Raw genomic sequence first — 55,426 nt, 5'->3', positions numbered from 1 at the left:
GCACCGGCACGACCGACTTGCCGAACTTCACGCCGCCGTCGGCGATCGGGACCTCGACGAGGTTCATCGCCGGGGAGCCGATGAAGCCGGCCACGAAGAGGTTCGCCGGGCGGTCGTACATGTTGCGCGGGGTGTCGACCTGCTGGAGCAGACCGTCCTTGAGGACCGCGACGCGGTCGCCCATGGTGAGGGCCTCGACCTGGTCGTGGGTGACGTACACGGTGGTGATGCCGAGACGGCGCTGGAGCGAGGCGATCTGCGTACGCGTCGACACGCGGAGCTTGGCGTCCAGGTTGGACAGCGGCTCGTCCATGAGGAAGACCTGCGGCTCGCGCACGATGGCGCGGCCCATCGCGACACGCTGGCGCTGACCGCCGGACAGGGCCTTCGGCTTGCGGTCCAGGTACTCGGTGAGGTCGAGGATCTTCGCGGCCTCCTCGACCTTCTGCCGGATCTCCGCCTTGTTGACGCCGGCGATCTTGAGCGCGAAGCCCATGTTGTCGGCGACGGTCATGTGCGGGTAGAGCGCGTAGTTCTGGAACACCATGGCGATGTCCCGGTCCTTGGGCGGCAGGTGCGTGACGTCGCGGTCACCGATGCGGATGGCGCCGCCGTTGACGTCCTCGAGCCCCGCGAGCATCCGGAGCGAGGTGGACTTGCCGCAACCCGACGGGCCGACCAGGACGAGGAACTCGCCGTCCGCGATGTCGATCTCGAGCGCGTCGACGGCGGGCTTGGTGGAACCCGGGTAGATCCGGGTCGCCTTGTCGAACGTGACAGTGGCCATGGTGATGGGCCCCCTTCTACCGGCAGGAACGTGCCGGACGATCCGTTGTAGGAAGGTGGTGAGCCGTCCCGGGCGCCGCCCGGGAAGGTGTAGTCCACATGAGTGAACCGGATCTGGACGCTACCTGGCGTTCGCCCGTTCTGTCAGTACCCGGAGGCATGTGAACTTCGCGGAAATTCTCGACAGGGGCCCACGGCGACCTGGGTACACTGCTCGGGCGCGCCCACCGCACGCGACGCGCACGCCTCCTTAGCTCAGTTGGTAGAGCACCGCTCTTGTAAAGCGAAGGTCGTCGGTTCGAATCCGACAGGGGGCTCCACGCCCGACCAGGGACGACGCCCCCGCGATCTTGGACCGTGGGGGCGCCGACGGTGGTTCTTGACGGCGGTCCCGCTCGGCGACGCCGTTCGAGCAGACGGTCCAGGCGGCTCAGGGCCTCCCGCCGGTCGTCGTGACTCACGTGCATGTACACGTTCATCGTCACCGGGACCCGGGCGGCACGACGCGCACGCCTGCGTGGACGCGCGGCGCACCGCCGCCGGGCGGCCCCGGTGAGCCACTCGGTGCCGCCGCGCGCCGGCGTCAGGGCTCCAGGACGACCTTGCCGGTCGTCCGGCGGGTCTCCAGGGCGCGGTGGGCGGCGGCCGCCTCGTGCAGGGGGAAGCGGTGGACGGCGGGGACGAGGCGGCCCGCGGCGGCCTCGGTGAGGGCGCGCCGTTCCAGGGCGCGCAGACCCCCCGCCCTCTCCAGCATCACCGGGCCGAGGACCGACTGCGAGACGCCCTCCACGAAGTGGCCCCTGCCCTCCCCGAGGCCCTCCGACGACCAGCCGAAGACGAGGTGCCTGCCGCCGGGGCCGAGCAGCGCCACCGCCTCGCGGGCGACCTCACCGCCGACGCCGTCGAAGACGACGGTGGCGGGCCGGCCGGCCAGGAAGGCGCGGACCTCCTCCGGCCAGGACGGGTCGGTGCAGTCGACGGCGAGGTCGGCGCCGTTCTCCCGGACCAGGGCCGTCTTCGCGGGTCCGCCGGCGAGCCCGACGACCGTGGCGCCCGCGTTCTTCGCGTACTGCACGAGCAGGGTGCCGATGCCGCCCGCGGCGGCCGGGACGACGGCCACCGTGCCGGGGCCCGGTTCGGCGAACTGGACGATTCCCAGCGCCGTACGGCCCGTGCCGATCATCGCGACCGCTTGGGCGTCGTCCAGGTTCGCCGGGATCTCGTGGAGGCGGCCGGCGTCGGTGACGGCGAGTTCGGCGTACCCGCCGGGAGCGAAGCCCAGGTGGGCGACGACGCGTCTGCCGAGCCACGCGCCGTCCACCCCCTCGCCGAGGGACTCGACGACCCCGGCCACCTCCCGGCCGGGGACGGTCGGCAGCACCGTGGGCCGCGGCTGCGGGCCCCGGAGGCCCTCGCGCAGGGCGGTGTCCAGCAGGTGCACGCCGGCCGCCCCGACGGCGACGCGGACCTGGCCCGGCGCGGGAACGGGGTCCTCGACCTCCTCGAAGACGAGGTTCCCGGCCGGGCCGAAGGCGTGCAGGCGGACGGCGTGCATGAGGTTCCCCCGGAGTCGCTCGTGTGGACCGGGCCGGTCCCGTGCGGCCCCGCCCGGTCGCGCGGGGCCCTGCGCGCCCACTCTGCGACCTCGAGCGCGCTTGAGGTCAAGGCGGTTCCGGCCGGGGCGGGCGGGGCGGTGGACCGACGGCGTTCCCGCCGGCCGGCGGGACTGTCGGTGGCGGGGTGCAGCATGGGGGCATGGTGAGGACGGGTACGGGCGGCGGAAGCAGGACGGGTGCGGCGGCGGGCAGGGGCGGGGGCGGCCCGGTGAAGGCCGCGCGGCGGCCGGAGCTGCGGCTGCCGCCTCTCGAGCCGTACGACGGCGCGCGGTTGGAACCCGACGGGGACCACGACGGGCTGGAGTTCCGCGAGTCGGACCTCTCCGGGCAGGACGGCGGGGGCGCCCGCTTCATGGACTGCGCGCTGTCGGCCTGTGTGCTGGACGGGACGCGTCTGCGCCACGCCCGGCTGCTCGACTCGGTCCTCACCGGCGTCCGCGGCGTCGGCACCGACCTGGCCGAGGCGACCCTGCGCGACGTCGAGCTGGTCGACGCCCGCCTGGGCGGGACGCAGGCGCACGGTGCGGTGCTGGAGCGGGTGGTGGTCCGCGGCGGCAAGATCGACTTCCTGAACCTGCGTCAGGCCCGGCTGCGGGACGTCGTCTTCCAGGGCTGCGTACTGGTCGAGCCGGACTTCGCGGGCGCCCGCCTGGAACGCGTGGAGTTCGTGGACTGCGCCCTGAAGGCGGCCGACTTCACGGCGGCGACCCTGAGGGACGTCGACCTGCGCGGGGCGACGGAGCTGGGCATCGCGGGCGGCCTGGACCGGCTGTCCGGCGCGGTGATCAGCACGGGTCAACTGCTCGATCTGGCGCCGGTGCTGGCGGCGGAGCTGGGGATCAGGGTGGAGGACTGAGACGGATGGGGACGTCCTACGGAAACGTGCTGGTGGCACGGCCGTGCGAGGAGGCGGTGCCGTTGCCGGCGGGGGAGGGCCTGTCGGGGTACGCGCTGCCGGTGGGTCCGGGGCACACCGTGGTCTGTCCCGACCCGGAAACCTCGTTCGACGAGATCGCGGAAAGAGCGAGCAGGCTGCTCGCGGCGCCGGTGGTGGGGACGTACGTGTTCGACTCGGACGTCGTGGTGATGCTCGTCTTCGAGGACGGCGCGCTCCGGCTCGCGTACGACTCCCGTCCCGGCTACTTCGACGAGCCGGAGACCGACGAGGACGGGAACCCGCTGACCCCCGTGGACGACGGGGAGTGTCCGGCACCGGAGGGCGTCGACCCGGACGCCTTCCCGCCGCCGGCCGCGGGCCCCGTGGACCGCGCGGCACCGGAGTCCGCGCTGCGCGGCGTGCCGCTGGACCCCGACGACGGGGACGACGGGCGGTACGTCTTCGCCGAAGCGCAGCACCACGACGTGATGGCCTGCCTGCGGCTCGACGCGAGTCGCTTGACCACGGGGTTCAGGTACCTGGCCAGGGGTGGCCTGCCGCGCGGCACGGTGGCGGGGGACCTGGTGACGCTCGGCGGGGCGGTGCGGCCGGCGCCGGCCGGGTGAGGCGGGGCCGACGGGGGTGAGGCGGGCCCGCCGGAGCAAGGCGGGTCGGCGTGAGGGCCGGCCGGGCCGGCGTCGGCACCGCTCAGCCCAGGCGGGGGAAGCGGGCCTGGAGGGTCCAGATCGCCGGGTTCTCGTCCAGGTCGTCGTGGAGGTCGACCAGGTCCGCGATCAGGTCGTGCAGGAAGTCGCGTGCCTCGCGGCGCAGTTCGGCGTGGGAGAAGGTCAGCGGGGGCTCCTCGGCCGGCATCCAGTCGGCCTCGATGTCGACCCAGCCGAAACGGCGCTCGAAGAGCATGCGGTCGGTGGACTCGGTGAAGTCCAGCTCCGCGTGCTGGGGGCGGGAGGCGCGGGAGCCCCGGGGGTCCCGGTCGATCCGCTCCACGATGTCGCACAGCGCCCACGCGAAGTCGAGCACCGGCACCCATCCCCAGGCTGTGGAGATCTCCCGGTCCGCCTTGGTGTCGGCCAGGTAGACGTCCCCGCAGAACAGGTCGTGCCGCAGCGCGTGGACGTCCGCGCGGCGGTAGTCGGTCTGCGGGGGGTCGGGGAAGCGGTTGGAGAGGGCGTAGCCGATGTCGAGCACGTAGGTGATGGTGTCACGGGTCCGCGGGGCCGGGCTCCTCGATGTCCCGGCGTCCACCGGGGCGTCTGTCGGCGCCTCCCCTGTCACGTTTCCTGGTGCGTCTCCCGGTCGGCGCGGTTCCGCGATCCCTGACATGTCCTGATCCGCACCCGCCTAGGATCGCTCCCATGCCCCGATCCGCGCGCCTCGTCAGGACCGTCGCCGTGGCCGCGGTCTGGGCTCTCGCCCTGCCCCTGGCCCTCTCCGGGTGCGGCGGGAGCGGGCCGGACGACGCCGGTGACGAGGGTGTCGGCGACCCGTACTTCCCGAAGGCGGGCAACGGCGGCTACGACGTCCGCCACTACGGCCTCGACCTCGCCTACGACCCCGCCGGTCACCGCCTGTCGGGAACCGCCCGCCTCACCGCCCGCGCCACCGAGCCCCTGTCCGCCTTCGACCTCGACCTGACGGGCATGACGGTCGAGAAGGTCACCGTCGGGGGCCGGGAGGCGTCCTTCGACCGGGACGGGCAGGAGCTGACCGTCCGCCCCGAGGACCGCCTCGGCAAGGGCGAGACCTTCGAGGTCACCGTGCGCTATTCCGGCCGCCCCGGGACGATCACCGATCCGGACGGCTCGAAGGAGGGCTGGCTCAGGACCGCCGACGGGGCGCTGGCGCTCGGCGAACCGACCGGCTCCATGGCCTGGTTCCCCGGCAGCCACCACCCCCGCGACAAGGCCTCCTACGACATCGCCGTCACCGTGCCGCAGGGCCTGACGGCCGTGTCCAACGGGGAGCTGCGCGGCGAACGGACCACCGCCGGCCGTACGACGTTCACCTGGCGCGCCGCCGAACCCGTGGCGAGCCACGTCGTCACGCTCGCGATCGGCCGGTACGCCGTCACCCGGTCCCGCACCGGCGACGGCCTGCCGGTGTACGTCGCCGTCGACCCCACCCAGGCCGCCGCGAGCCGTGCCGTGCTGGCCCGGCTGCCCGAGGTCGTGGAGTGGGCGGCGTACAACTTCGGCCCGTACCCCTTCTCCTCCACCGGCGCGATCGTCGAGCGCCCGCGGGACTCCGCGTACGCCCTCGAGACGCAGAACCGCCCCGTCTTCCCGGGCGCCCCCGGGATCGAACTCCTCGTCCACGAACTCGCCCACCAGTGGTTCGGCAACTCCGTCACCCCCAGGTCCTGGCGGGACATGTGGCTCAACGAGGGCTTCGCGACCTACGCCGAGTGGTTGTGGACGGAGGACGAGGGCGGCCCCACCGCCGAGGAGACCTTCACCGAGCTGTACGCGCACGGCGAGGACACCTACGAGGACCTCTGGGACTTCCCGCCCGCCCGGCCCGCCGGCGCCGCGGAGATCTCCGCCGACCCCGTCTACCAGCGCGGTGCGATGGTCGTCCACAAGATCCGGCAGACCGTCGGCGACGACGTCTTCTACGACCTCCTCCAGGGCTGGACCGCTGCCCACCGTCACGGCAACGCGGACACCGGCGACTTCACGGCGTACGTGCAGGAGCAGGTCCCGGACCAGGACTTCGGGCCGCTCTGGCGCGACTGGCTGTACGGGAGGGACAAGCCGGAACACCCCTGACCCGCCGTCGGCGGCAGCCGTCTCGCCGTCACCCGGCCGCCCTCCACCGTCACCGGCCGTCGCGCGCGGCCTCCCACGCGTCGAGCAGCCCGGCGAGGCCCTCCGGCCACACCGGTTCGGCCTCCGCGGCCAGCTCCTCACGGGTCCACCAGCGCCAGGTGAGGATGCCGTCGGCGGCGTGCGCGGCGGCCAGGCCGGGGCCGGCGGGTGCCCGGTGCGGGCCGGGGGTGACGTAGATGTGCTCGTGCTGGTGGACGGGGACGCCCGAGTGGGTGAAGTCGTGTTCCCAGGTGTGCAGCAGGTCGCCCGGCTCCAGGTCCGTCCACCCCGTCTCCTCGGCGAGTTCGCGCAGGGCCCCCTCGCGCGGGGACTCGCCCGCCTCCAGCCCGCCGCCGGGCAGTGCCCAGTGCACGCCGACCTCGACGTTGTCGTACCGGAGGAGGAGGACCGCGCCGGCCGGGTCCACGACGGCGACGCGGGCGGCGCGGCGCGGCGTGCGCAGGCTCTTGCGCAGGACGGCGCAGGGGCGGCCGAGCCGCGGGTCGGGCCGGTGCCCGAGCACCTCGTAGCCGAGAGCCGTCCAGAAGGCGAGCCCCCGGGGATCGGCGTCCGGGACGGCGAGGCGTACGGCGTCGCGGCCCGCCGCCCGGAACCGCGCTTCCAGGGCCTCGGCGATCCGCCGCCCGTACCCCTGCCTCCGCACGGCCGTGTCGACCAGCAGCAGCCCGATCCAGGGGTCCGGGTCGTCCGGGTCGGGACGGTGCGCCAGGGTGACGGCCACCCCGACGAGCTGCCCCGCCCCGCGCGCGAGCAGCACCTCCACCCCCGGTTCGGCCATCGCGTCGGCCAGCACCCCGGCCACCTGTTCGGGCCGGATGTCGCCGGGGTCGGGGAAGTCTCCGCCGAGTGCCCGGAACTCCTGGTCACCGGCGTGGAGCGCGGTGAGTTCGGTGAGCAGGGGCGCCGGGATGTCGTGGTCGGGGGTGAGGGGGAGCGGCTCGAGGATCATGCGGGCGACCTGCCTTCCGGGAACGGCGGAGCCCCCGGCCGGTGTGGCCGGGGGCTCCCACGGGACGTCGCGTCCGTCAGACGTTGACGCCGAAGTCCTGGGCGATGCCCACCAGGCCGGAGGCGTAGCCCTGGCCGACGGCGCGGAACTTCCACTCGGCGCCGTTGCGGTACAGCTCGCCGAAGACCATGGCCGTCTCGGTGGCCGCGTCCTCCGACAGGTCGTAGCGGGTGATCTCGGCGCCGCCGGCCTGGTTGACGATGCGGATGTAGGCGTTGCGGACCTGGCCGAAGTTCTGCGAGCGGTTCTCCGCGTCGTAGATGGAGACCGGGAAGACGATCTTGTCGATGTCGGCGGGGAGACCCGCGAGGTTGACGTTGATCGCCTCGTCGTCGCCCGCGCCCTCGCCGGTGCGGTTGTCACCGGTGTGGACGATGGTCTGGTCCGGCGTCTGCTTGTTGTTGAAGAAGACGAAGTGGGCGTCGGAGTAGACCTTGCCCTGTGTGTTGACCGCGATCGCCGAGGCGTCGAGGTCGAAGTCCGTGCCGGTGGTGGTGCGGACGTCCCAGCCGAGGCCCACGGTGACGGCGGTCAGGCCCGGAGCCTCCTTGGTGAGCGAGACGTTGCCACCCTTGGACAGGCTTACAGCCATTGTTGGGAGTCCTTCCCTCGTAGTACAACGGGCACGAAGCTACAGCTACCCCTATGAACGCCGCGAGGGGGCGCCAAGGTTCCCCGTGTCTTTACTTTCTTTGCCAAACCCTAATTCGCGTGACGTGGACGGGTCAGGCGGGGGAACATGTACGGCATGTCCGGTCCCCATGTCATCAGAGGCTCCGTCTGCCTCCCCGAGGCCGAGCTGGTGTGGCGTTTCTCGCGGTCCTCGGGACCCGGCGGGCAGCATGTCAACACCAGCGACACGCAGGTGGAGCTGCGCTTCGACCTGGCGCGCACCGAGGCGCTGCCCGAGGTGTGGAAGACGCGCGCGCTGGAGCGGCTCGCCGGCCGCCTCGTCGACGGCGTCGTCAGCGTCCGTGCCTCCGAGCACCGTTCGCAGTGGCGCAACCGCGAGGCCGCCGCCGTGCGCCTGGCCTCCCTGCTCGCCGAGGCCACGGCTCCGCCGCCCCGGCAGCGCCGTCCCACCCGCGTCCCGCGCGGGATCAACGAACGCCGGCTGCGGCAGAAGAAGCAGCGCTCGGAGACCAAGCGCGGCAGGACGGGCCGGGACTGGGGGTGAGGGCCGCGCCGCCGGACGGCCGTGACCGCCGCCGGGCCGTCCGCCGTCAGCCTCCTGCCCGGTCCAGCGCCAGCACCCCCACCGTCTCGCCCTCGCTGCGCTCCCCCGTGTCGCGGAAGCCCAGGCCGAGGTAGAAGCCCTCGGGGCCGTGGTCGCCGGGATGCCAGGTGACGTACAGCTCCTTGCCGCCGCGGTCGCGGATCCGCCGGGCGACGGACTCGACGGCGAACCGGCCGTAGCCGCGGCCCTGCTCGCCCGCCCCGATGTTCAGCCGCCACAGGCCGGAGCGGATCAGGCTGCCGTCCCCGCGCCAGTCGATGTCGAAGAAGGCCATCAGGAAGCCGACGGGCCGCTCGCCGTCGACCACGAGGCGCGGCCAGGCGACCCCGGGATGCACGTACGCCTCCGCGAGGGACTTCACCACCGGAGAGACCGCGAATTCCTGCTCGGGGAGGACCCGAATAGCGAGAGCGGCTTCCAGATTTGCGGCGGTTATTTCTTCGAGACGGAGCGCTGAAGTCATCGGAGGGGTGGTCATGGGGCAAGCGTAGGAAGGGAGTTCCGCTCCCGGCCACTGAATTGCCGTTCAGCCCAGCCGACGGTAACGGCCCTGGAAATAGAGCAGCGGTCCGCCCTCCGAGCCCGGCACGCGCGCGTGCAGCACCCGGCCGATCACCAGCGTGTGGTCCCCGGCCGCCACCCGCTGCTCGGTCCGGCACTCCAGGGTGGCCAGCGCGCCGCCCAGCAGGGGTGCGCCGGTGGCCTCGCCGCGGGTGTACGCGAGGTCCTCGAAGAGGAGCCGGTCGCTGAGCCGGCCCTTCATCGCGAAGCGTCCGGCGATGTGCCGCTGGCCCTCCGACAGCACCGACACCGCCCACAGGGGCTGCTCGTCGATCAGGTCGTCCATCCGGGAGCCGGTGCGCAGGCTGACCAGCACCAGGGGCGGCTCCAGGGAGACGGACAGGAACGCCGTGGCCGTCATCCCCGCGTTCTCGCCCTCCGGCGCCCCGGGGTCGTCCGGGTCCAGCGGGGGCTCCTGCGCGGTCACCAGGACCACTCCGCCGGCCAGCCGGGACATGGCGGCACGGAACTCTTCGTCGCTCACCCCCACAGCATGCCCAAAGGGGGCGGCGGGGGCGGGTGGGGCGGACGGGGTCTTGAGCAGATCGGCAGGCACGCTCCGCACGCTAGTCCCCGGTCCGGCCGGTCCGCATCGGACCTTCGCCCGAGTACGGTCGTAGGTCCCCGGACCGATTCCCGTACGCTCTCCGGGAGGGGAGTCGCACACTCAGTAAACGCACAGGGAAAAACACGGAAACCCTTCTGAATTGCTCAGGTTTTTCTGTGACTTGAGTCACAGGAAGCGGGAATTGTTGACCCTGTGTACCGAGTGGGCAGCGCGCTGTGATTCAGTGGCGGAGGCGTCACGGGTACGGACACGGCGACTGCGCAACGACAGAAACGACGTTACGCCGAAGGCAACCCTTGATTCGCTGCGAAGTCTCGGGGGGAGGGCGAGCATGGAGGCCGAGTCGGAGCCCTACGTCCGTCTTGGGTCCCTGCGGCAGCTGCACCAGGTCATGGCCGACATGAACACGGCCCGCAGCCTGGCCGACACGCTGCAGACGGTCGCCAACGGCGTCGTGACCGCCCTCGGGTACGAGATCGCCTGTGTCAACCTCGTGCGTCCCGACGGCGACCTCGTCGTCGCCGCCCTCTCCGGCGACCCCGCCGCCGAGTCCCTCATCACCGGCCGGGTCGGCTCCCGCGACTCCTGGGAGCGACGGCTGAACATGGGCGAGACCTGGGGCGACCTGGTCTTCATACCCCACACCGAGGGCTGGGTCCTCGACGACGACGACGTCCCGCAGTGGTACACGGACGGGCCCGCGCCCCGCTTCGAGGACGAGTGGCACCCCTCCGACCGCCTGTTCGCCCCCATGTACACGCCCGCCGCCCCCGGCGGCAACGGCGCCTGCGGCGAACTCATCGGCGTCCTGTCCGTGGACCGCCCCCGCAACGGCCGGCGGCCCGGCGCCTGGGGCCGCGAGGCCCTGCAGATGTACGCCTTCCAGGCCGCCATCGCCATCAGCAACGCCCGCCTGCGCTCCAACATGCAGCGCGCCCTGGTCCGTCTCGAACGCGAACAGCAGGCCCTGCGCGCCAGCGAGGAGAGCTTCCGCCAGGCCTTCGAGTACGCCCCCTCCGGCATGGCCATCGCCGAGATGGGCGGCGACCAGCACGGCCGGATCCTGCGCACCAACGACGCCCTGTGCCGCCTGCTGGGCCGCCCTGCCTCCGCGATGCGCCGCTACTCCTTCTCCGACCTCGTCCACCCCGAGGACATCGGCACCCTGCTGCGGACCTCCGCCGAGGGCGGCCGCGCCGAACTGCGCCTCGGCCGCCGCGACGGGACGTACGTCTGGGTGTCGCTGCGCAACTCCGTCGTCGCCGACGCCGCCGACGGCCCCCGCTTCCTCCTCACCCACGTCGAGGACATAGAGGACCGCAAGCGCCGCGAGCTCCAGCTCGCCCACCGCGCCTCCCACGACTCCCTCACCGGCCTGCCGAACTCCGCCGAGCTGCGCTCGCGCCTGGCCTCCCGGCTCTGCCGGCGCCCGCAGTCCGCCCACCCCGCCGCCGCCGACGCGATGGACGCCCAGGGGCACCCCGCCTTCGACACCGGCGACCACGGCTTCGACACCGGCGACCACGGCTTCGACTTCCGGACCGACGGCGCGGAGCGGTTCGACGGCGCGGAGCGGTTCGGCGCCTACGACCACCACGTGCACACCGTCGCCCCCGAGGACGGCGTCCGCGACGACGGCGCCAAGGGGCTCGCGGTCCTCTTCTGCGACCTCGACGGCTTCAAGTCGATCAACGACCGGTTCGGGCACAACGCCGGTGACGCGGTCCTCATCGAGGTCGCCCGCAGACTGTCCCGAGGCGTCCGCGACGGCGACACCGTCGCCCGGCTCGGCGGCGACGAGTTCGTGATCCTCGCCGACGGCCTCGGCCGCGCCGACGCCCAGGACCTCGCGGTGCGCCTGCGCAACGAGATCATCCAGCCGATCCGCGCCGAGGGGCGGGCCGTCCGGGTGGGCGCCAGCTTCGGCATCGGCTGGGCGCACTGCGGGATGACCGCGGACGAGGTGTTGAAGTCCGCCGACGAGCGGATGTACGTAGAGAAACGATCTCGTCCCAAACAGCACAGACGGGCGGGCTGATCCGCAGGTCGGCGCCCGGCCGCCCGCAACGATGCGATCCGGGTCACCCGTTCGGCGGGTCGGGAGCGGGTAGGCTCGCTCTTCTCCGCACGTATGGACGCGTAGGGATACGCGGACCGCATCCGCCCCGCACCTGTTGAGGAGTACGAAGGGATGACGCCCGGCAACAACGGCGCGAGTACGCCCGAGGACGACGACCCGTTCGGCTACCTCTACGCCGACGGCCAGGCCAACGGAGCCCAGCCTCCGTCCGGCGGTGGCTACGGATACCCGTCGGTCAACCGCGTGCGCGCGGTCGGCGAGCGCCAGTACGGCCAGCAGCAGACCGCGCAGTACGGGCAGCCGGCGGTGCCGCCCCAGCAGGGTGCCTACGGCCGGCCCGCCGGGCCCGAGAGCTTCTCCGGCGGCGCCGGCACGCCCACCGGTCACCGGGAGCAGGGGCTCGGCGGTGGCGGCCGGGGCCGCGGCCCCAACACCAAGGGCCTGCTGATCGGCGCGGTCGCGGTGGTCGCGGCCGTCGTCGTCGGCATCGCGGTGGCGATGACGGGCGGCGACTCCGACGACGACAAGCAGGCCGGCGGCGAGGTCTCCCCCGCCCCCACCGTCTCCGACAGCGCCTCGCCGAGCGCGTCAGGCGGCGACGAGTCGGAGGAGGAGGCCGAGCTGCCGACGATCGACGCCAAGGCCCTGCGCCTCGGCGGCGCGGCCGCCCTGGCCTCCGACGTCGAGGGCGCCGAGGCGGACGGGGGCATCTACGTCTCCCTGAACCAGGCCGGCAACTCCGTCACCTGGAGCGTCGACGGCATCCCCGAGGACGGCGCGTACACGATCTTCGCGCACTACAGCACCGCCGGCGAGGACCAGTCGATGACCCTCACGGTCAACGGCAAGAAGTTCGGCCAGCCGCTGAGCATGAAGAACTACGCGAAGGCCGCCGACGGCGACTTCGCGAAGGGCTGGACCACCACCTACGCCTGGCCCAACCTCACCAAGGGCACCAACACGATCAGCCTGTCCTGCGAGGCCGGCGACAAGTGCAACGTGCTCCTGGACCAGTTCTGGCTGAAGAAGGGCCAGGTCAAGAAGTGACCCCGGGTCAGGCCGCGGTGGCCTCCCCGGTCACCGCGACCCGGCCCAGCAGGTCCTCGTAGGCCGCCCGGTCGAACTCGCCGGCCGTCGGGGACAGGGCGGTCGCCGCGGACAGGGCGAGCGCGCGGGCCAGGGTCTCGGGCCAGGGGAGGCGCTCGGCCAGGCCGGAGAGCAGGCTCGCGGAGACCGCTTCGTCGGCGCCCGTCGGGGCGCCGGGCAACCGGCCCGTCGGGTTGCCGCGTGGCCGGGGCGGCGGGACGGCCCGCCAGCGGCCCTCCGGGGTCGCCGCGACCAGGCCCTGCGCACCCAGGGACGCCACCACCGAACGGGCACCGCGCCGGCGGGCGTCCTGCGTCGCGCGCAGCGGCTCGTGGGAGCCGGTCAGTTCGGCCAGTTCCCCGGCGTTCGGCTTGATCAGGTCGGGACGGGCCGCCACCGCGCGGCGCAGCGCCTCGCCGCCGGTGTCCAGCAGCACGGGCACGCCCGCGGCCCGCGCGGTGCGCACCAGGCCCGCGTACGCGCCCACCGGCACCCCCGGCGGCAGGCTGCCGCACAGGGCCACCGCGTCGGCGCCGGCCAGCAGCCGCTCGTACGTCTGCTGGAAGGCGGACCACTCGGCGGGGGTGACGACCGGGCCCGGTTCGTCGAACCGCGTGGTCTCCCCGGTGCGCGCGTCGGTCACGGTGAGCGTGCGCCGGGTCGGGGCGGCGCACGGGACGAGCGCGTCGGTCACGCCCGTGAGCCGCTCCCGTACGACGCGGCCGGTGGGGCCGCCCGCGAAGCCGGTGACCGTCACCTCGTGCCCGAGGGCGGCCAGCACGCGGGCCACGTTCAGCCCCTTGCCGCCGGAACGTTCCGCCACCTCGGTCACCCGGTGCGTGCCGTGCGGCCGCAGTGTCGGGACGCGGTAGGTGACGTCCAGAGCGGTGTTCGGCGTGACCGTGAGTATCACCTGGCCCGACCTCCCCCGATCGACGGCGTTCGGCCGCCGTTTGCTTGAATGCGCCCTTCCGGACGGCCTGATCATGCCAAAGGGACGGCGGTCGGCCCAGTCCCCGGGTCGGCCGTCGCCCCTGTGCGGGCGGATATTTCAGCCCAGCCCGGGATCCACCACCCAAACCCCCTGCCGCATCACGCCCTTGAGGTCGAAGTTCTCGTCCAGCAGGACCAGGTCGGCGTCCTTGCCCGGCTCCAGGGAGCCCACCCGGTCGTCCATGCCCAGCAGCCGGGCCGGGTTGGCGGACAGGGCCGCGACCACGTCCTCCACCGGCAGCCGGTCCACCGTCACCGCCCGCTTGAACGCGCGGTCCAGGGTCAGCGTGGAGCCGGCGATCGCACCGCCCTCCACCAGCCGGGCCACGCCCTCGCTGACCTCGACCTCCAGCGGGCCGAGCAGGTACCGGCCGTCGCCGGCGCCGGCCGCGTCCATCGCGTCCGTGATGAACGCCACCCGCCCCGCGCCCGCCCGGTGGAACGCCAGCTCCAGTGCCGCCGGATGCAGGTGGACGCCGTCGTTGATCAGCTCGACCGTGACCCGCTCGTCCTCCAGCAGCGCGGCGATCGGGCCCGGCGCGCGGTGCCCGAGCGGCGGCATCGCGTTGAAGAGGTGGGTGGCGACCGTCGCGCCCGCCTCGATCGCCGCGACCGTCTGCTCGTAGGTGGCGTCCGTGTGGCCGACGGCCGCGATCACCCCGTGCTCGGCCAGCAGCCGTACGGAGTCGATGCCGCCCGGCAGTTCGGTCGCCAGGGTGACCATCGCGGCCCTGCCGCGCGCCGCGTCGAGGAGCTTGCGCACCTGGGCCGGGTCCGGGTCGCGCAGCAGGCCCTCGGAGTGCGCGCCCTTGCGGCACGGCGAGATGAACGGGCCCTCGAAGTGGATGCCGGCCAGGTCGCCCTGCTCGGCCAGCTCGCCGAGCAGGCCGGCCTGGCGGACCAGGACGTCCATGTCGTCGGTGACGGTGGAGGCGACGAGGGTGGTGGTGCCGTGGCGGCGGTGGGTGCGGATCGCCCGCTGCACCTCGTCGGCGGTGCCGGAGAAGGAGGCCCCGCCGCCGCCGTGGTTGTGCAGGTCGACGAAGCCGGGGACCAGCCAGTGGCCCGTCACGTCGACGGCGCGGGCGGTTCCCGGCGGGGCTTCGGGGGCGATGCGGGTGCCGTCGATCGTGACGCGGCCGTCGGCGACCGTGCCCGTGGGCAGGACCACCCGCGCTCCGGTCAGTACCCGCGGCCGCGCGGCGGCGTCCCGCGCCCGTGCGGCGGAACCGTGCGCGGTGGCGTCCCGCGTCCCTGCAGGGGTGGCCATCAGGGTGTTACCTCCATGCCGTCGGTCGTGGTGAGGAGATCCCAGGCCAGGAGCCCCGCCCCCAGACATCCGGCGGTGTCGCCCAGCGCCGCCGGGACGATGTCCGGGAGCTTCTGGAAGGTGATCCGCTCGCGGACGGCGTTCCGCAGCGGTGTGAACAAGGTTTCCCCCGCCTCGGCGAGGCCGCCACCGACGACGAGGGTGCGCGGGTCCAGCAGGGTGAGGGCGGTGACCAGGCCGTCGGCGAGCGCGTCGACCGCCCGCCGCCAGATCCGGACGGCGTCCGGGTTCCCGGACGTGACGGCCTTCGCGCAGTCCGCGGCGTCCGCCCGCGGGTTCCCGCAGGCCGCCGCCCACGCCTCGCCGACTGCCGCCGCCGAGGCGAACCGCTCCAGACAGCCGCGCTGCCCGCAGGGGCAGGGCGTACCGCCGGGGCGTACGACGATGTGGCCGATCTCGCCCGCGGAGCCGTGCGCGCCCGCCTCCACCCGGCCGGCCGTGCCGATGGCGCCCGCGATGCCCGTGCCCAGGGCCACGAAGAGGTAGGGGTCGGCGCCCCGGCCCGCGCCGATGCGTCCCTCCGCGAGTCCTCCGGTGCGGACGTCGTGGCCGAGGGCCACCGGGATGCCGCCGAGCCGCTCGGTGAGGAGCCGGCGCAGCTCCACGTCGCGCCAGCCGAGGTTGGCGGCGTAGACGGCGACGCCGTTCGCCTCGTCGACGATGCCGGGGACGGCGACTCCGGCCGCGGCCGCGCTCGCGCCGAGGTGCTCGGCGCCGTACGCGTGCAGCTCGGCGGCGAAGTCGAGGACGCCGGCGACGACCTCCTCGGGACCGCGCTCGCGGCCCGTGGCCCGGCGGGCCCGGTGCAGCAGCGCACCGTCCGCTCCGACGAGGGCGGCTTTCATCCCGGTGCCGCCCACATCGAGGGCGATGACATGTCTCACGGGGACAGTGTGGCCCGAGGACCCTCAAGAGGTCTAGTCCACTTGCGTGGTGTAGACCTTGTTCCGGATATCGGTTTCATTGGTCGGAGCAATCATGTGGACGTCCTGTGTGCACGTGGGGCCCGGCCGCCCAGGGAAACGGGAGAGCACAGTGCAGTGGCGGGCAGCGAAGTCGGGGGCGATCGCGGTGGCGTCCGCCCTGAGCATGACGGCGGCCCTCGGCGGCTGCGGGGTCACCGGCGAGTCCGGCGACGTCACCCTCACCCTCGTCGCCGCCGACTACGGCGACAGCGCCGCCAACAGCTCCACGAAGTACTGGGACGCGCTGGTCGAGGCCTACGAGAAGGACCACCCCGACGTCACCGTCAAGGTCACCGTCCACTCCTGGAACGACGTCGACCGCGAGGTCAAGAAGCTGGTCGACGCCGGTGAGGCCCCCGACATGGCACAGATCGGCGCCTACGCCGACTACGCCGACGCGGACCTCCTCTACCCGGCGGGCGACGTCCTCTCCATCCCCGTCCAGGCCGACTTCGTGCCCCAGCTCGCCGACGCGGGCGAGGTGCGCGGCGTGCAGTACGGCATGCCCTTCGCCTCCTCCACGCGGCTGCTGTTCTACAACAAGGCCCTCTTCGCCGAGGCCGGCATCACCGCGCCGACCACCTGGGCCGAGCTGGCGAAGGACGCGCAGGCGCTGAAGGCGGACGGCGTGACGTACCCGTACGCCCTGCCGCTGGGCCCCGAGGAGGCGCAGGCCGAGACCATGCAGTGGCTCCTCAGCGGCGGGGGCGGCTACACCGAGACCGCCACCGGCTACAGCCTCGACTCCACCGAGAACGTCCACACGTTCACCTGGCTGAAGAACGAACTGGTCGGCAAGGACCTCACCGGGCCCGTCGCGCCGGGCAAGCTCAACCGGGCGGACGCGTTCGCCGCGTTCGCCGCCGGCCGGGTCGGCATGCTCAACGGGCACCCCTCGCTGATGAAGGCGGCCGCGCAGAAGGGCGTGAAGGTCGGCATGGTCCCGATGCCCGGCCTCGACGGACCGACCAAGGTCTCCATGGGCGTCGCCGACTGGATGACGGCCTTCCGGCAGAACGGCCACGCCGAGCAGATCAAGGACTTCCTGAACTTCGTCTACAGCGAGAAGAACGTCCTCGCCTTCTCCCGCGAGTACGACCTGCTGCCCGTCACCAACTCCGCCTCCCAGACCATGACGTCCGCCTCCCGCGACGCCGACCTCAAGCCCTTCCTCGACCAGCTCCCGGTGTCCGAGCTGTACCCGGTGGGGCGCACCTCCTGGGCGGCGGTCAGCGCGGACGTGAAGAAGCGGATCGGCCAGGCCGTCCAGCCCGGCGGCAGCCCGGCCGGGGTCCTCGGCCGGCTCCAGACGACGGCCACCACCGAGGAGAGCCGCACCGGCGGCTGAGCCGCGTCCCGCCCGGCTGGGTTACCGTGCGGGCATGGAGCGGGCAGCGGACGAGGACGGACACGAGGGGCTCGGGGCGCGGGAGCGGGACATCCTCGCCCTGGAGCGGCGCGGGTTCCCCGCCTCCGGCGCGAAGGAACGGGCGATCCGCGAGGAGCTGGACCTGTCGCCCGTGCGGTACTACCAGCTGCTCAACGCGCTGCTGGACGACGCACGGGCGCTGGCGCACGACCCGGTGACGGTGAACCGGCTCCGCCGGGTGCGGGAGGCCCGCCGGGCGGAGCGGTGAGGACGCGCGGGCGGGGGTTCCGCCCGGGTGGCCGGAGGGCCCCGGCACCGGGCGCCGCCGCTCCCGGACCCCCGCTCCGGCCCCGAAGGGCCCCGTCCTCGGACTCCCCGGCGGGGGCGGCCCCGGGCGGGCCGGGCCGCCCCGCCCGGCACCGGGAAGGACGTGCCGCTCCGGTTATCGTCACTGTATGGGCACCCAAGAGACGCACTCCACGGACTCCCACCCCCTTCTCCCCACCCCCGTCACCCCCCACGGCCGCGAGGCGCTCGCCGCGATCCTGGCCGCGCCGCGCACCGCGCTCGTCGCGCTCGACTTCGACGGGACGCTCGCGCCGATCGTCGAGAACCCCGAGGACGCGCGGCCGCATCCGGACGCGCTCCCCGCGCTCGCGGAGCTGGCGCCGAAGGTGGCCTCGGTCGCCGTGGTCACCGGACGGCCCGCCGAGGTGGCCGTGCGCCACGGCGGGTTCGCCGGGGCGCCGGGGCTGGAGCGGCTGACCGTGCTCGGGCACTACGGGGCCGAGCGGTGGGACGCCCGCACCGGGACCGTCACCGCGCCCGCCCCGCACCCCGGGGTCGCGGCCGTGCGGGCCGAGCTGCCCGCCGTGCTGGAGGCGGCCGGGGCGTGGCGGGGGACCTGGGTCGAGGAGAAGGGGCGGGCCGTCGCCGTGCACACGCGGCGCGCACAGGACCCGCAGGCCGCGTTCGAGGTGCTGCGCCGCCCGCTCGCCGACCTCGCCGCCCGGCACGGACTCGTCGTCGAACCGGGCCGGATGGTGCTGGAGCTGCGCCCGCCGGGCGTGGACAAGGGCGTGGCGCTGACGGAGCACGTCCGCGAGACCGGTGCCGGGGCGGTTCTCTACGCCGGCGACGACCTCGGCGACCTGCCCGCCTTCGCCGCCGTCGACAAGCTCCGCTCCGACGGCGTCCCCGGCCTGCTCGTGGCCAGCGGCAGCTCCGAGGTGACCGAACTCTCCGAGCGCGCGGACCTGGTCGTCGAGGGCCCCGCCGGAGTGGTGGAACTGCTGCGGTCGCTCGCGGCCCGGCTGCGGTGAACCACCGGGGGCACGCGCGCGTGCCCCCGATGCGCGGGCCGGGGAGCGGGGCCGCCGCGGCGTCCTTCGGCGGGTCGCGGTGACGGGGCCGGGGACGTCTCCACGTGCCGCGGGGTGGGCGGGCCGGCGAGGACGCCGACGGCCCGGCAGCGGTGGAGCACCGGGGGCGTGCGCGGGTCCGCCGGTGGCCGACCGGGGCGGGCCGGTCACGGGCGTGCGCGAGGTTTTCCGCCGGGGTCCCGGCGCGCTCACCGAGTACTGCCGGGTGCCGGGCCGGCGGGGGCGGCCGGTGGGCGGGCCCGGCCGCGGTGGAGCACCGGGGCGTGCGCGTGCCCCCGGCGGGTGGCCGGGCCGGGGGGAGCGGGGTTTCGCGGGCGGTCCGGGCCGTCGTGAAGGGCCGGGCGCGCGGGTGCGTGCCCCGGCCGGCGGACCGGGGCCCGCAGGGGGCGCCGCGGGTGGTTCCCGGTCAGTCGCGGGGGAGGGCCTGGAGGGCCTGGAGCTGCTCCAGGAACCAGCGGGCCGGGGGCAGCGCGGTCGCGGCCGCCGCCAGCCTCTTGGTGCGCTCCGCCCGCTCCTCCGGCGCCATGGTCAGCGCCTCGTGCAGGGCGCCGGCGGTCTCCAGGACGTCGTAGGGGTTCACCACGATCGCGTCCTCGCCCAGCTCCCCGTACGCCCCCGCCTCCCGGGACAGCACCAGGGCGCAGCCCTCGTCGGAGACGACCGGGACCTCCTTGGCGACCAGGTTCATGCCGTCGCGGATGGGGTTGACCAGGGCCACGTCGGCGAGGCGGTACGCGGCCAGGGAGCGGGCGAAGTCGTCCTTCACGTGCAGGACGACCGGGGTCCAGCCGGGTGTGCCGTACCGCTCGTTGATCTCCCGCGCCAACCGCTGCACCTCGGCCGTGTAGTCGCGGTAGACGGCGAGGTCCTGGCGGGAGGGGTAGGCGAACGCCACGTGGACGACGCGCTCGCGCCACTCGGGGCGGTCGTCGAGGAGCTGCCGGTAGGCCAGCAGACCGCGCACGATGTTCTTCGACAGCTCGGTGCGGTCGACGCGCACGATGGCCCTGCGGCCCTCGCCGATCTCCTCGCGGAGGACGGCCATGCGCTCCTCGACGTCGCTCTCGTGGGAGCGGGCGCGCAGGAAGTCGGCGTCGGCGCCCAGGCCGTGCACCCCGATCTCGGTGCCGCCCGGTCCGCCCGTGAACTCCGCGCAGCACGCGGTGAAGGCGTCCGCCCAGCGCCGGGTCAGGAAGCCCAGGCGGTCCGCGCCGAGCATGCCGCGCAGCAGCCGCTCGCGGATGTCGGAGGGGAGCAGCGCGAAGTAGTCCACCGGCGCCCACGGCGTGTGCGAGAAGTGGCCGATGCGCAGGTCGGGCCGCAGCTCGCGGAGCATGCCGGGGACCAGACAGAGGTGGTAGTCCTGCACCAGGACCGCCGCGCCCTCCCCGGCCTCCTCGGCGAGCGCCTCCGCGAAGGCCCGGTTGTACGTCTCGTACGACGCCCACCGGCGCCGGAACTCCGCGTCGAAGACGGGCTCCAGCGGGGTCTGGTACAGCAGGTGGTGGATGAACCACAGGACGGAGTTGGCGATGCCGTTGTACGCGTCGGCGTGCACGTCGGCCGGGATGTCGAGCATTCGGACGCCGTCCTCACCGACCCCGCGCCGCACCGCTTCGCGGTCGTCGTCGGAGAGCGCCGAGCACACCCACAGGGCGCCCGCGTCCGGCCCGATCGCCGACAGGCCCGAGACCAGTCCGCCGCCGCCCCTTCTGGCGTGCAGCGAACCGTCCTCGCGCACCTGGTAGGAGACCGGGCCGCGGTTGGACGCGACCAGCACCTGAGCACCCTCAGCAACAGCAGCACGCGTGGAAGCCATACGCCACAACCTAGCCCGGTCCGTAAACGCTCAAACGTACGGATGCGGTCCGTGACCGGGTCATGTCCGGCCGTATACGGCCACCGGACCGGGTGCCGCGCCCGCGCCCGGCCGCCCGCGCCCGGCCCGGCCCGCCACCGGCTAGGCGACCCTGCGCTCCGCGTACTCGGCGATCTCCGCCATCGGCGGCCGTTCCTCGGTGTCCACGGAGTGGGTGCGCGGCTCGAAGCCGTCCGCGCCCCGCTCGAACTGGGTGAGGGCGGGGCGGATCAGGTGCCCGCGGGCCAGCCGGAGCTGCGCGGTGCGGTAGATCGCCGCCGCCATCCGGCCGAGCGCCTGTCCGTCCTGGTGGCGGTGCTTGCGGACGCCGACGTCGACCTGGGCGAGGGCGTCCAGACCGACCAGGTGCAGGGCGTCGACGAGCATGCCCAGCTCCACGCCGTAGCCGACGGGGAAGGGGAGTCGTTCCAGCAGGCCGCGGCGGGCCGCGTACTCGCCGCCGAGCGGCTGCACGAAGCCGGCCAGCTGCGGCCAGTGCATGTTGAGCAGGGGGCGGGCCATCAGTTCGGTGACCCGGCCGCCCTGGCCCGCGGCGCCGCCCAGCGGGCGGTCGTACATCGCCTTGACCAGGTCCACGCCGGGGTCGGTGAGCAGCGGGCCCACGATCCCCGAGACGAAGTCGGAGGAGAACTCCCTGAGGTCGGCGTCGACGAAGCAGACGATGTCCCCGCTCGTCACGAGCAGCGACCGCCACAGCACCTCGCCCTTGCCGGGCACGGCCGGTATCCGGGGCAGGATCTCGTCCCGGTGGACGACGCGCGCCCCGGCCGCCGCGGCGACCTGCGACGTGCGGTCGGTGGAGCCCGAGTCGACGACGACGATCTCGTCGACGAGGGGGACCTGCTGCATCAGGTCGTGGCGGACGACCGCGACGATGTCGCCGACCGTCTCCTCCTCGTTCAGGGCGGGCAGGACGACGGACACCGACTGGCCCGAGGCGCGCTTCGCGGCCAGGACGCGGTGCAGCGGGCGGTCGGTCACGGACCAGGAGCGGGTGGCCAGCCAGGTCTCGGCTTCCTTCAGCACGGTCTGCGGCTCCTCACTGTCGTGATCACACGCGGTGCACGGGAGGTGACCATGTGATCCATCTCGCGGTTCGGACGTCTGTCTCAACTGTCCTGGCCTTCGGTTACAGTCTTGAACAACGCGGATGACCATCGCATGTCCGAGGTGGCCGCTGTTCACAACTTCATACCGCTCATCCAGAGGGGCAGAGGGATACGGCCCGATGAAGCCCCGGCAACCCTCCAGCCGCGCGCGCCGCCAGGTGTGACCGCCCACGCGTCACACCGATGTGGCGAGGCTCCCGGCTAGGGAAGGTGCCAAATCCGTCTCACGGCGAGATGCGTCGTGAGGAAGATGAGGAGAAAGGGCCTCGCCTCACATGGCTGCGCAGACAGTTGCAAGCACCACGAACTCCGTCGACCTCGGTCCCGCCGCGGCGCTCTCCTGCCGCGAGTGCGGACACCGCGTGCCCCTCGGCCCGGTCTTCGCCTGCGAGGAGTGTTTCGGCCCGCTCGAGATCGCGTACGACTTCTCGTCCTACGGGACCGAGGAGCTCCGCAAGCGCATCGAGGCGGGCCCCGCGAACATCTGGCGCTACGCGCCGCTGCTGCCCGTCCCGGCCGACGTGGCGGACAAGCCCAACATCAACCCCGGCTGGACCAAGCTCGTCCAGGCCGACAACCTGGCCCGCGAGCTGGGCGTCGACCCCGGCAAGCTGTTCGTCAAGGACGACTCCGGCAACCCGACGCACTCCTTCAAGGACCGTGTCGTCGCCCAGGCCATCGAGGCCGCCCGCGCCTTCGGCTTCACCACCCTGTCCTGCTCCTCCACGGGCAACCTGGCCGGCGCCGTCGGCGCCGCCGCCGCCCGCGCCGGTTTCCGCTCCTGCGTGTTCATCCCGCACGACCTGGAGCAGGGCAAGGTCGTCATGGCCGCGATCTACGGCGGCGAACTCGTCGGCATCGAGGGCAACTACGACGACGTGAACCGCTTCTGCTCCGAGCTGATCGGCGACCCGGCCGGCGAGGGCTGGGGCTTCGTCAACGTCAACCTGCGGCCGTACTACGCCGAGGGCTCCAAGACGCTGGCGTACGAGATCTGCGAGCAGCTCGGCTGGCGGCTCCCCGACCAGCTCGTCGTGCCGATCGCCTCCGGCTCGCAGCTCACGAAGATCGACAAGGGGCTCCAGGAGCTGATCGGGCTCGGCCTCGTCGAGGACAAGCCGTACAAGATCTTCGGCGCGCAGGCCGAGGGCTGCTCCCCCGTCTCCGCCGCCTACAAGGCCGGCCACGACGTGGTGCGCCCGCAGAAGCCGAACACCATCGCCAAGTCCCTCGCCATCGGCAACCCGGCGGACGGTCCCTACGTCCTGGACATCGCGCGCCGCACCGGCGGCGCCGTGGAGGACGTGGACGACGAGCAGGTGGTCGACGCGATCAAGCTGCTGGCGCGGACCGAGGGCATCTTCGCGGAGACCGCCGGCGGTGTGACGGTCGGCGTGACGAGGAAGCTGATCGGGAACGGTCTGCTGGACCCGACGAAGACCACCGTCGTCCTCAACACGGGGGACGGCCTCAAGACCCTCGACGCGGTGGCCGGCACCGGCCTCACCGCCACGATCCGTCCCACCCTGGACTCCTTCCGAGAGGCTGGCCTCGCATGAGCGTGACCGTCCGCATCCCGACCATCCTGCGCACCTACACCGGTGGCAAGGCCGAGGTCCCGGCCGAGGGCGCGACCCTCGGCGAGGTCATCACCGACCTGGAGAAGAACCACACCGGCATCGCCGCCCGCGTCCTGGACGACCAGGGCAAGCTGCGCCGGTTCGTCAACGTCTACGTCGACGACGACGACGTGCGCTTCGAGCAGGGGCTGGACACGGCGACCCCGGACGGCGCCGGCGTCTCCATCATCCCGGCCGTGGCCGGCGGCTGAGCGGTGTTCCGTACCCGCCGGTAGTAACCGTCGGTAATGTCAATGACCGAGAGTTCATCGAATTGCCCCCTCCGCGAGAGAAGCGGAGGGGGCAATTCAGTGTGGTTGAGCGCGGTAGAGTTGGGGAACGCGCCGCCCCTCGCATGCCGGCCGCATATGAGTTCCGCCGGGGCGGGCGATGAGAAGTAGCCAAAGTGTGCATGTGTTTTGCGCCTTTGATTCCCTTTGTGGGGCCCGACTTGCCCTGGATCCGGGCGAACTCTCACTCTTCCGCGGACTCTCCGCGTCCAGAATTCTCGCCCGATTGACCTGTTGCAGAGGGCAGTTGGACAGATACATTCGGCCGCGGTCGACGCGTTCCGGCGCACGCCCCCAACCAACTGGGGGGTGAGGTCTGACCCGGATCCGCGAAGCGCGGATCTGTGCAAGGGCCAGTAATAGGGGAGTTAGGCATGGCTCAGGGCACCGTCAAGTGGTTCAACGCGGAGAAGGGGTACGGCTTCATCGCGGTCGACGGTGGTGCGGATGTTTTCGTCCACTACAGCGCGATCCAGATGGACGGATACCGCACCCTGGAAGAGGGCCAGCGGGTCGATTTCGAGATCTCGCAGGGTCAGAAGGGGCCGCAGGCGGACATGGTCCGGCTCGCGACCGGCTGAAGCACGCGCCGACTTGCAGCGACGTTCTTCCGTTCCACCGACGAAGGGCTCGCACCTCCCGGGTGTGAGCCCTTCGTCGTGTCCGCGACCGGGCGCGAGCGCCCGCCGGCGTCCGCCGCCACCCCCCGTTCACCTGCGTATCCCGGTGAGGCGCTTGCACTCGGCACAGGCGAGTGCTAATCATTGCGTTAGCACTCTGAAGGTGAGAGTGACAACGAAGGACCGGGTCGGTGAGGCCCGCAGGCCAGGTGGGGCAAGGAACCACGGGGCCGGCGAGCCGTCCGTCGCGGGCGCGGGCGCGGTCCGAAGGAATCACCCCCAGTCCTGGAGGGACCACTTCACATGGCCAAGATCATCGCGTTCGACGAGGAGGCGCGGCGCGGCCTCGAGCGCGGCATGAACCAGCTCGCGGACGCCGTCAAGGTGACGCTCGGCCCCAAGGGCCGCAACGTCGTCCTCGAGAAGAAGTGGGGCGCCCCCACGATCACCAACGATGGTGTCTCCATCGCCAAGGAGATCGAGCTCGAGGACCCGTACGAGAAGATCGGCGCCGAGCTGGTCAAGGAAGTCGCGAAGAAGACGGACGACGTCGCCGGTGACGGCACGACCACCGCGACCGTCCTGGCCCAGGCCCTGGTGCGCGAGGGTCTGCGCAACGTGGCCGCCGGCGCCAACCCGATGGCCCTCAAGCGCGGTATCGAGAAGGCCGTCGAGGCCGTCTCCGGTGCCCTGCTGGAGCAGGCGAAGGATGTCGAGACCAAGGAGCAGATCGCCTCCACGGCCTCCATCTCCGCCGCCGACACCCAGATCGGCGAGCTGATCGCCGAGGCCATGGACAAGGTCGGCAAGGAAGGCGTCATCACCGTCGAGGAGTCGCAGACCTTCGGTCTCGAGCTCGAGCTCACCGAGGGCATGCGCTTCGACAAGGGCTACATCTCGGCGTACTTCGCGACCGACATGGAGCGTATGGAGGCCGTCCTCGACGACCCGTACATCCTGATCGCGAACTCCAAGATCTCCAACGTCAAGGACCTGCTCCCGCTCCTGGAGAAGGTCATGCAGTCGGGCAAGCCGCTGCTGATCATCGCCGAGGACGTCGAGGGCGAGGCCCTGTCGACCCTGGTCGTCAACAAGATCCGCGGCACCTTCAAGTCCGTCGCGGTCAAGGCCCCGGGCTTCGGCGACCGCCGCAAGGCGATGCTGAACGACATCGCCATCCTCACCGGTGGCGAGGTCATCTCCGAGGAGGTCGGTCTCAAGCTCGAGAACACCTCCCTGGACCTCCTGGGCAAGGCCCGCAAGGTCGTCATCACCAAGGACGAGACCACCATCGTCGACGGGTCCGGCTCCTCGGAGCAGGTCGCGGGCCGGGTCAACCAGATCCGCGCCGAGATCGAGAACAGCGACTCGGACTACGACCGCGAGAAGCTCCAGGAGCGTCTGGCGAAGCTGGCCGGCGGCGTGGCCGTCATCAAGGCCGGCGCCGCCACCGAGGTGGAGCTCAAGGAGCGCAAGCACCGCATCGAGGACGCCGTCCGCAACGCGAAGGCGGCCGTCGAGGAGGGCATCGTCGCCGGTGGTGGCGTGGCCCTGCTGCAGGCCACCTCGGTCTTCGAGAAGCTCGACCTCGAGGGTGACGAGGCGACCGGCGCCAACGCCGTGAAGCTCGCCCTGGAGGCCCCGCTCAAGCAGATCGCCGTCAACGGTGGTCTCGAGGGTGGCGTCATCGTCGAGAAGGTGCGCAACCTGCCCGTCGGTCACGGCCTGAACGCCGCGTCCGGTGAGTACGTCGACATGATCGCCGAGGGCATCATCGACCCGGCGAAGGTGACGCGCTCCGCGCTGCAGAACGCCGCGTCGATCGCCGCGCTGTTCCTCACCACCGAGGCCGTCATCGCCGACAAGCCGGAGAAGGCCGCGGCCCCGGCCGGCGGCGGCATGCCGGGCGGTGACATGGACTTCTGAGCCTGATCCGGGCTCGGGTTTCCACCGAGGGCGGCACTCCCCACCGAGGCGGGGGGTGCCGCCCTCGGGCGTTTCGGACGCCGGCTCCGCGGGGCGGAGCGGTCCCGTCGGCGTGGTCCGGATCACAGGGGCGGCGGGGGAGCGGGCGGAATGGCGGGGGCGGCGGCGCCGTTGAGAGGGAAGGACGGTGCTTGCACGTGCACATACCGTCCGGAATGTCCGCCGCTCGACGTCCGCCGTGACCTCTCCGAGGAGTCCCCTGCCGTGACCGCCACCCCCGCCGCCGCCCGCGCCGCCGAGATCCTCGCGCGCCCCGTCTCCCTCAACGGCCTGACCGTCCCGAACCGCATCGCCATGGCCCCCATGACCCGCATGTTCTCGCCCGGCGGCATCCCCGGCGAGGACGTGGCGTCGTACTACGGCCGCCGGGCCGCCGCCGGTGTCGGACTCGTCGTCACCGAGGGCACGTACGTGGGCCACGACTCGGCCGGGCAGAGCGACCGGGTGCCGCGGTTCCACGGGGAGGAGCAGCTGGCGGGCTGGGCGAAGGTCGCCGAGGCCGTGCACGCGGGCGGTGGGACGATCATGCCGCAGCTGTGGCACATCGGCATGGTGCGCGAGCAGGGCCAGCCGCCCGTCGCGGACGCCCCCGCCGTCGGCCCCTCCGGCGTGCGCACGGACGGCACCGAGGGCACCGGCAAGGTGATGACCCGGCGCGACCTGGACGACGTCATCGGCGCCTTCGCCGAGGCCGCGGCGGCCGCGGAGCGCATCGGCTTCGACGGCGTGGAGATCCACGGCGCCCACGGCTACCTGGTCGACCAGTTCCTGTGGGCGGGCACCAACCGCCGCACCGACGCCTACGGCGGCGACCCGGTCTCCCGCACCCGGTTCGCGGCCGAGATCGTCGCCGCCGTGCGCCAGACCGTGTCGCCGGAGTTCCCGGTCGTCTTCCGCTACTCGCAGTGGAAGCAGGACGCCTACGACGCGCGCCTCGCCGAGACCCCGGAGGAGCTGGAGGCCATCCTCACCCCGATCGCCGCGGCCGGCGTCGACGCCTTCCACGCCTCCACGCGCCGCTACTGGGTCCCCGAGTTCGACGGCTCCGACCTCAACCTCGCGGGCTGGACCAAGAAGCTGACCGGCCGGCCCACCATCACCGTCGGATCGGTCGGTCTCGACGGCGAGTTCCTCAAGGCCTTCCAGGGCGAGGGCTCCGCCGTCAAGAACTTCGACGACCTGCTCGAACGGCTGGAGCGCGACGAGTTCGACATGGTGGCCGTCGGCCGCGCGCTGCTCCAGGACCCGGAGTGGGCCGCCAAGGTCCTGGCCGGCCGCCTGGACGAGCTGAAGCCCTACGACGCGGCGTCGCTCAAGACCCTGAGCTGACGCCGGCCGGGGCGGGCCGGGCGCCGGGATGCGGCCGGCCTACAGGTTGCCCAGGGGCTCGATGTCGACCTTCACCGGGACCCCCCAGACGCGCAGCACCTCGTAGTCGGTGAACTCGTGCACCAGGCGGTAGGCCATGGCGGGGCGGGAGCCCCGGCGCAGGGCGGCGAGGTACAGCTCGGCCTCGCGGCGGTCGCGCCGGGGGGTGCCGCACAGCTGCCACTCCTGGCCGTTCCACAGCTCCGGCAGCCAGCGCTGCTGGGGCTGGGGGCGGTCGCCGCGGGTGCCGTAGCGGGACGGGGCGGTGGGGTGCGGGGTCTGCGGGGCGGGGCCGTTGAACTCGGCGCGCCGGGCCGCCCGCCGCCGGGTCTCGCACAGCAGGCACAGGTCGGGGGCGGCCTTGTCCACGGGTCCGTTCGGGTGCTCGGCGCACCGCGTGCTGGGCGCGGCCGAGGTCACGCCCTCCTCCAGGAGCTCCAGGGCGCGCCGCAGATCCGCCTTGACCTCGTGCAGCTTGGCGTCGGGGGTGTCGGCGGTCAGGGCGTCCCCGTGCTCACCGAGCAGCCGCAGGGCGCGGCCCAGGTGGGTGAGCTGGGCGTGGTTCATGACGGGCGTCTCCGTTTCCTGCGGCGTGCTGTCCCGCGGTGCGCTCTCCCGCGGTGTGCCGTCGTGCGGCGCGCCGCCCCGGTGCGCGGTCCCGCCGCGGGCTTCTCCGCGGCCCGGGCGCGCGGTCGTGCGGCACCGGTGACTCCAACCGTCGCACACCCCGGCGGCGAGCCGGGGCGCGCCCGGGGTGTTCCGGGCCGGGCCCGGGCGGGTTCACCGGCCGGATCGCGAGGGCGACCGGTCACCGGGCGGGTCGTCGGCGGGGCGTCCGGAACCGGCGGCGGCCAGGACGCGGTCGGTGACGCCGAAGAGGCAGGTGGCGGCGAAGCCGACCGCATAGCCCGTCAGCAGCCCGCCCGCGTAGACGCCGAGGAGGGTGCCCCAGCCCCGGTTCCCGGCGAGCAGGGGGAAGAGGGCCCAGCCGGACGGGCCGATCGCGGTCGCGCCGACCCGGTCGCCGAGCATCGCGAAGAAGCCGACGAAGGCCCCGCCGGCCGCCCCGCCCACGCAGGCCGTGAGGAAGGGGCGGCCCAGCGGGAGCGAGACGCCGTAGACGAGGGGTTCGCCGACGCCCAGCAGGCCGGCGGGGAGGGCCGATCTGATCGTCGTGCGCAACGGGGTGTCGTGGCGCAGCCGGACGTAGACCGCGAGGGCCGCGCCCACCTGGCCCGCGCCCGCCATCGCCAGGACGGGCAACAGCACGGTGTGGCCCTGCTGTTCGATGAGCGTGGTGTGGATCGGGATGAGGGCCTGGTGCAGGCCCAGCATCACCAGCGGCAGGAACAGCCCGCCCAGGACCAGGCCGGCGAACACGCCCGTCGTCGTCAGCAGCCAGTCCGCGGCCGTGCCGATGGCGGCCGAGGCCGCGCCGGCCGCCCACATCAGGCCGTACAGCGTGGCCAGGCCCGCGACGAGGACGGTCAGGGTCGGGGTCACCAGCACGTCCAGGGCCGCCGGGGTACGGCCCCGGCACCACCTCTCCACGCGCGTCGCCAGCAGCGCCGCCGCCAGCGCGCCGAGGACCCCGCCCTGCCCGGGGGCGAGCGGCACCCCGAACGCCGTGACCTTCGCGACGCCCGGATACACCACGATCGCCGCCACCGCCCCGCCCAGCACGGGTGTGCCGCCGAACTCCTTCGCCGTGTTGACGCCGACGAAGACCGCGATCAGCGCCATGAAGGCGGACGCCACGGCGGCCAGCGCGGGCGTCAGCCACGGCAGCCGGCCGCTGTTGAGCAGCAGCCCGTTGACGCCGGCCAGGACGCCGCAGCCGATCAGGGCGGGGACGAGCGGCACGAAGACGGCGGCGAGGCGGCGCAGGGCGGCCCTGCCGGGTGTGGCGTCGCGCCGTCGCCGCCCGCCCTTCGGCTCCGCACCCGGTGCCGCCGGTTCCGGCGCCACCGTCGGCTCGGCGTCGACCAGCTCCTCGAAGGCCGCCGTCACCCGTACGACGACCCCCGGTCCGAGCACCACCTGGTACGCGCCGCCGTCCACGACGAGCCCCAGCACCCCGGGCACCGCCCGCAGCGCCTCCTCGTCCGCCCGTGACGGATCGGCGAGGCCCAGCCGCAGCCGGGTCATGCAGTGGGCGACGGAGGTCACGTTCGCGGGGCCGCCGACCAGGGGCAGGAGCGCGGCGGCGGTGGCACGGTCATCGGTAGGCACCTGCTGAGCGTGCGGGTCAGGGGCGCGCGGCGGCGAGCGCGGCACGCAGATGACCGCCGGACTCCTCCAGAAGGCGGGTGGCCGAGGGCCCGTCGACCCCGGCGAGCAGCACGAGGACCGCGTTCTTCACCTCGCCGCCGGTGGCGTCGAGGGCCCGCTCGACCTCCGCGTCGTCCGCGCCCGTCGCCAGCGCGACGATCCGCCGCGAGCGGGCCCGCAGCTTCTCGTTCGAGGCCCGCACGTCGACCATCAGGTTCCCGTACGTCTTGCCCAGCCGGATCATCGTGATCGTCGACAGCATGTTCAGCACCAGCTTCTGCGCGGTGCCCGCCTTCAGCCGGGTCGACCCGGTGAGCAGTTCGGGCCCGACGACCACCTCGATGCCGTGTTCGGCGGCCGCGGCCAGCGCGCTGCCCCGGTTGCAGGCCAGCCCGACGGTCAGCGCGCCGGCCGAACGCGCGTACTCCACCGCGCCGAGCGCGTACGGGGTGCGCCCCGAGGCGGAGATCCCGACCACCGTGTCCTCGGCGGTCAGCGCGAGGCCGGCCAGATCCGCCCGCGCCGACTCCCGCGAGTCCTCGGCGCCCTCGACGGACGTCGTCACCGCCCGCGGCCCGCCCGCGATGACCCCGACGACCCGGTCCGGGGCCGTGCCGAAGGTCGGCGGGCACTCGGACGCGTCCAGCACGCCGAGCCGCCCGGCCGTCCCCGCCCCGGCGTACACCAGCCGCCCGCCGCGCTCCATCCGCGCGGCGATCGCGTCGACGGCGGCGGCGATCTCGGGCAGCCGCGCGGCCACGGCGGCGGCCACCCGGGCGTCCTCGCCGTTCATGAGCCGGGCGATGTCGAGGGTGGGCAGCCGGTCGATCTCGGCGAGTTCGGGCCGGAAGGCCTCGGTGGTGAGCGATCCGAGCTGGGTGCGCAGGTCTTCGGGGCGGGGGGCGGAAGTCATGGCAGCGGCTCTTTCTCTCCGGCGCGGGTCGGTCGACGTGTCTCCTCCGGTCTACCGGTGCCAGTGGGCCGGGGCCTCGTACGACGCGGCCGGCGCCGGTGCCGCCGTGTCGTGCATGTGCCGCGCCACCCCCACGGACGGGCGGTCCACCACCGGCGGCCGACCGGTCCTGGACGACATCGCCGCGGGCCGCGGCTCGCTCTCCCGGGCCGTCGACGTCCTCAGCACCTGGTCCGCGTACCGGGCGACGGCCCCGGCCGTCCGGTGACGGCGACGACCGTGGCGCCCTGCTCGAAGACGACCCGCAGCGGTTCGACGACGTCCCGCGTCGGGCCGGAGTGCGCGAGGGCGACGACGACGTCCCCCGCCCGCGACCGCGCCGCGAGACGCGGGACGCGCGACGCGGGTCGCCGTGGGCGTGGGCCGTGGGCCCGGTCCGCGGCGGCTTCCGCACGAGGTCCCGGGCGACGAGCCCGGACGCGCCGACGCCGTGCACGTCCGTCCCGCGGGCGGCGGCCACCGCCGCCGAGGACCTCCGTCACGGCCTGGGACACCCGTGGAAAATATTTCCGGCTCGGTCTCGTGGTCAAGAGTGCGCACAATGGGTGCATGGATCCCTCCCCTCCCCGTGTCACCCCACTGGAGCAGGCGTTGCACGCCGCGCGCGCCCTCGTCCTCGCCGACCTGGCCTCGGGCGAGGTGGCCGCGGCGGACGTGGTGTCCCTGGTGGAGGAGTCCGTGACGCAGCGGCGCTGGTGGGTCGAGCAGTGGCCGGACGGCGTGGCCTTCGTGACCGGGCTGGTGGCGCAGGACGTGCAGGACGCCCTGCTGGAGCGCCACGGCCGCTGGCCGATCTGCCCGGTGTGCGGCTCGGGCGACCCGCACGCCCTGGAGGTCGAGCCCGAACTCGGCCCCGATCCGCACTGGGTGTGCCACCGGGCGGGCGTGAAGGTCGCGGCGGTCGGGGCGCTGGGGTCGGCGTCCGGCCGGGCTTCGTGAGGCGCGCGTGACGATCTACGTCGACCCGCCGGACTGGCCCGGCCACGGGCGGATGTGGTCCCACCTCGTCAGTGACGTGTCCTTCGACGAACTGCACGCGTTCGCCGACGGGTTGGGCGTGCCCCGGCGGGCGTTCGAACGCGACCACTACGACATCCCCTCGCACCGGTACGCCGACGTGGTCGCGGCCGGCGCGGTGCGGGTCAGCAGCCGCGAAGTGGTGCGGCTGCTGACGGAGTCGGGACTGCGACGGCCCAAGGGGCGGCGCCGGGCGTAGCGGTGGCCCCCGGGGCGCCGACGGGCGTGGCGGCGGGCTCTCAGGGGGCGGCGGGGCGTGGCGCGCGGCGCGTGTACAGCCGTAGCGCGTCGTCCTCCAGGAGGGACTCCCGCGCCACGTCGGCCCGGACGAAGCCGGCGCGGTTCAGCACGGCCTGCGAGGGGGTGTTCGCCTCCTCCACCGCCGCGTACATCAGGTGTACGTCGTCGCGCGCGAGCGCCCACCGGGCGAGGGCGTCGACCGCCTCGGTGGCGTGCCCCCGGCCGCGGGCGGGTGCCACGAGGTCGTAGCCGATCTCGGCGCGGCCCTCCTCGTCGGGCGTCCCGTGGAAGCTCAGGCTGCCGACGGCCCGGCCGTCCTCCCGCCGGACGAGGACGAACACCCCGAACTCGGGTCGGTGCACCCCGGCGTCGTACGCCTTCAGCAGGGCGGCGGCGACCTCCCGGGTGCCCTCGTAGGGAGTGTCGCCGAGCCAGACGAAACCGCCGTCGCCGCCCGCGACCAGGTCGGCGGCGGCCGCCGGGGTGACGCCTTCGAGGGTGAGGCGTCCGGCGGGCAGGACCAGGTTGTTGCTCCAGCGCCAGCCGGTGACCGGGGCGCGGCCGGGCAGTTCGCCGCGGCCGGTGGCCCACAGCAGGGTCGGCCAGGGCTCGGGGCCCGGCCGCACGTGCGGGAAGATCCGGGTCAGGACGTCCTCGCACAGTCCGGCGGGCGGCTCGTGGGCCAGGCCCAGGCCCTCGGCGATGTCGTGGGTGTGCAGGAGGACCTCGGCGACGCCCATCGCGGCGAAGCCCTCGCGGTCCGCGCTGCGGAAGGGGTACGGGTGGAAGGCGCGGACCCGGGGCGGGGTGGTGCGGACGGCGGCGGCGAGCAGGGCGCCGGTGGTCTCGACGACGTCCAGGACGCCCGCCTGGTCGGTGCCCTCGTCGAAGGCGATCTCGAAGGGGACGTAGGCGCTCCGCGCCCGGCCCGCCAGTTGGCCCGCGTAGGCGAGGAGATCGCTCGCCACGTGTTCCGCCGTCCGCCGGCAGGACCACTCCAGCCGGCCGGCCCGCACGCCGCTCCAGTCCCGGTCCACCGCCGTCCGCAGCAGCTCCGTGCAGCCCGCCACGGCTTCCGTCACCTGATCCCCGCCCCATGCGCGCATGACGGGCAGCGTAGGCGGGCCGGGGCTCAGATCGACAGCATCTCGAGCTCCGCGCGCAGGTTGTACCGGGCGGTAGCCTCCCACTCCCGCGCCCCGTACGGCGTGCGGAACAGCCGTGGCAGGCCGAGGAGGTGGCGCAGCACGGCGGCCCGGCCCTCGCGGAAGGCAGCGTCGGGGACGAAGTGGTACTCCGCGCGGATCTCGGCCGTGTAGGCGGCGTACGCCGACGGCGGCGCGGCGAGGACCGCGAGGTCGGCGTCGCACAGCACCCGGCCGTCGCGGTCGTCGTCGGCCGGGTCGTGGGTGACGGTGAGCCGGACCAGGCGGGCCACCTCGGCGGTCTTCGCCGGCGTCAGTCCGGCCTCGGGGAGGGCGCGTTCGGCGAGGCGGGCGGAGCGGTCCTCGTTCTCGGAGCGGTCGGGGAGGTAGACGGCGTCGTGGAACCAGGCGGCCAGGCGGACGACGTCCGGGTCGCCGGCGTACTCCCGCAGCGTGTCGATCCGGTCGAGGACCGCGGTGAGGTGGGTGAGCGTGTGGTAGCGGCGCTGCGGCTCCCGCCAGCGGCGCAGGAGGTCGTCGGCGTAGGGGAGGGGGTCGGGGCCGGTGGCGGGGGCGCGGGCCGCTTCGAGGGCGCGGGCGAAGCGGGCGCGCAGGGCGTCGAGGGCGGCGTCGCGGAGTTCGGGGTCGTCGGCCATGCGGTCATTCTCGCCCGGCCCGGCCGCCGGCGCGGGGGTGAGCCCGGCGGGGGTGAACCCGGCGGCACGCGGGCGTACGCTTGAATTGGACTAGACCTGTAGAGCCGTCGACGAATGGGGTCCCATGAGCAAGCGTGCAGTCCTGGAGGTGATCGCCCTCGACGCGCGGGACGCGGTCGCCGCCCGGGCCGGAGGCGCCGACCGCCTCGAACTGGTCACCGACATGGCCGCCGACGGGCTCACCCCGCCGGTCGCGGTCTTCGCCGCGATCCGGGCCGCCGTCGACATCGACCTGCGCGTGATGCTGCGCCTGACCGACGGGTTCGCCGCCGGGGACGTCGGACGGCTCGTCCGGGCCGCCGGGGAGCTGCGGGCGGCCGGGGCGGACCAGTTCGTGCTCGGCTTCCTCGACGCGGAGGGCGGGGTGGACCTGACGGCCGTCGAGCGGGTGGTGGCGGAACTGGACGGCTGCCCGTGGACGTTCCACCGCGCGATCGACCACACGGCCGACCGGGACGCCCTGCGCAAGCAGTGCGAGGGCCTGCCCGGCCTGGACACCTACCTCACGGCCGGGTCGGCCGCGGGCGTCGACGACGGGTTGCCCGTGCTGGTCGCCGAGGCGGGCCGGGGCGGGGAGCAGGGGTACGAGCAGGAGGTCCTGGTGGGCGGAGGACTGCGGCTCGATCACGTGCCGGCGCTGCGGGCGGCGGGGCTCGACGCCTTCCACATCGGCGGGGCGGCCCGGCCGGACGGCTGGCGGGGGCCGGTGTCGGCGGAGGCCGTGGGGGAGTGGCGGCGGGTGCTGGACGAGGGGTGAGGGTTCCGCCGGGGGCGGGGCGGGAGTGCGGTGCGGCGGGGCGCGGGAGGCGGTGCCCGGTGCCGTGGGGTCGCCCCCTGCTCTCGGCTTCGTCCGAGCGGGGGCTTCCTCGCGCCCGCCCCTCCCGTGACGCGGCGGGCGGCTCGTGTGCCGCGGGCCGCACGTCGGTGAGTCGCACGTCGGTGAGTCGCACATCGGCGGCCCGCGCGGACCGGTGCGGTCGGTGGCGAGGTGCCTCCGCCCGTCGCCGTGGGCGGCCCGACCCGGCGTGGGCCGGCGTGGGCCGGCGGTTCGGACGCCGGTGAGCCGGGTGGGGCCAGGTGCGTGCCGGGTGGGTCTCGGCGCGTGCGGGGCGGGACGGGCCGTGCCCCCTTCGGGCGGGTGGGGCCCGGCGCGTGCCGGGCTGCCCCGTGCCTCCAGACGTGCGGGGCGGCCCCGTGCCCGCCGGGCGTGCGGGGCGGCCCCGTGCTGCCGGGCGGCGGCCGGCTCCCGGTCGGGCCGGCCGCTCCCGGTCGGGCCGGCCGCTACCGGTCGGCCAGCTGGGGCGGCAGGCCGGTGGTGTGGGTGACCACCAGCCCCGAGACGGCCCGGGTCAGCGCCACGTACAGGCGCCGCAGTCCGGTCCGTTCGTCCGGCTCGGCGTCCACCACCGCGCTCGGCTCGTCCAGGACGACGTGGTCGTACTCCAGGCCCTTGGCGAGGGAGGCCGGGACCAGGGTCAGGCGGGTCTCCCGGGTGGTCTCCTCGCCCGGGGCCAGGAAGGGGATGCCCGCCGCCCCGAGGGCCTCCGCCAGCACGGGCACGCGGGCGTCGGCGGCGATGAGGCCCGTCGACCCCTCGTTGCGGAGCAGCTCCTCGCAGGCGGCGACGACGTCCCCGCCGTCCGACACCGCGCGGATCTCGAAGAAGCCGGGGTTCTCCCGGACGGAGGCGACCGGCGTCAGGCCCGGCGCGATGTGGGGCAGCAGCCGGGAGGCGTAGGTGATGACGTCCGTCGGGACGCGGAAACCGGCCGTCAGCTCCTCGACCACCGCGTCGGCCTTGCCCAGGTGCGCGAGGGCCTCCTCCCAGCTGCGGGTCGCCCAGGGCGTGGTGCCCTGCGCCAGGTCGCCCAGGACGGTCGCGCTGCCGGTGGTGCAGCGGCGGCCGACCGCGCGGTACTGCATGGGGGACAGGTCCTGGGCCTCGTCGAGGACGACGTGGCCCAGGGAGGGCGTGCGCTCGACGAGGTCGCCGGCCTCGTCGATCAGCACCGCGTCCGCGGCGGACCACCGGGCCGACTTCACCGACCGCACCGGCTTCGCCCACAGGACCGTCCTCTGCTCGTCCTCGGTGAGGATCCCCGCCGCGTGCTCCGCGAGGAACTCCGCGTCCGTGAGCAGCCGCAGCACCAGCTTCGCCGGGTCGACGGGCGGCCAGACGGCCTTCACGGCGGCCTTGACGGCGCTGTTGCGGGCCACGGCGTCCTGCACCCGGTCGTCGGGCGCCTCCCCGGCCCGCTCCATCTGCACCAGCACGGCGTGCGCGACGCGCTGCGGGAGCGCGTCGCGGGCGGCGCCGTAGCGGATGTCACGGTCGAGCAACTCGCGGACGATCTGCTCCAGTTCGTACGCCGGGACCCGCCAGCGGCGCGATCCGCGGACGACGACGACCGGCTCGGCCGGCAGCGTGACGTGGGAGTACAGCGCCCGCCGCAGCACCTCGGCCATCCTCGCGTCGCCCTTGACGACCGCCGCCGGAGCCTCGTCGGCGCCCCGCACCTCGACGTGCGCGACGAGGTCGTCGACGGTCGCCTGCCGGACCGTCAGCTCGCCCAGGGCGGGGAGCACCTGCTCGATGTAGCTGAGGAAGGACCGGTTCGGCCCGATGACCAGCGTGCCGGTGCGGGCCAGCCGCTCGCGGTGCGCGTACAGCAGGTACGCCACCCGGTGCAGGCCGACGGCCGTCTTCCCGGTGCCGGGGCCGCCCTGCACGCACACCGACCCGCCCAGCCCGCTGCGGACGATCTCGTCCTGCTCGGGCTGGATGGTGGCGACGATGTCCCGCATCGGGCCGACGCGCGGCCGCTCGATCTCCCGCTGGAGCAGCTTGCTGGTGCCCGACTCCTCGGCCGGGTCCGAGAGGTGCTCGTCCTCGTAGGCGGTGAGGTCGCCGCCGGTGTAGCCGAAGCGGCGCCGCAGGCCGACGTCCATCGGGTCCTTCCGGGAGGCCCGGTAGAACGGCTGCGAGACCGGCGCGCGCCAGTCGATGACCATCGGGTCGCCGTCGTGGTCGTGGACGTGCCGGCGCCCGATGTAGAAGCGCTCCCCCTCCGCGCCCTCGGCACGCTCCGCGCCGGGGGCCCGGAGGTAGTCCAGCCGGCCGAAGAACAGCGGGGTGTCGCTGAGGTCGGCGAGCGCCTTGACGCGGTCCGCGATCTGGCGCTCCAGGATCTGCGCGTTGACCCAGTTGGCGGTGACGTCGCCGATGTCGAGGGACTGGACGTCCTCGCGCATGGCGCGCAGCGCGGCACGGGAGGCGGCGAGGTGGGAGCGCTCGCGGAGGAGCGGGTCGGCGGCGGACACGGGCGTGGACAAGGGGGTGCCTCCGGGCCTGCTGAGGGGGATGCTGCGGCGGGGGCCGTCCGGTTTCCGTCCGGACGGCGGCGCTCCGGCGAGGGAGGCGGGCAAGAGCGGAGATTCTAGGACCTCGGGCCCCGCGTGGCCAACGGGTTTTCGCCCGGCCCCCGCCCTGCCCGCGCGCCGCCCCTGTCCTCACCGGCCCTTACCCCCGTCCCCTAGGGGACGGGGCCCCCTCTTCCCGGCTCTTCCCGGAGGGACCGCTCCGCCCGAGGGTGGACGGGAAGTCCACCCGAAGTGGATCCCCGGGCCGATGCCGTCCTTATGTCCGGGATCGCACCATGGAGGCATGAGCGCAGCGACCTTCACCCCGGCCCCCGCCTCGCGCCGCCCGTCCGGCGCGACCTCCGTCACCGGCACCCCGCACCACCACCGCCTGGGCGACGCCCTGCACGCGATACGCGTCTTCGCGGGCGCGGCCTTCGACGTGGTCGTCCTCGGCGAGTACGGCGAGGAGGCCGGCGTCCGCCGCAGGCACCTCCTGCCGGTCCCGCCGCGCGGCTGAGCGCGCGCGGCCGGGCACGTGCGGCCGGGCACGCGTGACTGAGTACGCGCGGACTCCCGCCTGAGTACCCGCGCCGATGCCCGCCCGCGCCGCCCGGCGGTTCACTCGGGGTATGACGACACCGCACCACACGCCGTACCCGGGACCGCACGCGCACTTCGCGCCGGTCCCCGCCGACCAGGACCGGCATGCCTGGGTGGCGCCCCTCGTCGCGACCGTTCTGCTGCTCTTCCTGGGGCCGGCGGCCCTGTTCCTCGGCGGCATCTCGGCGATGGCCACCGACAGCTGCGGTCCCGACGACTGCTCGTCGGCGCTGAACACGTCCCTGAGCCTGATCTACGGCATCCTCGAGTTCGGCGGCCCGGTCACCCTGGCCGCCTTCGTCACCGCCTGGGCCCTGCCCTGGAAGCGCCGCTGGTCGGCCCTGCGCGCCTGCGTGGCCGCCGCGTCGCTGCTGCCGGCCCTGACCGTGCTGTTCCTGGTGCTCACCCTGCCCGCGCCGTGAGCCCCCGCTCCGGTCAGGCCTCCTCCGCCAGCAGCTCGTCCGCGTCCATGATCCGGTAGGCGTAGCCCTGCTCGGCGAGGAAGCGCTGCCGGTGGGCGGCGAAGTCCTGGTCGAGCGTGTCGCGGGCGACGACCGAGTAGAAGTGCGCCTGGTGGCCGTCCGCCTTCGGCCGCAGCACCCGTCCCAGCCGCTGGGCCTCCTCCTGGCGCGAGCCGAAGGTGCCCGACACCTGGATGGCGACCGTCGCCTCGGGCAGGTCGATCGAGAAGTTCGCGACCTTCGACACCACCAGCACGCCGATCTCGCCCTGCCGGAACGACTCGAACAGCTTCTCGCGCTGGGCGTTGGACGTCTCGCCCTTGATGACCGGCGCGTCCAGGTGCTCCCCCAGCTCGTCGAGCTGGTCGATGTACTGCCCGATGACGAGGATCTGCTGCCCGGCGAACCGCCGCACGATCGCCTCCGTCACCTTCCTCTTGGTCTCGGTGGTGGCGCAGAAGCGGTACTTCTCCTCGGCCTCGGCGGTCGCGTAGGCGAGCCGCTCGGAGTCCGTGAGGTTCACCCGGACCTCGACGCAGTCCGCGGGCGCGATGTAGCCCTGCGCCTCGATCTCCTTCCACGGAGCGTCGAACCGCTTCGGCCCGATGAGGGAGAACACATCCGACTCGCGGCCGTCCTCGCGCACCAGCGTGGCCGTCAGGCCCAGCCGCCGCCGCGCCTGCAGGTCGGCGGTGAACTTGAAGACCGGCGCCGGCAGCAGGTGCACCTCGTCGTAGACGACCAGCCCCCAGTCACGGGAGTCGAACAGCTCCAGGTGCGGGTAGACGCCCTTCCGCCTGGTCGTGAGCACCTGGTAGGTGGCGATGGTCACGGGGCGGATCTCCTTCCGCGTCCCGCTGTACTCGCCGATCTCCTCCTCGGTCAGCGACGTCCGCTTGATCAGCTCGTGCTTCCACTGCCGGGCGGAGACGGTGTTGGTGACGAGGATCAGCGTGGTCGACTTGGCCTGCGCCATCGCCCCCGCCCCCACCAGCGTCTTGCCGGCGCCGCAGGGCAGGACGACGACCCCGCTGCCGCCGTGCCAGAAGTTCTCCACGGCCTGCTTCTGGTAGGGCCGCAGCGCCCAGCCGTCCTCGGCCAGCTCGATCGGGTGCGCCTCGCCGTCGACGTACCCCGCCAGGTCCTCGGCGGGCCAGCCCAGCTTCAGCAGGGTCTGCTTGATCTGCCCGCGCTCGGAGGGGTGCACGGCGACGGTGTCCGGGTCGATCCGGGTCCCGACCAGGGGAGCGATCCGCTTGGACCGCAGCACCTCCTCCAGGACCGGCCGGTCCGTGGTGGTCAGCACGAGACCGTGGGCGGGGTGCTTGCTGAGCGTCAGCCGTCCGTAGCGGTCCATCGTCTCGGCGATGTCCACCAGCAGCGCGTGCGGCACCGGGTACCGGCTGAACTCCACGAGCGCGTCCACCACCTGCTCGGCGTCGTGCCCGGCGGCACGCGCGTTCCACAGGCCCAGCGGGGTCAGCCGGTAGGTGTGGATGTGCTCGGGCGCCCGCTCCAGTTCCGCGAACGGCGCGATGGCCCGGCGGCACGCGTCGGCCCGCTCGTGGTCGACCTCCAGAAGCAGGGTCTTGTCCGACTGGACGATGAGTGGACCGTTCACGCGCGACACCCTTTCCCTCACGGCCGTGGCACGCGGCCAAACGTCCAGTGTGCCCTACCGGCCGCTACCGGCGCGGGGGTGAGCGAGAGTGGCCTTCATGACAGCCACGGGCGAGCGGGTCGAACGGGTGGACGAACACGATCGGGTGATCGGGGTGGTGGACCGCGGTGAGGCCGTCGCCCGCCACTGGCCGCACCGCGTCGCCACGACCGTCTGCCGGGACGCGCACGGCCGGTTCCTGGTGCACCGGCGGCCGGAGACCGTGTCCCGCTTCCCCGGCGCGTACACCTGGCTGATCGGCGGAGCCGCCGAGCCCGGCGAGTCCTACGAGCGGGCCGCGGCCCACGAACTCACCGAGGAGATCGGCGTGCGGGCGCCGGTCCGGCCCCTGTTCAGGTTCCTGTGCCGGGGAGCGATCAGCCCGTACTGGCTCGGCGTCCACGAAGCCGTCGTCACCGCGGACCTCACCCCCGACCCGGCGGAGATCGCCTGGCACGCCTGGGTGACGGGGAGCGAGCTGCGGGCCATGGCCGCCCGCCCGACGTTCGTCCCCGACGGCGCCGAGGTCCTGCGCCGCCACCCGGCCGGGGCCTTGCGTCCGGACCGGACCGCGAGCCCGTCCTGACCGGACCGGACCGCGAGCCCGTCCTGATCCGGGCGGGGGAAGCGTCCGTCCTGATCCGGGCGGGAGGGACTACGCCTCGTCGTCCGCCAGTTCCGCCACGCCCGTGATGCGGTGCAGCGGGTACGTCCGGACCTCGTCCGCCGTGTGGTCGTACGCCGTCACGAAGCCGCCCTCCACCCGGACCGGGGCGATGACGCGCTGGCTGGCGGCCCCCTCGGCGTTGACGTAGCCGATCCACACCGCCTCGCCGGTGAGGACGGCGGCCTGCACGGTGGCGAGGGTCTCCGCGGACGAGGTGCGGGGCAGCGCGCCGGGCGCCCGCGCCGCGGTGTCGTCGGCCGGCTTGCGGGGCGCCGTGGACGCCAGGTCACCGGCGCGGATCGCCCGGATCGCGGCCGACAGCAGGGTGTCGTCGGGGAGGGGCGGACCCTCCGGAACCGGTTCCGGGGCGGTGCGGGGCGGGCTGCGGTGGGCGTCGGCACGGGTGATCAGGACGTCGCCCTCCGCCGACTCGGCGGCCGGCGCGAACCCCATCGCCCGCAGCCCGTCGAGGAGGGTCACCGGGTCGGCGCCGGCCGCCAGCACGGTCGGCGCGAGACGGCGCAGCCGCAGGGCGGCGGCCCGCTTGTCGGCGAGGATCTCGTTCAGCATCGCGTCGTCGTCGCAGCGGACGTACGCCGAGGCCGCCCCCACCCGGAGGTGCCCGTGCCGGCGCGCCACGTCGTCGATCAGGTACGCCAACGGCTGCGGGACCGGCGTACGGGAGTGCTCCGCGAGGAAGGCGTGCAGGTCGGAGGCGGTACGGCCGGCGTCCAGGGCACGGCGTACGGAACCGGGCGTGAAGCGGTAGACGGTCGCCCCGCCCTTCGACTCGACGTCGGCCAGCACACCCAGCATGTCGGCGAGCGGCCGGTGCAGCGGGCCCGGCGCCACCGCGGTGAGGTCCGCCTGGAGCAGTACGTGGTCCAGCGGCTCGGGGAGCAGCGGCGTCAGCAGCCGGACGGCGGCGGCGGAGGCGGCGGCCTGCTCGGCGGCCGGGAGGGGAGCGGGGGCGAGGACGGCCGTGGCCGTGGCCGCGGTGTGGTGGGGGAAGGGGAGCCGGTCGCCGGGGCCCCGGGCGGAGTCCGCGTCCGGCGGGGAGTCACCGCTGCGTCCGGCGGGGCCGGCCGGTCTCGCGGGCGGCGCCTCGTCCCCTCGGCCGGCCGCCGGTCCGAGGAGGGCCCGCCCCTGGGACGACAGGGCGCCCCGGCCCGTCACGCCCAGCAGTTCGGCCTCCGACAGGGTCCAGCCGGCCAGCCGGGCGCGCAGGTCGTCCTCACGCTGGGGGCCGCGCAGGGGGCGCTCCCAGCTCAGCCGGGCGAGCACCGATCCGGAGGTCGGCGCGGTGCCCTCCGCGAGACCGGCCAGCAGCGTCAGCACCCGGCGGCGCACCTCCGGCGCGGCCGAGCGGTCCAGGCCCGGCCCGAGCGCCGACAGCGTCCGCTCCTTCACGTCCCGCCCGCCGACCAGTCCGGGCGTCCGGGTCCCCGCCAGCCAGGCCTCGGCCAGCCGGACCCAGCGCTCGGCGGCCGGACGCTCCCGCCACTCGTCGTAGGCCGGGGTGGCGGCGTACCGCTCGTCGGCCTCGCCGTCGGAGGCGATCAGCCCGGCGGCGTACGCCAGCTCGACCCAGAAGGCGGCCGTCGGCTCCGGCACGTCCAGGGCGACGGCCGTGCGCTTCAGGTCCCGCTGGCTCAGCCCGCCCGCGCGCAGCACCGCGGGGCCGCCCTCGTCCCACTCCTTCAGCAGCTCCTCGACGGTCGCCAGCGCGGTGTACGCCTGCCCGGCCGCGGCCGCGTCCACCACCTGCGGACGGTGCGTCGCGGCCGGTTCGACGGCGGGCGGCACCGGCTCGGGCGTGCGGTGCGCGCGTCCGGCCCGCAGGTGCAGGGCCACCTCGCGCGGCAGGACGACCGTGCCGGGGGAGGTCGGCAGCAGCAGCCCCCGGTCCAGCAGCCAGCGCAGCCGGGCCCCCGGCTCGGCGGTGACCTGCCCGTACGGCGGCCCCCACACCAGCCGGTCCAGCACGTCGAGGGACTCGGCGGGGGCCTCGGCGAGCAGCGCGTCCATCGTCCGGCGGTCGCGGAACAGGGCGGCCAGCGCGCCGGCCGCGGAGACGGGGTCGTGGGTGGACGGCAGTCCGGCGGCCGTCACGATCTCCTGGATCCGGCCCGGCGACATGCCCGCGGTGGCCTCCCGCACGGACGGGCCCAGCCCGGTCGGCGAGGGGTGCTGCGGGGACGGGGCGAGCAGCTCGCGGGCGGTGCGGACCAGCCGGAGCCGGTCGTCGTCGCCCCAGAGCAGGGCCTGCTCCCGCAGCACGGCCACCGCCCCCGGAAGGGCGGACTCGACGACCGCGTCCCGCTCGTCCCCGGCCATCAGCCCCAGCAGCTCCCCGTACGCCGCCGGTTCCGCCGCCACGGCCAGCGCCTCCGCCGTCTGGAGCGTGAACCGGTCCAGCCGCTCCAGGGCCCGCACCACCGACGCACGGGTCCCGGCGCGGGTGGCGAGCTGGGTGAGGTCGGTGGGGACCGGGGTGACGAGGTCGGGGCGGGCACGCAGGAGCGCGGCCAGGGACGCGTCGTCCCGGGCGCGGAGCGCCTCCGCGAGGGAACGCGGGGCCGAGGGCTTCTCGTCGCTGCTCATCCGCTCAACGGTAGCGGGTGGCGGCCCCCGGGAGAGGGTCCCGACGGGGCCGGGAACCCGTGCGCCGGGCGCGTGCCGGACGAACGGAACATTTTCCCGTCCCGGCCCGGCGACGGCGGGAGCCGGCCGCGAACGCCCGCCGTACGGCGGCCGCCCCGCCCCGCGGACGCCGAACTCCCGCCGCCACCCGCCGTCGTGAACGGTGGATCGGCGGCCACGCTGCGCTAACGTCGGGTCGCGGGGTATCCAAGGCACCGGCCCCGGAGGGGACTTCGTGGGTATCGAAAGCGATCAGGTCGTCTACGAGTATCTGAGCCGCGTCGGCGACGTGGCGCAGCAGCGGCAGCTGTCGTCGGCCACGCGCATGCGGCTCGTGTCCGAACTGCGCAACGAGATCGACCGGCGCCGCGCCAAGGCGCCCGTCGACAGCCCGGCGGCCGTCCGCCGCATCCTCGACCGGCTCGGCAGCCCCGACGACGTCGTCTCGGCGGCCGGCGGCGCCGATGCCGGCGGGAGCGACGCCGTCCCGCGGGCCCCGTCCGCCGCGGTGCCCGTCCAGCGGCAGCAGGAACCGCCGGACATCGCCGGGCGCCGACCCAAGGGATTGCGCCGCGTCGTGCCCCGCCCCCGGCCGCGCCCCGAGGCGCCCGCCGCCCCGGACGTCCCCTCACCGCCGCACCGCGCGGGCGCGCACGAACTGGGCGGGGGCGGGGAGATCCCGGACTGGTGGAGCCGCGAGGCGACCCCGTTCGGGCCGGGGGAGGAGGTGCCGGGGTTCGTCGGCGGGGTGGAGATCGCGGACATGCTCAGGCCGCCCCCTTCGCCGCCACCGTCGGGGCCCCCGCCGGCGAAGGACAAGGCGTCCGCGGCGACGCCGGTACCGGGACCCGGCGCGCAGGAGTCCGGCACGGAGGTGCCCGTCGCCCGCCGTCGCCGCTTCCTCCCGTCGCCGTCCGGCGGCCGCCCGGCCAGCCCGCTGCTGCTCCTGGCCGCCGCCTGCCTGGTGGGGGGCACGGTGACCGGGGAATGGATCGCGCAGCTCGTCGGCTGGGCCCTCGCCCACGTCTCCCGCCGGCTGTCCGAGCGCGAGACCAGGACGGCGGTCGTGGTCCTCCCCGGCCTCGCCGTCACCGCGGGCGTCGTCTGGCTCTGGGGCCGTACGGCCGGCCGCTGGGGCGAACCGATCCCCGAGGGCCACATGAACGAGGCCCTGGCGCAGACCTGGCCGTGGGTCCTGAACGGCGCGGCCCTGGCCTCGGCCCTGTTCCTGGTGTGGCGGTCCCGGCGGCCCGGATAGCGGACCGCACGCCGAGGACGCCCGCACCCGTGCCCGTGCCCGCACCCGTGGCCGGACGGGCGGGCGGGGCCCCGTGGCGGGGCGGCCCCGCGGGGGCTCGGCAGAATGGGGGCATGACTTCCGCGCGCTCCGCCGCCCCCGTCGTCGGGTTCGACCTCGACATGACCCTCATCGACTCCCGGCCGGGCATCCACGCCGCGTACGTGGAACTGGCGGCCCGCAGCGGGACGTACATCGACGCGGACCTGGTGGTGACGAGGCTGGGGCCGCCGCTGGAGGAGGAGCTGGCGCACTGGTTCCCGGCGGAGCGGATCGCGGCGACGGCCGGTCTGTACCGGGAGATCTACCCGGCGTACGCCGTCACCCGCACGTCCGCCATGCCCGGCGCCCGGGAGGCGGTCGAGGCGGTGCGGGCGGCGGGCGGCCGGGCCGTCGTGGTCACCGCGAAGTGGGAGCCGAACGCCAAGCTCCACCTGACGCACCTGGGCATCGAGGCGGACGCCGTCGTCGGCGACCTGTGGGCGGAGCAGAAGGCGGTGGCGCTGCGCGAGCACGGCGCCGGCGTCTACGTGGGCGACCACGTCGGAGACGTCCGCGGCGCCCGCGCCGCCGGCGCGCTGTCGGTGGCCGTCCCCACGGGCCCGTGCGACGCGGACGACCTGCGCGAGGCGGGCGCCGACGTGATCCTGCCGGACCTGACGCACTTCCCGGCCTGGCTCGGCGGACACGTGGCCGCCGGAGCGGCCTGACCGGAGGTCGTCGCGCCCTGGAGCCGTCGCGCCCCGCGCGCCCGCCGGCGTCCGCCCGCTACCGCGCCCCGCGTGCCTGCCGGCGTCCGGCGGCGACGGACCGCAGCACCCCGGCGCCCGCGATCAGGAACCCGACGCCCATGAACATGCTCAGGCCGAACATGTAGGTCGGAAAGGGCGTCGTACCGAGAAACAGCGGGGCCACGGTGACCAGCGTGGCCACGGCGCCGACGAAGAACACGATGGCACCGGCACGGATCAGTCGGTCACCGGGAGCGGCGGAATTCGTTTGGGTTTTGTCACGCACCCGACCAGGGTAGTTCCCAGCGCGAAGGAACGACCCGGGGACGTCTTGTCACCCGGGCGAAGACCATTAGCCTGGGTTGCGGCGGGTCGAGGTCGACCCGCCGCGGTGTTATGAAGAGCCGTTTCCCTGCGGTTTTCCCGACGAGTACGAGGACGAGGACGGACGTGCCTACCGGCAAGGTCAAGTGGTTCAACAGCGAGAAGGGCTTCGGCTTTCTCTCCCGTGACGACGGCGGTGACGTCTTCGTCCATTCCTCGGTCCTCCCCGCCGGAGTCGAGGCCCTCAAGCCGGGCCAGCGCGTGGAGTTCGGTGTCGTGGCCGGACAGCGCGGTGACCAGGCGCTCTCGGTCGTGGTCCTCGATCCGACGCCTTCGGTCGCGGCGGCCCAGCGCAAGAAGCCGGACGAACTCGCCTCCATCGTGCAGGATTTGACGACCCTCCTCGAGAACATCACGCCGATGCTGGAGAAGGGCCGTTACCCCGAGAAGAACTCCGGCAAGCAGATCGCGGGTCTGCTGCGCGCCGTCGCCGACCAGTTGGACGTGTGACCGGAAGGCGTCGACCCGTTCACGGGTTCACGGGAAATCGAGTGACCGCGGTCCGAGGGGCGGTACCAGCCCCTCGGCCGCCGCGCGCGTGAGGAGTCCGCGCACGGCCGCGTAGCCGTCCTCGCCGAGGTCGGCCGTGAACTCGTTGACGTACAGCCCGATGTGCTGGTCGGCGACGGCCGGGTCCATTTCCTGGGCGTGTTCCATGACGTACGGGCGCGACGCCTCGGGGTCGTCCCAGGCGGCGCGCACCGAGGCGCGGACGGAGTCGGCGAGGCCGCCCAGGGCCGCCGCGCCGAGCGACCGCTTCGCGATGATGGCGCCGAGCGGGATCGGCAGCCCGGTGGTGGACTCCCAGTGCTCGCCCATGTCGGCGAGCCTGTGCAGCCCGTAGTTCTGGTAGGTGAAGCGGGCCTCGTGGATGACCAGGCCCGCGTCGACCTTCCCGTCCCGCACGGCCGGCATGATCTCGTGGAAGGGCATGACGACGATCTCGCCGACCCCGCCGGGCACCATGTCCGCCGCCCACAGCCGGAACAGCAGGTACGCCGTCGACCGCTCGCTCGGCACGGCCACGGTCCGGCCGGTCAGCCCCGCGCCGGCGGCGGCGCCCGCGGGCCCGGCCTCCCGGGTCAGCACCAGCGGCCCGCACCCCCGCCCCAGCGCGCCCCCGCAGGGCAGCAGCGCGTAGTCGTCGAGGACGTACGGCAGCACGGCGTACGACACCTTGAGCACGTCGTGCTCGCCGCGCTCGGCCATGCCGTTGGTGATGTCGATGTCCGCGAACGTCACGTCGAGCGCGGGCGCGCCGGGGACGCGGCCGTGGGCCAGGGCGTCGAAGACGAAGGTGTCGTTCGGGCAGGGGGAGTAGGCGATCTGCAAGGGGTCACCGGTCATGTCGGCTCCAACTCTCCAGGACGGGTGCGAGCTTCCCGAAGGCCGTCGTCAGGGCGGCCAGTGCCTCGCCGATCCGCCAGGCGGCGCGGTCGCGCGGGCCCACCGGGTTGGAGACCGCGCGGACCTCCAGCACGGGCACGCCGTGCGCGGCGGCGGCCTCGGCGACGCCGAAGCCCTCCATGGCCTCGGCGAGGGCCCGCGGGTGGCGGGCACGCAGTGCGGCGGCCCGGGCGGCGGTGCCGGTGACCGTGGAGACGGTCAGGACCGTGCCGGTGCGGGCTCCGGTGGCGTTCGCGGCCCGCCGGACGAGGTCGGCGGGCGGGTGGTGGGTGACGGTGCCGAAGCCCAGTTCGGTCACCGGGAGGAAGCCCTCGGCGGTCTCCGCGCCCAGGTCGGCCGCGGTGATCTCGTCGGCGACGACCAGGGAGCCGAGCGGCGCGCCGGGGGCGAAGCCGCCGGCGATCCCGGCGGACACCACGAGGCCGTACGGCGTGCCCGCCAGCGCGGCCGCGGTGAGGGCGGTGGCGGTGGAGGCGGCGGCGAGGGCGGGGCCCACACCGGCCGCGAGGAGGTCGCGGCCGGCGCCCGCGCGGTGCAGGGCCGGGGCGCCTGGCAGACGCACCTCACGGGCCGGCTCCGGGAACGCCCGTGCCACCGCGTCCCGTTCGGCGGGGACCGCGGTGGCCACGAGGACGCGGACGGAGGACGTGGTCAGTCGTCCTTCTTCAGCCTGAAGGACCACAGGCCGGTGACCGCCTGGCTGTCCTTCTTGCCGTCGCCCGCCTTGATGGAGACCAGGGTCGAGTCGCCCTGGGCGCCGTACTGGGCGTTGAAGAAGACGCTGCCCGGGATGGTGCGGTAGGTCTTGCTGCTGTCCTCGATGAGCGGCTGGCCGTTCAGCAGGATCGTCCAGCGCCGGTCGGCGATCTCCGGGTCGACACCGAAGCGGACGGTCTCGTCCGGGTCGACGGTGATGGACTTGATGTCCTTGTCCGCCAGGCACTTCGTCAGCTGCGCGGCCTTGAGGACGTTGTCCTCACCGCCGCAGGTGGCCTCCGAGCTGACCGAGGAGGAGCCGACGGTGATCGTGGACAGCGGGGTCGGCTTGTCACACGCCGACAGGACGAGCAGTCCGGCGGAAACGGCGCCGGCGGCGGCGACGGCGCGGCGGCGTCGCACAACGGATCGCATCGAGGTCATGGGGCGAAGGCTATCTGGCACGTCCGGCACTCCCTCTACGTGGGGTGCGGCGCGGCCGCGGGTTACGCCACGCGGGCTCGGGTCCGCCCGCCCGGCCGGGCGGCTCCAGGACGGGGCGGGACGCGGCGCGGTGCGGGACGGCGCGGGCGGTGCAGCGGTGCGGGGCGGGCGGCGGTGCGGCGCTGGCGGCGGGGCGGGTACGAGGGCCCGGGTCAGGAGACCTTCGCCCGGGGCGGCCCCTTGTGCCGGGCCGAGCCGACCAGGCTCCGCACGGTGGTCGCCCAGCCGGTGGCGATGACCAGGGCGGCCACGGAGAGCCCCAGGGCGCCGTTCAGCGGCATCACGATGCCGACCGCGCCCCCGAACACCCACGACATCTGCAGCAGCGTCTCCGAGCGGGCGAACGCCGAGGTGCGCACCAGTTCGGGCACGTCCCGCTGGATCAGCGCGTCCAGGGACAGCTTGGACAGCGCCTGCGAGAAGCCGGCGACGGCCGTCAGACAGGCCACCAGGAACGCCCCGAAGAAGACCGCCGCCGTGATCGCCGCGCCCAGCACGACCGCCACCACGGTCACGATGATCAGCTCCGGGGCGCGGGAGCGCAGGGCCGCGCCCACGGAGGTGCCCAGCGCGTTGCCGACGCCCGCCGAGACGGCCACGATGCCCAGCGACACCGCCGCGCCCTGCCCGGTCAGCGGGTGCTCGCGCAGCAGGAACGCCAGGAAGAACGTCAGGAACCCGGACAGCCAGCGCAGGGACGCGTTGGCGCCCAGGGCGTGGGTGACCGCGCTGCCGACCGTCCGCAGGCCGGGGCGCTTGACCCGGCGCAGGTGCGGGCCGTGCAGGTGTTCCTCGTCGGCCGCGAGCAGCGCCCGGTCCTCCCCCTTGGCCGAGTCCACCTTCGGGGGCAGCGAGAAGGACAGGAACGTGCCCACGACGAAGATCACGAAGGCGCCGTAGAGCGGGTAGCGCGGGCCGAGGAGCTGGAGGCCCCCGCCCACGGGCGCGGCCAGGCCGGTGGCCAGGAGCCCGCCCAGGGTGACCCGGGAGTTGGCCTTGACCAGCGAGAAGCGCGGTGGCAGCAGGCGCGGCACGACGGCGCTCCTGACCACGCCGTACGCCTTCGACGCCACCAGTACGCCGAGCGCCGCCGGATACAGCTCGAGGCCGCCGCTGACGACGGCGCCGGACAGCACCAGGGCGAGCAGCGCCCGCGCGGCCATCGCGCCCGCCATCGCCGCGCGGCGGCCGTGCGGCAGCTTGTCGAGGAGGGGGCCGATCACCGGGGCGAGGAGCGCGAACGGGGCCATCGTGATGGCCAGGTAGAGCGCCACCCGGCCGCGGGCCTCGTCGGTGGGGACCGAGAAGAACACGGTCGAGGCGAGCGCGATGGTGATCATCACGTCGCCCGCGCCGTTCACGGCGTGCAGTTCGATCAGTTTGCCGAGCCCGGACTCGCCCGCGCCGTGCGCGTGCGTGGCCTTGCGGATGCCCCGCGCGGTTCCGGTGAACGGCAGGTGCAGGGCGCGGCCGATCGCGCGGACGGACCCGTTCACCCTGCCCTCCCCTGGTAGCCCATCGCCCCACCGGTCCCGGTGGCGCCCCGGGGTGTCCTCATGGCTGCCACTCCGCCATAGTGCCCCGAGAAACCGGGATGTAGCGCGGTCACCGCACGTATGGGCGCTCACTTTCCGGTTCGCGGGCGGTTTCGTGACCGGTGGCGCGGACGGATTCGCGGATGATTCGCGGACGGGTCCGTGGACGGCGCGCGCGGGGCCGGGCCCGGGCCGGAGCCGGGACCGGGGCGGCGCCGGCAGGGGGACGAGAACGCGGAAACCCGGCGCGGAGTGCCGCAGAAGCACCGTCGGTGTGGGATGAGCGGCCGCGAACAGGTAGCGTGCGTATCTCAGCCATCCCCCACAATGGATGGCACAGGTGCGCCCGAGCGCGATCGGACGCTGACGTCGACGCGGCCCACTGGTCCGCTCCGTCCGCTCCGCCGCCGGTGGCAACCGCACCCGAGTGACGGCGTAGGAGAGAAGCGATACCTGTGAGCGCAGCGACCACGCGAAGCCGCACCCCCGACCGCCTGTGCGCCGAGGCCGTCGACCTCGCCCGCGCGGCGGCAGAGGAGGCCGCCGCGCCCGGCGTGGTCGGGGAGCACGTGGGCGTCCTCTCCGAGGGCGACCGGGTGGTGACGCACTTCTTCGAGTGCAGGGAGCTCGGCTACCGGGGCTGGCGCTGGGCGGCGACCGTCGCGCGGGCCTCGCGGGCGAAGATCGTGACGCTGGACGAGGTGGTGCTGCTGCCCGGTCCGGACGCGGTGCTGGCACCCGAGTGGGTCCCGTGGAGCGAACGCCTGCGCCCCGGCGACATGGGTCCCGGCGACCTCCTCCCCACGGAGGCGGACGACCTGCGTCTGGAACCGGGCTACACCGGCGAGGACGCTCCGTCGCCCAGCTCGCCCGTCTCGAAGGAGATGGCGGAGCTGGCGGAGGCCGAGGACGCCGAGGTGACGGCGGCGCCGCCCGCGCGGCTGCCGGCCGTCCCGTCCCGCGGGTCCATCCCCGCGGTGGCGGAGGAACTGGGCATGCGCCGGGCGCGCGTCCTGTCGCGGTACGGCCTGCACACCGCCGCCGACCGCTGGGACGAGGCGTTCGGGGCGAAGACACCGATGGCGCAGGCGGCGCCGGCGTCCTGCGTCAGCTGCGGCTTCCTCACGCCGATCGGCGGCTCCCTCGGGCAGGCCTTCGGGATCTGCGCCAACGAGTTCGCCCCGGCCGACGGACGCGTGGTGTCACTGGCGTACGGCTGCGGCGGGCACTCGGAGGCGGCGGTCATGCCGAAGCCGCCCCGGCCGCCCCTGCCGGTGATCGACGAGAACCGGGTGGACCCCTTCCCGCTGCGGCCGGCCCCGGACTCCGGGTCGGTCCCGGCGGTGACGGACGAGGAGTCGGCGGAGCTGGGCCACTCCTAGGGCCTGTCCGACCGTTCCCGTCGGCGCGCGGCGTCCCGGCGCGGCTCCCCCACGCTCGGCTCCGCTCGCGCGGGAGGGACCCCCGCCGCCGCGTCGTCGGACCACCCGGGCACCTCCGGTGCACGGGCGGTCCTCCGCCGTGCGACGCTCCTTCACTGCCCGAACGGCGTGGGAGGTGCTCCCGGCACCGGACGCCGCGCCCCGATCCGGCGCCAGGGGCCGGGCACCCCCCGGCGCACGTCCGCGAAGTCCCGTCGCCCGCCCGGTGCGTGCTCTCGGCGTGCCGGACGCAGGCCCTCGTACGGGATGCGCCCGGGACGTCGCCCGGCCCGTACTCCCCCCGGAGGGGGCGTCCCGGCCGCGCCGTCGGGATCGCCCCCGCACACCCGGTACGAGGCCGGTCCTCCGCCTCGCGGTCGCACGCGCCGGACGCCGCGCGTCCCGCCCGCCGGGCAGCCGTCACCGCTTCGCGGACACGCCCCGGACTCTCCCCCGCCAGGCGCCCGCCGCCTGCTCCCGGCCCCGTGCCCGGCACGCCCCGCGGGGAGGCGCCCCGGACGGGCCGGCGTGCCCGGCCGCCGTTCCTCCTCCCCACGTCGGGTGACGGGCGGGCACGCGTCCGGAGGTCCGCGGGCCGGCGCCCCGGGCGGACCGGAGGGTGCCGACTTCCTCGGTGCGGAACCGGCGGCGCCGCCTCGCGGTACCTTCGAGCTCACGGCGATGAGGAGAGTGAACCGACGTGAGCAAGTTCGTGCGGCCCGCGGCCGAGGGGGCCGATCCGTTCGGAACGGCCCGACTGCGGCGCGGAGTGCTGGACGCCTGGGCCACCAGTCCCGCCCGTTTCCGGGAGGACGCGAACGCCGAGGAGGATCTGGTCCTCGGCGGCTACCGGGACCGCCTCGTCGTCGAGCTGGCGCAGAACGCCGCCGACGCGGCCGACCGTGCCGGCGTGCCCGGCCGGCTGCGCCTGACCCTGCGCGAGGGCGTCCTGGTCGCGGCGAACACCGGCGCCCCGCTGGACGCGGCCGGCGTCGAGTCGCTCTCCACCCTGCGCGCCTCCGCGAAGCGCGAGGCCCCCCGGTCGGCGGTCGGCCGCTTCGGCGTCGGCTTCGCCGCCGTCCTCGCCGTCACCGACGAGCCCGCCGTGGTCGGCCGGCACGGCGGTGTCCGCTGGTCCCTGGCGGAGGCCCGCGTGCTGGCCTCCGAGACCGCCCGCCACAGTCCCGGCCTGGGCGACGAGATCCGCCGCCGCGAGGGTCACGTGCCGCTGCTGCGGCTGCCCTTCGCCGCCGAGGGCACCGCCCCCGAGCCGTACGACACGGCCGTCATCCTGCCGCTGCGCGACACCGCCGCCGCCGATCTCGCGGAACGGCTGCTCACCGCCGTCGACGACGCCCTCGTCCTGGCCCTGCCGGGCCTGGAGGAGATCGTGATCGAGGTCGGCGACGCGGCCCCCCGCACCCTGCGCCGGGACACCGACGGCGCCCTCACGGTCGTGTCGGACACGCGGGAGGGCACGACCCGGTGGCGGATCGCCGCCGCGCACGGTCCCCTCACGTCCGACCTGCTCGCCGACCGGCCGGTGGAGGAGCGGCTGCGGCCCCACTGGTCGGTGACCTGGGCCGTGCCGGTCGACGCGGACGGGGCCCCGGCCCGGCCCCGCACCAGCCCCGTCGTGCACGCGCCCACGCCCAGCGACGAGCCCCTCGGCGTGCCCGCGCTGCTGATCGCCTCCTTCCCCCTCGACACCACCCGGCGGCACGCGGCGCCCGGCCCGCTCACCGACCACCTCGTGCGGCGGGCGGCGGACGCGTACACCGCGCTGCTGGCCGACTGGCGCCCGGTGACCGCCGGGATCATCGACCTCGTGCCGGGCCCGCTGGGCCGGGGCGGGCTGGACGGCGCCCTGCGGCAGGCGATCCTGGAGCGGCTGCCGCGCACGGCGTTCCTGCCGCCGGCCGCCGGGCCGGTGGACGGCGAGGACGACCTGCCCGAGGCGCTGCGGCCGCGGGACGCGGAGGTCGCCGAGGGCGCGGGCGCCGACACCGTACGGGTGCTCGCCGAGGTGCTGCCGACGCTGCTGCCGGCCGGGCTGGAGCGCCGGGCCGAGCTGCGCGCGCTGGGGGTGGCGCGGGTCCCGCTCGCCGACGCGGTCGACCGGCTGGCCGGACTGGAGAAGGACCCCCGGTGGTGGTACCGGCTCTACGAGAGCCTCGCCGGCGTGGACCCCGACCGCCTCTCCGGGCTGCCGGTGCCGCTCGCCGACGGCCGGACGACGATCGGCCCCCGCCAGGTGCTGCTGCCCACCCCGGACGCGGCCCGGCTCGACACCGAGGTCCTCGCACGCCTCGGCCTCAAGGTGGCCCACCCCGACGCCGCGCATCCGCTGCTGGAGAAGCTGGGGGCGCTGCCCGCGACCCCGCGCGCGGTCCTGACGACCCCGCAGGTGCGGGCCGCCGTCGCGGCGTCCCTGGACGACGACCGCGGGGCCTGGGACGACCGGGACACCCCGGACGCCGAGGAACTGGCCGACACCGTCCTCGCGCTGGTGCGCGACGCGGACCTGGAACCCGGCGAGGAGCCCTGGCTGGGCGCCCTGGCGCTGCCCGACGAGGAGGGCGAACTCGCCCCGGCCGGCGAACTCGTCCTGCCCGGAAGCCCGTTCGCGCAGGTCGTCCGCGAGGACGAACTCGCCTCCGTCGACCCGGAGCTGGCCGAGAGGTGGGGGGAGCAGCCGCTCGCCGCCTGCGGCGTCCTCGCCGGCTTCGCGCTCGTACGGGCCACGGACGTGGTCCTCGACCCCGACGAACTGGAGCCCCGCGACGGCGACTTCGCCGAACCCGACGACGCGGGACTGCTGGACGCCGTGGACGTGTGGTGCGAGGACATCCTCGACCGCTTCCCCGACAGCCCCGTCCCGCCGGTCGCCACCGAGCTGGTAGCCGTCCGCGACCTCGACCTGGTCGACGACGACCACTGGCCGCAGGCCCTCGCCCTGCTGGCCCGGCCGCCCCTGCGCGACGCCCTCACCCAGCCGGTCCGCATCCTGCTCCCGGACGGCACCCACGAGGTCGTACGCCCGTACACCGCCTGGTGGTTGCGCGGCCATCCCGTCCTCGACGGCCGCCGCCCGGCGGGCCTGCTCGCGGCCGGCGGCGACCCTCTCCTGCACGGCCTGTACGACCAGGCCGACGCGACCGGCTTCGACGACGAGCAGGTGCTGCGGGCCCTGGGCGTACGGACCTCCGTGGCCGCCCTCCTCGACGAGCCGGGCGGCGCGGCCGAACTGCTCGACCGCCTCGCGGACCCGGACCGCCCGGTGGGCGCCGCCCAACTGCACGGCCTGTACAGCGCCCTGGCCGACCTGGACCCCGAACAGGTCACCCTGCCCGACGAGCTGAGGGCGGTCGTCGACGGCCGGGTCGAGGTCGTCGACGCGGCCGACGCGGTCGTGGTCGACTCCCCCGACCTGCTGCCCTTCACGGCGGGCGTCCCGCTGCTCCCCGTCCGGCCCGCGCGGGCGGCGGAGCTGGCCGAACTGTTCCAGGTCCGCCGCCTCAGCGAGTCCGTGACGGGCGAGATCCACTCCGAGGGCGTCGAGCACGAGGTCCCGGAGCCGGTGCGCGTCCTCCTCGGCCCGCGCACCCCCGCCACCTACGTCGAGCACGAGGAACTCGTGGTGGACGGCGTGGAGATCGACTGGCGCCTGACCGGCGACGGCGTTCCGCACGCCGCCACCCTGGAGGGCGTCGCCGCGGGCCTGGCCTGGGCGGCCGGTCAGTGGCCCCGCCGCTTCGAGGTGGCCGCCCTGCTGGAGGACCCCTCCAGGACGGGCGAGTTGGCTCGGGACCGCTGGTTCGACTGAGCGCTCTCCCGCACGGGCGGGGTGCCCCGGTACCGCCGGGGCACCCCGGACGGGCCCGTCCGCGCGCCCGGGTCCCGGCGTCCGCGAGGTCGCACGAAAATCTCCACCGCTCTCGTACAACCCTTCACATCCGTCGTGCATCTGATCATGTGAGCCAACAGGCTCCGTGATCGTCTGGATCCTGCGCGATGACGCTCCGTCGGGAGCGCCGCCCGGCCGGGATCCTCTTCCTCCCTGGGGAATGCATGCGCATCCGCGCCACCGTGGCCGCCGTCTCCGGCGCCCTGGCC

The 55,426-nt window shown here is 74.5% G+C and carries 50 protein-coding genes, 1 tRNA gene, 2 pseudogenes and 1 riboswitch (2 of these 54 running past the window's edge); of the genes and pseudogenes, 27 read left to right on the top strand and 26 right to left on the bottom strand.

Features of this window, described 5'->3' with window-relative positions; all coding sequences use genetic code 11:
* On the bottom strand, positions 1–787 hold the 5' portion of the coding sequence (locus tag ACZ5FU_RS14285) for an ABC transporter ATP-binding protein (protein ID WP_392243359.1). It extends 302 nt beyond the left edge of the window; only the first 787 of its 1,089 coding nucleotides appear in the window; its start codon is at positions 785–787; the stop codon falls past the left edge of the window.
* Positions 788–1,030: 243 nt separating this feature from the next.
* On the opposite strand from ACZ5FU_RS14285, the gene ACZ5FU_RS14280 reads away from it, so the two are divergent.
* A tRNA-Thr gene (locus tag ACZ5FU_RS14280) sits at positions 1,031–1,106 on the top strand.
* A 263-nt stretch (positions 1,107–1,369) separates the two neighbouring features.
* On the opposite strand, the gene ACZ5FU_RS14275 is transcribed toward ACZ5FU_RS14280, so the two are convergent.
* Positions 1,370–2,341: a zinc-binding dehydrogenase gene (locus ACZ5FU_RS14275; RefSeq protein ID WP_469045378.1), complete on the bottom strand. Its 972-nt coding sequence runs from the start codon at positions 2,339–2,341 to the stop codon at positions 1,370–1,372.
* A gap of 200 nt (positions 2,342–2,541) precedes the next feature.
* Here ACZ5FU_RS14275 and ACZ5FU_RS14270 point away from each other — a divergent pair, with 200 nt between their 5' ends.
* Positions 2,542–3,258 (top strand): pentapeptide repeat-containing protein, encoded by a 717-nt coding sequence (locus ACZ5FU_RS14270; protein WP_451526131.1) that lies wholly within the window; start codon positions 2,542–2,544, stop codon positions 3,256–3,258.
* Positions 3,259–3,263: 5 nt separating this feature from the next.
* On the top strand, positions 3,264–3,905 hold the full coding sequence (locus tag ACZ5FU_RS14265; protein ID WP_451526130.1) for a hypothetical protein: 642 nt from the start codon (positions 3,264–3,266) through the stop codon (positions 3,903–3,905).
* A gap of 82 nt (positions 3,906–3,987) precedes the next feature.
* On the opposite strand, the gene ACZ5FU_RS14260 is transcribed toward ACZ5FU_RS14265, so the two are convergent.
* Positions 3,988–4,488: a hypothetical protein gene (locus ACZ5FU_RS14260; RefSeq protein ID WP_451526129.1), complete on the bottom strand. Its 501-nt coding sequence runs from the start codon at positions 4,486–4,488 to the stop codon at positions 3,988–3,990.
* 167 nt (positions 4,489–4,655) lie between these two features.
* Here ACZ5FU_RS14260 and ACZ5FU_RS14255 point away from each other — a divergent pair, with 167 nt between their 5' ends.
* Complete coding sequence (locus tag ACZ5FU_RS14255) at positions 4,656–6,068, top strand: M1 family metallopeptidase (RefSeq protein WP_451526128.1); 1,413 nt, start codon at positions 4,656–4,658, stop codon at positions 6,066–6,068.
* Between the two features lie 49 nt (positions 6,069–6,117).
* Here the strand turns inward: ACZ5FU_RS14255 and ACZ5FU_RS14250 are convergent, their stop codons facing one another.
* Together ACZ5FU_RS14250 and ACZ5FU_RS14245 are read right to left on the bottom strand one after the other, a co-directional pair.
* On the bottom strand, positions 6,118–7,077 hold the full coding sequence (locus ACZ5FU_RS14250; protein WP_451526127.1) for a bifunctional GNAT family N-acetyltransferase/NUDIX hydrolase: 960 nt from the start codon (positions 7,075–7,077) through the stop codon (positions 6,118–6,120).
* A 76-nt stretch (positions 7,078–7,153) separates the two neighbouring features.
* The gene (locus ACZ5FU_RS14245; RefSeq protein ID WP_190151863.1) at positions 7,154–7,729 is read right to left on the bottom strand and encodes a TerD family protein; all 576 of its coding nucleotides are present in this window, start codon (positions 7,727–7,729) and stop codon (positions 7,154–7,156) included.
* Between the two features lie 147 nt (positions 7,730–7,876).
* Here ACZ5FU_RS14245 and arfB point away from each other — a divergent pair, with 147 nt between their 5' ends.
* Positions 7,877–8,314 (top strand): alternative ribosome rescue aminoacyl-tRNA hydrolase ArfB, encoded by a 438-nt coding sequence (gene arfB, locus ACZ5FU_RS14240; protein WP_451526126.1) that lies wholly within the window; start codon positions 7,877–7,879, stop codon positions 8,312–8,314.
* A gap of 46 nt (positions 8,315–8,360) precedes the next feature.
* On the opposite strand, the gene ACZ5FU_RS14235 is transcribed toward arfB, so the two are convergent.
* On the bottom strand, positions 8,361–8,852 hold the full coding sequence (locus tag ACZ5FU_RS14235; RefSeq protein ID WP_451526125.1) for a GNAT family N-acetyltransferase: 492 nt from the start codon (positions 8,850–8,852) through the stop codon (positions 8,361–8,363).
* A gap of 48 nt (positions 8,853–8,900) precedes the next feature.
* A complete protein-coding gene (locus ACZ5FU_RS14230) occupies positions 8,901–9,419 on the bottom strand; it encodes a flavin reductase family protein (protein WP_468644653.1) in 519 nt (172 codons plus the stop codon).
* A 415-nt stretch (positions 9,420–9,834) separates the two neighbouring features.
* Between ACZ5FU_RS14230 and cdgB the strand changes: the two genes are divergently transcribed.
* Both cdgB and ACZ5FU_RS14220 read left to right on the top strand, forming a co-directional pair.
* Positions 9,835–11,541 carry a diguanylate cyclase CdgB gene (cdgB, locus tag ACZ5FU_RS14225; protein ID WP_451526123.1) on the top strand — a complete coding sequence of 569 codons (1,707 nt, stop codon included), beginning with the start codon at positions 9,835–9,837 and terminating at the stop codon, positions 11,539–11,541.
* Between the two features lie 153 nt (positions 11,542–11,694).
* Positions 11,695–12,630, top strand: a complete 936-nt coding sequence (locus ACZ5FU_RS14220; protein WP_451777924.1) for a carbohydrate-binding protein — start codon at positions 11,695–11,697, stop codon at positions 12,628–12,630.
* Between the two features lie 7 nt (positions 12,631–12,637).
* On the opposite strand, the gene ACZ5FU_RS14215 is transcribed toward ACZ5FU_RS14220, so the two are convergent.
* The 3 genes from ACZ5FU_RS14215 to ACZ5FU_RS14205 all read right to left on the bottom strand — a co-directional run bounded on the left by ACZ5FU_RS14215 (position 12,638) and on the right by ACZ5FU_RS14205 (position 15,876).
* Positions 12,638–13,582: a 1-phosphofructokinase family hexose kinase gene (locus tag ACZ5FU_RS14215; RefSeq protein WP_451777927.1), complete on the bottom strand. Its 945-nt coding sequence runs from the start codon at positions 13,580–13,582 to the stop codon at positions 12,638–12,640.
* Positions 13,583–13,720: 138 nt separating this feature from the next.
* Positions 13,721–14,932: an N-acetylglucosamine-6-phosphate deacetylase gene (nagA, locus tag ACZ5FU_RS14210; protein ID WP_451526120.1), complete on the bottom strand. Its 1,212-nt coding sequence runs from the start codon at positions 14,930–14,932 to the stop codon at positions 13,721–13,723.
* On the bottom strand, positions 14,932–15,876 hold the full coding sequence (locus tag ACZ5FU_RS14205) for an ROK family protein (protein WP_451526119.1): 945 nt from the start codon (positions 15,874–15,876) through the stop codon (positions 14,932–14,934). The genes nagA and ACZ5FU_RS14205 overlap by 1 nt, the downstream gene beginning before the upstream one ends.
* Positions 15,877–16,081: 205 nt before the next feature.
* Between ACZ5FU_RS14205 and ACZ5FU_RS14200 the strand changes: the two genes are divergently transcribed.
* From ACZ5FU_RS14200 to otsB, 3 genes are all read left to right on the top strand, one after another.
* The gene (locus tag ACZ5FU_RS14200) at positions 16,082–17,305 is read left to right on the top strand and encodes an extracellular solute-binding protein (RefSeq protein WP_451778093.1); all 1,224 of its coding nucleotides are present in this window, start codon (positions 16,082–16,084) and stop codon (positions 17,303–17,305) included.
* Between the two features lie 34 nt (positions 17,306–17,339).
* Positions 17,340–17,594, top strand: coding sequence for a DUF3263 domain-containing protein (locus ACZ5FU_RS14195; protein WP_451526118.1), 255 nt, complete (start codon positions 17,340–17,342; stop codon positions 17,592–17,594).
* Positions 17,595–17,781: 187 nt separating this feature from the next.
* Complete coding sequence (otsB, locus tag ACZ5FU_RS14190) at positions 17,782–18,648, top strand: trehalose-phosphatase (RefSeq protein WP_451526117.1); 867 nt, start codon at positions 17,782–17,784, stop codon at positions 18,646–18,648.
* 466 nt (positions 18,649–19,114) lie between these two features.
* Here the strand turns inward: otsB and ACZ5FU_RS14185 are convergent, their stop codons facing one another.
* Together ACZ5FU_RS14185 and ACZ5FU_RS14180 are read right to left on the bottom strand one after the other, a co-directional pair.
* Positions 19,115–20,527, bottom strand: coding sequence for an alpha,alpha-trehalose-phosphate synthase (UDP-forming) (locus tag ACZ5FU_RS14185; RefSeq protein WP_451526116.1), 1,413 nt, complete (start codon positions 20,525–20,527; stop codon positions 19,115–19,117).
* A 141-nt stretch (positions 20,528–20,668) separates the two neighbouring features.
* Positions 20,669–21,613, bottom strand: a complete 945-nt coding sequence (locus tag ACZ5FU_RS14180; protein WP_451526115.1) for a glucosyl-3-phosphoglycerate synthase — start codon at positions 21,611–21,613, stop codon at positions 20,669–20,671.
* A 169-nt stretch (positions 21,614–21,782) separates the two neighbouring features.
* A riboswitch (SAM riboswitch) is annotated at positions 21,783–21,953 on the top strand.
* A gap of 18 nt (positions 21,954–21,971) precedes the next feature.
* Between ACZ5FU_RS14180 and thrC the strand changes: the two genes are divergently transcribed.
* The 5 genes from thrC (at position 21,972) to ACZ5FU_RS14155 (ending at position 27,540) form a co-directional block, all read left to right on the top strand.
* Entirely contained in the window at positions 21,972–23,255 is a 1,284-nt protein-coding gene (gene thrC, locus ACZ5FU_RS14175) for a threonine synthase (RefSeq protein WP_451526114.1), read from the top strand.
* On the top strand, positions 23,252–23,527 hold the full coding sequence (locus tag ACZ5FU_RS14170; RefSeq protein ID WP_451526113.1) for a MoaD/ThiS family protein: 276 nt from the start codon (positions 23,252–23,254) through the stop codon (positions 23,525–23,527). Before thrC ends, ACZ5FU_RS14170 begins: the two co-directional genes overlap by 4 nt.
* A 452-nt stretch (positions 23,528–23,979) precedes the next feature.
* On the top strand, positions 23,980–24,186 hold the full coding sequence (locus ACZ5FU_RS14165; RefSeq protein WP_007493268.1) for a cold-shock protein: 207 nt from the start codon (positions 23,980–23,982) through the stop codon (positions 24,184–24,186).
* Between the two features lie 342 nt (positions 24,187–24,528).
* Positions 24,529–26,151: a chaperonin GroEL gene (groL, locus tag ACZ5FU_RS14160; RefSeq protein WP_451526112.1), complete on the top strand. Its 1,623-nt coding sequence runs from the start codon at positions 24,529–24,531 to the stop codon at positions 26,149–26,151.
* Positions 26,152–26,415: 264 nt separating this feature from the next.
* A complete protein-coding gene (locus tag ACZ5FU_RS14155) occupies positions 26,416–27,540 on the top strand; it encodes an NADH:flavin oxidoreductase (protein ID WP_451526111.1) in 1,125 nt (374 codons plus the stop codon).
* Between the two features lie 39 nt (positions 27,541–27,579).
* On the opposite strand, the gene ACZ5FU_RS14150 is transcribed toward ACZ5FU_RS14155, so the two are convergent.
* From ACZ5FU_RS14150 to ACZ5FU_RS14135, 4 genes and pseudogenes are all read right to left on the bottom strand, one after another.
* The gene (locus ACZ5FU_RS14150) at positions 27,580–28,146 is read right to left on the bottom strand and encodes a hypothetical protein (protein ID WP_451526110.1); all 567 of its coding nucleotides are present in this window, start codon (positions 28,144–28,146) and stop codon (positions 27,580–27,582) included.
* A 213-nt stretch (positions 28,147–28,359) separates the two neighbouring features.
* Positions 28,360–29,811: a PTS transporter subunit EIIC gene (locus ACZ5FU_RS14145; protein WP_469045377.1), complete on the bottom strand. Its 1,452-nt coding sequence runs from the start codon at positions 29,809–29,811 to the stop codon at positions 28,360–28,362.
* Positions 29,812–29,827: 16 nt separating this feature from the next.
* Positions 29,828–30,763, bottom strand: a complete 936-nt coding sequence (gene murQ, locus ACZ5FU_RS14140) for an N-acetylmuramic acid 6-phosphate etherase (RefSeq protein WP_469045376.1) — start codon at positions 30,761–30,763, stop codon at positions 29,828–29,830.
* Between the two features lie 51 nt (positions 30,764–30,814).
* Positions 30,815–31,289 (bottom strand): annotated as a pseudogene (locus tag ACZ5FU_RS14135) (SIS domain-containing protein); the annotation flags it as partial.
* Positions 31,290–31,372: 83 nt separating this feature from the next.
* Between ACZ5FU_RS14135 and ACZ5FU_RS14130 the strand changes: the two are divergent.
* Positions 31,373–31,762 (top strand): hypothetical protein, encoded by a 390-nt coding sequence (locus ACZ5FU_RS14130; RefSeq protein WP_451526107.1) that lies wholly within the window; start codon positions 31,373–31,375, stop codon positions 31,760–31,762.
* A 7-nt stretch (positions 31,763–31,769) separates the two neighbouring features.
* Positions 31,770–32,039, top strand: a complete 270-nt coding sequence (locus ACZ5FU_RS14125; protein WP_451526106.1) for a DUF4031 domain-containing protein — start codon at positions 31,770–31,772, stop codon at positions 32,037–32,039.
* A gap of 40 nt (positions 32,040–32,079) precedes the next feature.
* Here the strand turns inward: ACZ5FU_RS14125 and ACZ5FU_RS14120 are convergent, their stop codons facing one another.
* Positions 32,080–33,186 (bottom strand): GNAT family N-acetyltransferase, encoded by a 1,107-nt coding sequence (locus tag ACZ5FU_RS14120; protein ID WP_469045375.1) that lies wholly within the window; start codon positions 33,184–33,186, stop codon positions 32,080–32,082.
* Positions 33,187–33,212: 26 nt separating this feature from the next.
* Positions 33,213–33,881: an HD domain-containing protein gene (locus ACZ5FU_RS14115; protein ID WP_469045374.1), complete on the bottom strand. Its 669-nt coding sequence runs from the start codon at positions 33,879–33,881 to the stop codon at positions 33,213–33,215.
* 124 nt (positions 33,882–34,005) lie between these two features.
* On the opposite strand from ACZ5FU_RS14115, the gene ACZ5FU_RS14110 reads away from it, so the two are divergent.
* Entirely contained in the window at positions 34,006–34,698 is a 693-nt protein-coding gene (locus ACZ5FU_RS14110; RefSeq protein WP_451526103.1) for a copper homeostasis protein CutC, read from the top strand.
* A 524-nt stretch (positions 34,699–35,222) separates the two neighbouring features.
* Here the strand turns inward: ACZ5FU_RS14110 and ACZ5FU_RS14105 are convergent.
* Positions 35,223–37,274 (bottom strand): HelD family protein, encoded by a 2,052-nt coding sequence (locus ACZ5FU_RS14105; RefSeq protein WP_468838547.1) that lies wholly within the window; start codon positions 37,272–37,274, stop codon positions 35,223–35,225.
* 331 nt (positions 37,275–37,605) lie between these two features.
* Here ACZ5FU_RS14105 and ACZ5FU_RS14100 point away from each other — a divergent pair, with 331 nt between their 5' ends.
* Positions 37,606–37,821, top strand: coding sequence for a hypothetical protein (locus ACZ5FU_RS14100; protein WP_451526101.1), 216 nt, complete (start codon positions 37,606–37,608; stop codon positions 37,819–37,821).
* A gap of 112 nt (positions 37,822–37,933) precedes the next feature.
* On the top strand, positions 37,934–38,326 hold the full coding sequence (locus ACZ5FU_RS14095; RefSeq protein ID WP_451526100.1) for a hypothetical protein: 393 nt from the start codon (positions 37,934–37,936) through the stop codon (positions 38,324–38,326).
* A 13-nt stretch (positions 38,327–38,339) separates the two neighbouring features.
* Here the strand turns inward: ACZ5FU_RS14095 and ACZ5FU_RS14090 are convergent, their stop codons facing one another.
* Entirely contained in the window at positions 38,340–39,986 is a 1,647-nt protein-coding gene (locus ACZ5FU_RS14090) for a DNA repair helicase XPB (RefSeq protein ID WP_451777950.1), read from the bottom strand.
* A gap of 97 nt (positions 39,987–40,083) precedes the next feature.
* Here ACZ5FU_RS14090 and ACZ5FU_RS14085 point away from each other — a divergent pair, with 97 nt between their 5' ends.
* Positions 40,084–40,611 carry an NUDIX hydrolase gene (locus ACZ5FU_RS14085; RefSeq protein ID WP_451526098.1) on the top strand — a complete coding sequence of 176 codons (528 nt, stop codon included), beginning with the start codon at positions 40,084–40,086 and terminating at the stop codon, positions 40,609–40,611.
* Positions 40,612–40,680: 69 nt separating this feature from the next.
* Here the strand turns inward: ACZ5FU_RS14085 and ACZ5FU_RS14080 are convergent, their stop codons facing one another.
* Positions 40,681–43,296 (bottom strand): helicase-associated domain-containing protein, encoded by a 2,616-nt coding sequence (locus ACZ5FU_RS14080; protein ID WP_468838540.1) that lies wholly within the window; start codon positions 43,294–43,296, stop codon positions 40,681–40,683.
* Positions 43,297–43,570: 274 nt separating this feature from the next.
* On the opposite strand from ACZ5FU_RS14080, the gene ACZ5FU_RS14075 reads away from it, so the two are divergent.
* Together ACZ5FU_RS14075 and ACZ5FU_RS14070 are read left to right on the top strand one after the other, a co-directional pair.
* Positions 43,571–44,593 (top strand): hypothetical protein, encoded by a 1,023-nt coding sequence (locus tag ACZ5FU_RS14075; RefSeq protein ID WP_468838537.1) that lies wholly within the window; start codon positions 43,571–43,573, stop codon positions 44,591–44,593.
* Between the two features lie 113 nt (positions 44,594–44,706).
* Entirely contained in the window at positions 44,707–45,342 is a 636-nt protein-coding gene (locus ACZ5FU_RS14070) for an HAD family hydrolase (RefSeq protein WP_451526095.1), read from the top strand.
* A gap of 58 nt (positions 45,343–45,400) precedes the next feature.
* Here ACZ5FU_RS14070 and ACZ5FU_RS14065 read toward each other — a convergent pair whose 3' ends face one another.
* A complete protein-coding gene (locus tag ACZ5FU_RS14065) occupies positions 45,401–45,649 on the bottom strand; it encodes a hypothetical protein (RefSeq protein ID WP_451526094.1) in 249 nt (82 codons plus the stop codon).
* Positions 45,650–45,813: 164 nt separating this feature from the next.
* Between ACZ5FU_RS14065 and ACZ5FU_RS14060 the strand changes: the two genes are divergently transcribed.
* Positions 45,814–46,197 carry a cold-shock protein gene (locus ACZ5FU_RS14060; RefSeq protein WP_451526093.1) on the top strand — a complete coding sequence of 128 codons (384 nt, stop codon included), beginning with the start codon at positions 45,814–45,816 and terminating at the stop codon, positions 46,195–46,197.
* A 27-nt stretch (positions 46,198–46,224) separates the two neighbouring features.
* On the opposite strand, the gene ACZ5FU_RS14055 is transcribed toward ACZ5FU_RS14060, so the two are convergent.
* The 4 genes and pseudogenes from ACZ5FU_RS14055 to ACZ5FU_RS14040 form a co-directional block, all read right to left on the bottom strand.
* Complete coding sequence (locus tag ACZ5FU_RS14055; protein ID WP_451526092.1) at positions 46,225–47,094, bottom strand: 1,4-dihydroxy-6-naphthoate synthase; 870 nt, start codon at positions 47,092–47,094, stop codon at positions 46,225–46,227.
* Positions 47,084–47,836 carry a futalosine hydrolase gene (locus tag ACZ5FU_RS14050; RefSeq protein ID WP_469045373.1) on the bottom strand — a complete coding sequence of 251 codons (753 nt, stop codon included), beginning with the start codon at positions 47,834–47,836 and terminating at the stop codon, positions 47,084–47,086. The genes ACZ5FU_RS14055 and ACZ5FU_RS14050 overlap by 11 nt, the downstream gene beginning before the upstream one ends.
* A complete protein-coding gene (locus ACZ5FU_RS14045) occupies positions 47,806–48,285 on the bottom strand; it encodes a DUF2771 domain-containing protein (protein WP_468838675.1) in 480 nt (159 codons plus the stop codon). The genes ACZ5FU_RS14050 and ACZ5FU_RS14045 overlap by 31 nt, the downstream gene beginning before the upstream one ends.
* A 221-nt stretch (positions 48,286–48,506) precedes the next feature.
* Positions 48,507–49,921 (bottom strand): annotated as a pseudogene (locus ACZ5FU_RS14040) (MFS transporter).
* Positions 49,922–50,344: 423 nt separating this feature from the next.
* Here ACZ5FU_RS14040 and ACZ5FU_RS14035 point away from each other — a divergent pair.
* The 3 genes from ACZ5FU_RS14035 to ACZ5FU_RS14025 form a co-directional block, all read left to right on the top strand.
* Positions 50,345–51,271 (top strand): DUF3027 domain-containing protein, encoded by a 927-nt coding sequence (locus ACZ5FU_RS14035; RefSeq protein WP_451526090.1) that lies wholly within the window; start codon positions 50,345–50,347, stop codon positions 51,269–51,271.
* 739 nt (positions 51,272–52,010) lie between these two features.
* The gene (locus tag ACZ5FU_RS14030) at positions 52,011–55,136 is read left to right on the top strand and encodes a sacsin N-terminal ATP-binding-like domain-containing protein (RefSeq protein ID WP_468834893.1); all 3,126 of its coding nucleotides are present in this window, start codon (positions 52,011–52,013) and stop codon (positions 55,134–55,136) included.
* A gap of 245 nt (positions 55,137–55,381) precedes the next feature.
* Positions 55,382–55,426, top strand: the start of a protein-coding gene (locus tag ACZ5FU_RS14025; protein WP_451526088.1) for a hypothetical protein. It continues 825 nt past the right edge of the window; only the first 45 of its 870 coding nucleotides appear in the window; the start codon lies at positions 55,382–55,384; its stop codon lies off the right edge, out of view.

Source organism: Streptomyces sp. NPDC031554 (genome assembly GCF_055580685.1).
Note: the sequence above shows the minus strand (reverse complement) of the source record. Positions and strands in the feature narration are given on the sequence as shown.

What these genes read in the sequence shown, in the direction of transcription:
- ACZ5FU_RS14245 (WP_190151863.1), bottom strand. Translation starts at nt 7,729, where the DNA reads ATGGCTGTAAGCCTGTCCAAGGGTGGCAACGTCTCGCTCACCAAGGAG.
- cdgB (WP_451526123.1), top strand. Translation starts at nt 9,835, where the DNA reads ATGGAGGCCGAGTCGGAGCCCTACGTCCGTCTTGGGTCCCTGCGGCAG.
- ACZ5FU_RS14115 (WP_469045374.1), bottom strand. Translation starts at nt 33,881, where the DNA reads ATGGCCGACGACCCCGAACTCCGCGACGCCGCCCTCGACGCCCTGCGC.
- ACZ5FU_RS14235 (WP_451526125.1), bottom strand. Translation starts at nt 8,852, where the DNA reads ATGACCACCCCTCCGATGACTTCAGCGCTCCGTCTCGAAGAAATAACC.
- ACZ5FU_RS14200 (WP_451778093.1), top strand. Translation starts at nt 16,082, where the DNA reads ATGACGGCGGCCCTCGGCGGCTGCGGGGTCACCGGCGAGTCCGGCGAC.
- ACZ5FU_RS14085 (WP_451526098.1), top strand. Translation starts at nt 40,084, where the DNA reads ATGACAGCCACGGGCGAGCGGGTCGAACGGGTGGACGAACACGATCGG.
- ACZ5FU_RS14270 (WP_451526131.1), top strand. Translation starts at nt 2,542, where the DNA reads ATGGTGAGGACGGGTACGGGCGGCGGAAGCAGGACGGGTGCGGCGGCG.
- ACZ5FU_RS14095 (WP_451526100.1), top strand. Translation starts at nt 37,934, where the DNA reads ATGACGACACCGCACCACACGCCGTACCCGGGACCGCACGCGCACTTC.
- ACZ5FU_RS14150 (WP_451526110.1), bottom strand. Translation starts at nt 28,146, where the DNA reads ATGAACCACGCCCAGCTCACCCACCTGGGCCGCGCCCTGCGGCTGCTC.
- murQ (WP_469045376.1), bottom strand. Translation starts at nt 30,763, where the DNA reads ATGACTTCCGCCCCCCGCCCCGAAGACCTGCGCACCCAGCTCGGATCG.
- ACZ5FU_RS14185 (WP_451526116.1), bottom strand. Translation starts at nt 20,527, where the DNA reads ATGGCTTCCACGCGTGCTGCTGTTGCTGAGGGTGCTCAGGTGCTGGTC.
- ACZ5FU_RS14195 (WP_451526118.1), top strand. Translation starts at nt 17,340, where the DNA reads ATGGAGCGGGCAGCGGACGAGGACGGACACGAGGGGCTCGGGGCGCGG.
- ACZ5FU_RS14120 (WP_469045375.1), bottom strand. Translation starts at nt 33,186, where the DNA reads ATGCGCGCATGGGGCGGGGATCAGGTGACGGAAGCCGTGGCGGGCTGC.
- ACZ5FU_RS14220 (WP_451777924.1), top strand. Translation starts at nt 11,695, where the DNA reads ATGACGCCCGGCAACAACGGCGCGAGTACGCCCGAGGACGACGACCCG.
- ACZ5FU_RS14080 (WP_468838540.1), bottom strand. Translation starts at nt 43,296, where the DNA reads ATGAGCAGCGACGAGAAGCCCTCGGCCCCGCGTTCCCTCGCGGAGGCG.
- ACZ5FU_RS14255 (WP_451526128.1), top strand. Translation starts at nt 4,656, where the DNA reads ATGCCCCGATCCGCGCGCCTCGTCAGGACCGTCGCCGTGGCCGCGGTC.
- ACZ5FU_RS14070 (WP_451526095.1), top strand. Translation starts at nt 44,707, where the DNA reads ATGACTTCCGCGCGCTCCGCCGCCCCCGTCGTCGGGTTCGACCTCGAC.
- arfB (WP_451526126.1), top strand. Translation starts at nt 7,877, where the DNA reads ATGTACGGCATGTCCGGTCCCCATGTCATCAGAGGCTCCGTCTGCCTC.
- ACZ5FU_RS14130 (WP_451526107.1), top strand. Translation starts at nt 31,373, where the DNA reads ATGGATCCCTCCCCTCCCCGTGTCACCCCACTGGAGCAGGCGTTGCAC.
- ACZ5FU_RS14275 (WP_469045378.1), bottom strand. Translation starts at nt 2,341, where the DNA reads ATGCACGCCGTCCGCCTGCACGCCTTCGGCCCGGCCGGGAACCTCGTC.
- thrC (WP_451526114.1), top strand. Translation starts at nt 21,972, where the DNA reads ATGGCTGCGCAGACAGTTGCAAGCACCACGAACTCCGTCGACCTCGGT.
- ACZ5FU_RS14055 (WP_451526092.1), bottom strand. Translation starts at nt 47,094, where the DNA reads ATGACCGGTGACCCCTTGCAGATCGCCTACTCCCCCTGCCCGAACGAC.
- ACZ5FU_RS14170 (WP_451526113.1), top strand. Translation starts at nt 23,252, where the DNA reads ATGAGCGTGACCGTCCGCATCCCGACCATCCTGCGCACCTACACCGGT.
- ACZ5FU_RS14045 (WP_468838675.1), bottom strand. Translation starts at nt 48,285, where the DNA reads ATGCGATCCGTTGTGCGACGCCGCCGCGCCGTCGCCGCCGCCGGCGCC.
- otsB (WP_451526117.1), top strand. Translation starts at nt 17,782, where the DNA reads ATGGGCACCCAAGAGACGCACTCCACGGACTCCCACCCCCTTCTCCCC.
- nagA (WP_451526120.1), bottom strand. Translation starts at nt 14,932, where the DNA reads ATGGCCACCCCTGCAGGGACGCGGGACGCCACCGCGCACGGTTCCGCC.
- ACZ5FU_RS14250 (WP_451526127.1), bottom strand. Translation starts at nt 7,077, where the DNA reads ATGATCCTCGAGCCGCTCCCCCTCACCCCCGACCACGACATCCCGGCG.
- ACZ5FU_RS14110 (WP_451526103.1), top strand. Translation starts at nt 34,006, where the DNA reads ATGAGCAAGCGTGCAGTCCTGGAGGTGATCGCCCTCGACGCGCGGGAC.
- ACZ5FU_RS14100 (WP_451526101.1), top strand. Translation starts at nt 37,606, where the DNA reads ATGAGCGCAGCGACCTTCACCCCGGCCCCCGCCTCGCGCCGCCCGTCC.
- groL (WP_451526112.1), top strand. Translation starts at nt 24,529, where the DNA reads ATGGCCAAGATCATCGCGTTCGACGAGGAGGCGCGGCGCGGCCTCGAG.
- ACZ5FU_RS14165 (WP_007493268.1), top strand. Translation starts at nt 23,980, where the DNA reads ATGGCTCAGGGCACCGTCAAGTGGTTCAACGCGGAGAAGGGGTACGGC.
- ACZ5FU_RS14265 (WP_451526130.1), top strand. Translation starts at nt 3,264, where the DNA reads ATGGGGACGTCCTACGGAAACGTGCTGGTGGCACGGCCGTGCGAGGAG.